This is a genomic window from Pseudomonas boreofloridensis, assembly GCF_030580795.1.
In the GTDB taxonomy this organism is placed as follows: domain Bacteria; phylum Pseudomonadota; class Gammaproteobacteria; order Pseudomonadales; family Pseudomonadaceae; genus Aquipseudomonas; species Aquipseudomonas boreofloridensis.
In genome coordinates this window covers 115,344-170,205 of sequence record NZ_JAUQOQ010000001.1, presented here as the reverse complement: position 1 = coordinate 170,205, position 54,862 = coordinate 115,344, and the positions used below count along the sequence as shown (strand labels likewise).

Below are 54,862 nucleotides of genomic sequence, written 5' to 3'. Positions count from 1 at the left end.
CTGCCGCCCCAGGTGCGGTAGTCCTTGGCCGTGAAGTCGGCGCCGGTCAGTTGCTGGAGGAACAGGTTGATATCGGCTGAGCCGATGCGGTGGCGTTCGCCGCTGTCGTCCACGTACTGGAACAGCTCCTGGCCCGGCAGCTCCATGCAGCGCTTGACCAGTTGTGCCAAGCGGCGGTCGCGCAACGTGATGCTGTGCTCGACCCCGCGCTTGCCGCGGAACTGGAAGCGAATGGTGCTGCCCTTGACCTCGACATGGCGGTTACGCAGGGTAGTCAGTCCGTAGGACTTGTTGTCACGCAGATACTGGCGATTGCCGATACGGATCAGTGTGTTGTCGAGCAGACTGATCACCAGCGCCATGACTTTTTCCCGATCCATGCCAGGGCGTGACAGATGCACGTCCAGTTGCCTGCGCAGTTTCGGCAAGGCCTGGGCGAAAGCCAGCATGCGTGAGTACTTGTGTTCGTCGCGCAAGGTTCGCCATTGCACGTGGTAGCGGTACTGCTTGCGTCCACGGGCATCGCGGCCGGTGGCCTGTAAATGGCCCTGTGGGTCCAGACAGATCCACACATCCGTGTAAGCCGGGGGAATCACCAGGGCTGCGATGCGCGCCAGCACCTCCTTGTCGCGGACTCGGTTACCGTCCGGGTCCAGGTAGATGAAGCGATCGCGCCAACGCTTGCGGCTCAAGCCGGGCTGGGTGTCGTCGACGTAGTGCAGGGTGCGGGGCAGGGTGATCTCGGGCATGGCGTCGTCCATCGACCAATCGTCTGAACGGTGGACAACGGGCGTGACCTAGTTGCTCAGGTCAATAGCGCCACCGACTTGATCTGCGCCCACAGCCTCTGTCCGGGCTGCACGTGAAGTTGGTCGGCGGAGTACCGGGTGATGCGTGCCAGCAGCGGATTACCAGCGGCATCGAGGCTGACCAGGACATGCGCAGGGTTGTCAGCGGCGCGGCACTCACCCACGGTCACCGACAAGCGGTTGAGAATGCTAGAGGTCGTGTCCTGGGCAAGGGTGAGGCTCACATCGCGCGCCTGGACTTTCAGACGCAGCGTGCTGCCGACTTGCAGGTGCTGATGGGCGATGCGCAAGGTAGGGCCCACCGCGCCGGGCAAGCGCAGGTCGAACAGGCCATAATCCGGTTGATGACCGACCACGACCCCCTCGAGCACGACGCCGGCGTCTTCACTCTGAGCCAGCGACAGATCCAGGCGCACCAGCGTCGGCCCAATCGGGCCGCTGGCCATGACCTTGCCCTGCTCCAGCAACACCAAGTGGTCGGCCAGGCGCGCCACTTCGTCCTGGGCATGGCTGACATACACCACAGGGATGTCCAGCTCGTCATGCAGGCGTTCCAGATAGGGCAGAATTTCCCGCTTGCGGGGCCCGTCGAGTGCGGCCAGTGGTTCATCCATCAATAGCAGGCGTGGGCTGCTGAGCAGTGCGCGGGCGATACCGACTCGCTGCGCCTCGCCGCCTGACAGCGTGCTCGGTTTTCGCTCCAGCAGGTGACCGATACCCAGTAATTGGCAGGCCTGGTCCAACTCCACCTTGCGTTCACTCGCCGCCACTCGGCGCCAGCCGAAGGCCAGGTTGCCGCGCACCGACAGGTGCGGGAACAGGCTGGGCTCCTGGAATACATAGCCCAGCGGGCGGCGGTGGGGTGGGACGAACAGGTTACGCTCGGTGTCGTGCCAGACCTCGCCATTGATTTGGATGAACGCCTCATCGGCTTGCTCCAGACCGGCCAGGCAGCGAAGGCAAGACGTTTTCCCGGATCCGGAGTGGCCGAACAAGGCGCTGATGCCGCGGCCGGGCAGATCGAGGTCGACGTCCAGCGTGAATGTGTCGCGCGCGAGCTTCAGGCGCGCCTTCAAGCGTGAGCTCATCTCAACTCCAAGTCGCTTTGCCACGGCGGCCGGCGTAGAGCATCAGCAACACCAGGAAGGAAAACACCAGCATGGCGCCGGCCAGCCAGTGCGCTTGCGAATAGGCCATGGCCTCGACGTGGTCGAAGATCTGCACCGAGACCACGCGGGTTTTGTCGGGAATGTTGCCACCAATCATCAGCACCACGCCGAACTCGCCCACGGTGTGGGCAAAGCCCAGGATGCTGGCGGTCACGAACCCTGGTCTGGCCAGCGGCAGCACCACGTGCACGAAGCTGTCCCAGGGGCCAGCGCGCAGGGTTGCCGCCGCTTCCAGTGGGCGCTGGCCGATGGCGCTGAACGCGTTCTGCAAGGGCTGCACGACAAAGGGCATGGAGTACACCACCGAGCCGATCACCAGCCCGGTGAAGCTGAACACCACGGTGCCCAGCCCCAGCGCCTGGGTAGCCTGGCCCAGCCAGCCATGTGGGCCGAGGGCGATCAGCAGGTAGAAGCCGATCACCGTCGGCGGCAGCACCAGTGGCAGGGCCACCACCGCGCCAATCGGCCCGCGTAACCAGGATCGAGTCCGCGCCAGCCACCAGGCGATGGGCGTACCCAGCAGCAGCAGGATCAGCGTGGTGAGGCTGGCCAGCTTGAGCGTCAACCAGATCGCGCCGAGGTCGCTGGCGTCCAGTGGCATCAGATTTCGTAACCGTAAGACTTGATCACCGCAGCGGCCTTAGGTCCTTTCAGGTACTCGACCAGCGCTTTGGCTGCCGGATTGTCTTTGCCTTTTCCCAGAATGACGGCGTCCTGGCGAATCGGGTCGTGCAGAGTGGCCGGCACGATCCAGGCCGAGCCGCTGTCGACCTTGCCATCCTTGTAGATCTGCGACAACGCGACGAAGCCCAGTTCGGCGTTGCCGGTGGAGACGAACTGGAAGGCCTGGGTGATGTTCTGCCCCTCGACCAGCTTGTCTTTGGTGGCCGAGGTGAGACCGAGCTTATCCAGCACCTGGGTCGCCGCCAGGCCGTAGGGAGCGGTTTTCGGGTTGGCGATGGACAGATGCTTGAACGCATTCTGCTTCAGCACCTCGCCCTTGCCGTCCACATAGCCGGGCTTGGCAGACCACAGCGCCAGTGTGCCGATGGCATAGGTGAAGCGCGAGCCTTCGACGATCGCTTTTTCCTGCTCGAGCTTGGCTGGAGTGCTGTCATCGGCGGCCAGGAATACCTCGAACGGTGCGCCGTTCTTGATCTGCGCGTAGAACTGTCCGGTGGCGCCAAAGGCTGCAACGAGCGTGTGCCCGGTATCCTTCTCGAAGTCCTTGGCGATCGCCTGGATCGGCGCGGTGAAGTTGGCGGCCACCGCGACCTGGACCTCGTCGGCCCAGGCACTGTTCAGGCACAACAGGCTGGCCAGTGCGCTGGCAGCCAGAGGGAAAAAAGGTCTACGCATGGGTGAAGCTCCTTGGGTTATCGTTATATAGCGGAATATATAGCGAATTAGCCTCGGGCGGATAGAGGGCCCCGTTGGGCGCTTCACGCAGTGTCGATGGAAAGCGGGGAAGCGGCGATGCGCTCAGCGCAAGCGAGCGAGTGCGCCTTTGGCAATCGTACGGGTGAGGTCGCCTGCATCCATGGGGTTACCCAGACGCAACGCCTGGCCAGCCCACAAGTTGCTGAAATCGCTGCGGCCTTGGGCCTCGGTAATGGCGCGCAGCGGCATCAAGGCACCGCCGGCAAGGGGGAAGCGCGGCGCCAGATCGCTCATCGGCCCCAGTTCGCGCATCAGGCGCGTGCCGATACCACGGGCTGGGCGTCCGGTGAACAGGTTGGTGAGTGCGGTTTCACTGGCCTGGGCACTGCTCAACGCCTGGCGGTGGGCGGGCGAGACCTTGGCTTGTGGCGTGAAGAGATAGGCCGTGCCGATCTGCACGGCCGAAGCCCCCAAGGCCAGTGCGGCGACCAGACCCCGCGCATCGGCGATGCCGCCGGCTGCGATCACCGGCACCTGCACCGCGTCGGCCACCTGCGGTACCAGGGCGAGTGTGCCAATCTGACTGCTGATGTCCTCGCTCAGGAACATCGCGCGATGACCGCCGGCTTCATAGCCCATTGCAATGATCGCATCGCAGCCGCGCTGCTCTAGCCAGATCGCTTCCTCGACCGTGGTCGCGCTGGACAGCACGCGCGCGCCGCTGGCCTTTATCCGCTGCAGCAAGGCAGGCTCGGGCAGACCGAAATGAAAGCTCACCACCTGCGGACGCAAATGTTCGATGAGTTGGCATCCCTGCTCGTCGAAGGGTGCGCGGCTGGACACCGGCGTGGGTGCCTCGAAGTCGGCGCCGACTTCATCGTAGTAGGGCCTGAGGGCTTGCTTCCAGCGCGCTTGGCGAGCGGTATCCGGCTCAGGCGGCCGATGGCAGAAGAAGTTGAGGTTCAGTGGTCCATGGCAGGACGCTCGAAAAGCCGCCACCTCGTCACGGATCTGTTCGACGCCGAGCATGGCGCAGGGCAGGGCGCCCAGGCCGCCGGCATTCCCCACTGCAATGGCCAGCGCCGATCCGCCTGCCCCCGCCATGGGTGCCTGAAGGATGGGCTGCTCAATGTTCAGCAGGTCGAGGATGCGGCGGTCTGACCAAGTGCTCATGCGGCGGCGCTCCTTGCGAGGGTTCTACAGGGCTTTGCTGACCTGGATATCGCTGATTGTCTGCGTATCGTCGCCGTGAATCTTGCGCAGCGCTTGCAACGCCTGTTCTTCGGAGGCATCGGGCATCACCGCGAAGTCCCAGCGCCGCTCACCGTCGAGCTTGTATTTGATGACGTACTTGATGTTCTGGGTCATGAGGGCTTATCCAAGTTTCGACGAGGAACGACGGATGATCTTGATCTTGTGGGTAAAGGCCGGCTTGCGCGTCACCGAGATCGGCCGGGTAGTCACCGCATCGAGCGTGATGTTCCAGAATCCGGTGCTGGGCACCGAGATCTTCGCCGGGAAACGATCGAACAGCCCGCCATGATAGGTGTGACGACCGCCGTTCTTGAAGCTGCGGAAGTTGGCGTCGTTCATCAGGCGAATGTTGCAACGCTGGGAGCATTCGATGACGACGATATCGTCTTCATTCAGGTGCTCGCGCTGGTGTATGAATTTCATGAAGGGCCCCGCAAGGTCGTTTCTGCAAAACCGCCAAGATACCACGATGTCCCACCCGGCTGCCGGGCTCGACATGCGCATGCAGGATAAAAGTGACAGGTCAGGGAGCAAAACCGCCGCAATACGGTCGAAGCTGTTCTTTGAATGGCACAGAGGTGGTCGATGAAGTGGACGATGCTGGCTGCGGCACTGGTGCTGGGCGGTTGCGTGAGCGTGTCGGAACTGGAGGAGTCGCGCGAGACGATGGACGTGATCTCTGGGAAGACACCGCGCGAGTACGCTGACTGCATCAAGGACAAGTTGAGCGAGACGCGTGATCCACTGGTCGAGGAAGTGCGCGGCGATGGCTTGCGTCTGATCGTGCCGCAGAAACTCACGGCCGGTGTCGGTCCGGCGGCACTGTTCGATATCGACAAACGAGGCAGTGGCAGCTCGATCAAGGTGCATGAACGGTTGAACAATTTCCCGCTGCGCCTGGGCGATGTGCGCACTGCAGCGACGGCTTGCATCTCGGGTTCTTGATCCAGCTCAACAATTTCGCGCATAACCTGCAGCAAAAAGCCGCAGGTTGAGTAAGGACATTGTTCGGTTTGGCGGGAGCTGACTACTATCCATTTCCTTATGTCTTTTAAGACTAAGCTTATAACAAGGAAATGGAGTGTCCCTGATGAACCCGATGAGTCGTCTCATGATCGGCAGTGTGCTGGTCTTGACCTGGCCCGCGGCGTACGCCGCCGATGGCCAGAAAATCTTCTCCCAAGGCGGGCAGAACCCCGCCGCCATGGCCTGTCTCGGTTGCCATGGCGCCGATGCCAAAGGCATCGCTGCCGCCGGTTTTCCGCGCCTGGCAGGATTGCCAGCCGCCTATCTACGCAAGCAGCTTGACGACTTCGCCAACGGTAGCCGCCAACAGCCTGTGATGACGCCGCTGGCCAGCGCACTGAGCGCTGAAGAGCGCACGGCAGTCAGCACGTGGTTGGCCGCACAGCTCGATGACGTCGCGCCTGGCAAACGCCGTCAGCAGATCGCGGCCGATGCCACCGAACGTCTGGCGCTGTACGGCGACTGGAGTCGCCAGATCCCTGGCTGCGTGCAATGCCACGGCCCCGGTGGTGTGGGGGTGGGCGAGCATTTTCCGCCGCTGGCAGGTCAGCCGGCGATTTACTTGATTGCCCAGCTCAACGCGTGGCGTGACGGCGCGCGCCGCAATGATCCCAATGAATTGATGGTCGGTGTCGCGAAGGCTATGACCGACGCCGAGGTCACGGCAGTGGCCGATTACTTCGCCCAGGCGCCACGCCAGGAGGTCACGCCATGAGAACGCTGATGACCGCCTTGCTGCTCAGTGCTGGCAGCCTTCAGGCCGCGCCCATTGCAATGGAAGATCAAAGCCAGCTCACGGTGCCCGACGGCCAGGCCGCTGCGCACTTTGCGCCACCTGCAGAAAGCGACCTCCCGGATAACGCTTTCGGGGAAATGGTTCGGCAGGGTCATGCCTTGTTCGTCGATACCCGTCGGCTGATGCCCGAGGCGGTCGGCAATGGCATGAACTGCAGTAGCTGTCACCTCGATCAGGGGCGCATGGCTCACTCTGCGCCGCTGTGGGGGGCGTACCCGATGTATCCGGCCTATCGCAAGAAAAATGACAAGGTCAATACGTATGCCGAGCGCATCCAGGGATGCTTCCAGTTCAGCATGAATGGTCGCCCGCCAGCGGCGGACAGCCCGCAGATGACCGCCCTCAGCGTGTACTCCTATTGGTTGGCGACCGGCACCCGCACCGCCATCGAAACCCCAGGGCGCGGCTACCCCGAGGTGCCACAACCGGCCGGCGGCTATGACTTCGCTCGTGGCCAGCAGGTCTACCGCGAGCAATGTGCGATCTGCCACGGCGACCAAGGCGAAGGGCAGAAGGTGGCCGACGACTATGTAATGCCGCCGTTGTGGGGACCCGACTCATACAACTGGGGCGCGGGCATGCACCGGATCAACACCGCCGCCTCGTTCATCAAGTACAACATGCCGTTGGGCAAGCCCGGTAGCCTCAGCGATCAGCAGGCCTGGGACGTGGCTGCGTGGATCAACCGTCATGAGCGTCCGCAGGATCCGCGTTTGGTGGAAGGCTCCATTGAAAAGACGCGTCTGAAGTTTCACGCCAACGACGGCGTCAACCTTTATGGCCAAAAGGTGGAGGGTGTCGTGCTCGGGCAGGGAACCGGGCGCTGAGCGTTGTCGTTTGAGCGCTGTCACTGGCCTGTCGCGCTGGTGTCACCGCCCTGCAACGGTTCACAGGTTGCAATGACCGCCTCTGCTATGAAGGGGCGCGGCCATGGAACTGTGTGTAATCGGGGCGGGATATGTCGGATTGGTCACCGCTGCGTGCTTTGCCCAGATGGGCAATCGCGTGGTTTGCCTGGAGCGCGACCATGCACGCCTGGCGCGGCTGCGCCAGGGTCAGTGCCCGATCTACGAGCCAGGCTTGGCCGCGCTGCTGCAGGAGGGCCGACGCAGTGGGCTGCTGAGTTTCACTGAAGATTGGGAGCAGGCGCTGGCGCGCGCCGAGGTGGTGTTCATCGCCGTCGGTACGCCGAGTCAGGAGGACGGCTCGGCCGATCTGCAGCATGTGCTGGCCGTGGCTGAAAGCCTGGGTCGGCAATTGCCGCGCCCGTGTCTGGTGGTTAACAAATCGACATCGCCAGTGGGTACGGTAGAGCGCATCGCCGCGCAGATCGGCAGCGGTTTGCGCGAGCGCGGGGTGGCGTTTGCAGTGGAGGTGGCCAGCAATCCTGAATTTCTCAAAGAGGGCAGCGCCGTCGAGGACTTCATGCGCCCTGATCGGATCATTCTGGGCAGCGACAGCCCGGTGGCCCGCGAACGGCTGCAACGTCTCTACGCGCCTTTTGTGCGCAACCGCGAGCGCGTGCTGTGCATGAGCCCGCGTGCGGCAGAGTTCAGCAAATACGCGGCCAATGCCTTTCTCGCCAGCAAGATTTCCTTCATCAACGAATTGGCTGGGTTGTGCGCGCAGTTGGAGGTGGATATCGAGCAGGTGCGTCGCGGTATAGGCAGTGATCCGCGCATCGGCAGCGATTTCATTTATGCCGGCTGCGGTTATGGCGGCTCGTGCTTTCCCAAGGATGTGCGCGCGCTGATTCACACAGCCGAGCAGCAGGGTTATCAGCCGACCATCCTGCGTGCCGTGCAGGCGCGCAACGCCCAGCAGAAGACCTTGTTGTTCAAGGCGCTGGAACAGCACTTCGGCGGCTTCTTGCGCGGGCGCCGTGTCGCTGTCTGGGGATTGGCCTTCAAGCCGGGAACAGATGATGTGCGCGAGGCCCCGAGTCTTGTGCTGCTGGAGGCTTTGCTGGACGTCGGTGTGCGGGTCCAGGCATGCGATCCTGCGGCGTTGGCCAGTGTGGCAGCGCTCTACGCGCAGGCTGTTTCCAGCGGACAACTGACGCTGGTCGAAGACCCTTATACGTGCGCCGAGGGGGCCGACGCGTTGGTCTTGGTCACCGAGTGGAAGCAGTTCCGCCAGCCGGACTTTCGCCGTATCCGTGGCCTGATGCGCATGCCGGTACTGTTCGATGGGCGCAATATTTATGATCCATCGGAACTATCCTCCCTGGGTTATCTCTATCATGGCATCGGTCGGCCAGTGGTCGGGCATTGTAAGGTGACTGCCGCCTGATTAGACTGCGCCGAATACCACAGGCCTAGCCTTCATCTAAGGATGTTTATGATCAAAAAATGCTTGTTCCCGGCAGCCGGTTACGGCACTCGCTTCCTGCCTGCTACCAAAGCCATGCCCAAGGAAATGCTGCCGGTGGTCAACAAGCCACTGATCCAGTACGGCGTGGAGGAGGCGCTAGACGCCGGCCTGAACGAGATTTCGATCGTCACCGGCCGCGGCAAGCGTGCCTTGGAAGACCACTTCGACATCAGCTATGAGCTGGAAAACCAGATCAAGGGTACCGACAAGGAGAAGTACCTGGTTGGCATCCGTCGTCTGCTGGACGAGTGCTCGTTCTCCTACACCCGCCAGACCGAAATGAAAGGCCTGGGCCATGCCATTCTCACCGGTCGCCCGCTGATCGGCGACGAACCTTTCGCCGTTGTGCTGGCCGATGACCTGTGCGTCAACCCCACAGGCGATGGCGTGCTGACCCAGATGGTCAAGTTGTACAACCAGTTCCGCTGCTCGATCGTGGCCATCCAGGAAGTCGATCCGCAGGAAACCAACAAGTATGGCGTGATCGCGGGTGACATGATCCGCGACGACATCTTCCGCGTGACCAACATGGTCGAGAAGCCCAAGCCCGAAGACGCGCCATCCAACCTGGCGATCATCGGTCGCTACATTCTCACGCCGGACATCTTCGACATCATCGCCAACACCGAGCCTGGCAAAGGCGGTGAGATCCAGATCACCGACGCGCTGATGGAGCAGGCACGCTCCGGTTGCGTCATCGCCTACAAGTTCAAGGGTCAGCGCTTCGACTGCGGCGGCGCCGAAGGCTACATCGACGCCACCAACTACTGCTTCGAGCACTACTACAAGACCGGCAAGGCTTACTGAGCAATAAGCTATAAGCTGTAAGTCACGAGCTGCAAGTTGCAAGCCGAGCTGCCTTTTCTTGCAGCTTGCCGCTTGAAACTTGCAGCTTTTTTCATGGAGTACGGAAAGTGGCCTACGATTTTGATCTGTTCGTGATTGGTGCCGGTTCCGGTGGCGTGCGCGCTGCGCGTTTCGCTGCAGGTTTTGGCGCCAAGGTGGCGGTGGCCGAGAGCCGATACCTGGGCGGCACCTGCGTCAACGTCGGTTGTGTGCCGAAGAAACTACTGGTGTACGGCGCCCATGTCGCCGATGAAATGGAGCAGGCGTCCGGCTATGGCTGGACCCTCGAAGAAGGGCATTTCGACTGGGGCACGTTGATCGCCAACAAGAACCGTGAAATCGAGCGGCTCAACGGCATCTACCGCAATCTGCTGGTCAATAGCGGCGTCACGTTGCTGCAGGGGCATGCGCGCATTACCGGTGCCCATGAGGTGGAGGTCGATGGCCAACGTTACAGTGCCGCGAACATCCTCATCGCCACCGGTGGTTGGCCGCACGTGCCGGATATTCCTGGCAAGGAACTGGCGATTACCTCCAACGAGGCGTTTTACCTCAAGGAACTGCCGCGTCGGGTGCTGGTGGTCGGCGGGGGCTATATCGCGGTGGAGTTCGCCGGCATCTTCCAGGGTCTGGGCGCCGACACTTCCTTGTTGTATCGGGGCGACCTGTTCCTGCGCGGCTTCGATGGGTCGGTTCGCACCCATCTGAAGGAGGAACTGGAGAAGCGCGGCATGGACCTGCAATTCAATACGGACATCCAACGCATCGACCAGCAGGCCGACGGCAGCCTCAAGGCGACGCTCAAGGATGGCAGTGAACGTATCGCCGACTGCATCTTCTACGCCACCGGGAGGCGTCCGATGCTCGATGACCTCGGACTGGAAACGACCGGCGTGGAGCTGGACGAGCGCGGTTACATACGCGTCGACGATCACTACCGTACCACCGAGGCTTCGATTTTCGCGCTGGGCGATGTGATCGGTCGCGTGCAGCTCACGCCGGTCGCCCTGGCAGAAGGCATGGCCGTGGCGCGTCATCTGTTCAAGCCTGAGCAATACCGTGCGGTGGATTACCAGAACATTCCAACGGCCGTGTTCAGCCAACCACCGATCGGTACCGTGGGGCTGACCGAAGAACAAGCGCTGCAAGCGGGGCACAAGGTGCAGATCTTCGAAAGCCGCTTCCGCGCCATGAAGCTGACGCTCACCGATGTGCAGGAAAAGACCCTGATGAAGTTGGTGGTGGATGCCGATACCGACAAGGTCCTGGGTTGCCACATGGTCGGTCCTGATGCGGGCGAGATCATCCAGGGGCTGGGTGTCGCGCTCAAGGCAGGGGCCACCAAGCAGCAGTTCGACGAAACCATTGGTGTGCACCCCACGGCCGCCGAAGAGTTCGTGACCATGCGCACTGCAATTCGGTAAGCACATCTGTCAGCCGGAGGCATTGAATCCTACGGCTGGCATGGTGGTCTCCAGAGGATTTCCTTCCTATCACTGACAGAGCCTCTATCTGTCCTTGCCGATACTGTGGCGGCGTCGCATCAGGCGCCGGCTCGGCATAAGCCTCGCCGTTCTTTTCAGGAAGAACACATGAATAGGTTGACTCAAAGTGTGATGGGGCTCTGCGGTTCGCTGCTGGTAATGGGGAGCGCCCACGCCGACCATGGCGAAATCAGCTTTCAGGGACGGGTGTTGGCGCCAACCTGCACCGTCAACGGCGGCAATGGCAACCTGCCGGTTACCCTGCCAGACGTCAACGCTGCCAAGCTGGTCCGCCCAGGGGATGTCGAGGGGCAGACGGCATTCGCACTGCAACTGAGCGGCTGCAGCCATCTGGGCAGGGTGTCGACCTATTTCGAGCCGGGTCCGGGCATCAGTGATCAGGGGCGGTTGATCGTCGATGCTGGCGGTAGCAGCAACGTCGAACTGCAGTTGCTCAACAGCAGTAAGGGTGTGATGGACTTGGCGGCGGTCAAGGGCAATCAGAATTCCCAGGTCGTCGACATCGTGGACGGAAACGCGACCTTGAGCTACTTCGTCCAGTATTACTCGACTGGCAATACGACGCCCGGGGCTGTCAGCTCCCGCGTTCGCTACTCGCTGGACTACCTCTAGGACCCTCCTGCGGGACCGTCCACTTGTGGGGCGTCCCGTTTTCCGACATCGAGTTTTAAGTCATGACGTTTTCACGCAGCGTTCTCGTGCGGGTGGCGCTTCTGGTTGCGTGTCTCGCCAGTGTGCAGGCTAGCGCCAGCGTAGTGATCGCTACCACCCGCGTCATCTTTACGGCCGGGGCGCCTGAGGTCACCGTCAGGGTGAGTAATGAAGGGCGCCAGCCGTCACTGGTACAAGCGTGGGTCGACGAAGGTGGGTCGGAGGATGCGCAGGGTGAGTTGCAGGGCCCGTTCAGCCTGGCGCCGGCGCTGTTTCGTCTGGATCCGGCCAAGCAGCAGAGTCTCAGGATTTTCCACGATGGCCGAGAGATGCCGCACGACCGCGAGAGCCTGTACTGGCTCAATGTGCTCGACGTCCCGCCCAAAGGCGGCGGCACCAATAGCCTGCAGATCTCCCTGCGCAGCCGTATCAAGTTGTTTTATCGGCCGCAGGGCTTGTCTGGCAAGCCTGCAGACGCCCATGAACAGGTGACCTGGAACTTGGTCCGCAGCACAGAGGGTTGGGCGCTGCAGGCGAACAATCCTACGCCCTACCATGTCAATCTCGGCAAACTGGAAGCTGCCGACGCGAACGCTGTTCAGGCGGCTCTAGCAGGGCACGTCCCGCCCTATGGCAAGGCGCGCTTCGTTCTGTCTCAACAACCGCAGCGTCCGGCCTCGATCACTGAGGTCCGCTACGAATACCTGGACGACTTCGGTGCTGCGCGACCTGCCTCTGCAGCGCTGCAGCGCGGCCATGAAGGTTAGACGCGCCTGGACAGCAGGCAAATGGCGCTGGTTTTTGAGTGTCACAGGCATGGTGGCCGAACTCGGTGCTGCGGTGGAATTCGACGCGGGGCTTCTGCGCGGTGGCAGCACCCTGGATGTGAGCCGCTATCAGATCAGCGCTGGGGTGCCCGAAGGCGACTACACCCTGGACGTCTTGCTCAATCAACAATGGGTCGGGCGTCGCGCGATTTCCCTGAGGGTCTTCGATCCGTCAGGCCAGGCCGTGCCGTGTTACGACCAGGCGCTACTCGACAGCCTGGGGCTGGACATGACCCAGCTGGCGCCTCGCCCGCTCAAGGCGTTGGCGCAGGCGGGCAGTTGCGTGGCGCTGTCTTCGCTCATGCTGCTCGCCAGTGAAGACCTGGATTTTGGCGCCCTGCGGTTGAGCCTGGATATCGCTCAGTCGGCTTTGCGACGCCAGCCCCAGGATCACCTGCCGGTGGAAACCTGGGACCCGGGTGTGACCGCGGGCTTTGTCGACTATCGATTCAATGTCCACGAACAGCACGACCTTCGCCATGGCCAGCGCAGCCGACAAGGCTACCTTGGCCTGCACCTCGGTTTGAATACGGGATCCTGGTACTGGCGTCACGAGGGCAGTGCCCGTGCGAGCGCGGGTGGCGCGGCGCACTACCGCGCGGGGGCGACGTCGGTGCGGCACGACATACCGACGTGGGGGGCTCAGGTTACGCTGGGCGACAGTTACGCGGCAGGGGAGGTCTTCGACAGTAGCCCCCTGCGTGGCGTGAGTCTTTCCAGCGATGAGCGCATGCTGCCCAGGTCGCAGCGCGGTTTCGCTCCAGTGGTACGGGGTGTGGCCAACAGCACGGCGCTGCTGAGCATCCGTCAGCGGGGCGCACTGCTGCACGAAACGACGGTCCCCCCAGGGCCTTTCGAGGTGGACGACCTACCTGCCAGTGGCCTCAACGACGACCTCGAGGTAACCCTGCGCGAATCTGACGGCAGCGTGCGACGATTCACCGTGCCCTATCAAGCCGCGCCACTGGCGTTGCGTGAAGGCGCCAGCCGTCTGGATTTCAGTGCAGGTGTATGGCGCGACGATGTGGGGCGTACTGGCCCGGGTCATGTTCAAGGCAGTTGGCAGCAGGGCCTGAACAACGTTTTCAGCGTGCATGGCGGTGCCTGGATAGCTGAAGGCTATCAGGCCGGCGCATTGGGCGCCGCGATCAACAGCCCTGTCGGTGCCGTTGGTTTGACCGGCTATCACGCGCGCAGTGCTGCAGCGCGTCGCCGCCCAGTCCAGGGGCAAGCGCTACGCCTGAACTGGCGCCAGCGCATCGCGCCGACTGCCACGGACCTGAGTGCCAGCCTTACCCAGCGCCATAACGCGCATTACTCCACTTTCAACGAATTCGCGCGGGCTGCTGGCTCCGGCCGTCCAGGCATGAGCCAGCGATGGCGTGCAGCGCTGGGCATTCATCAGCGCCTGTCCGGTGGGGGGCGCCTGAGCCTGAGTGCCAGCGGCGGTGAGCGCTGGGCGGATACTGCGAGCAACAGCGAGTACAGCGTGGGTTATCACCATCATCTGGGATCGCTCTCCTACGGTCTGACGCTCGCGCGCGAGTACCGGGGTATCGGCGGCCAATCGAATGCGCTGAGGCTGACGATGAGCCTGCCGCTTGGCGAGCAGCGGCGAGGTTCGCTGAGCAGCAGCTTGAATCGGGACTCCGAGGGTCGAGGGTCCACCAACCTGCGCTGGAGTGCCACTGCCGGGGAGGCGGGGCAGTGGGGCTATGGACTGTCCGCTATGCAACAGGCAGGTGCTGGAGGTGGGGCGGGCCTGGATGCCAACCTGCTGCACCGCAGTTCGGCTGGAGAGTGGACGGCGGCATTGGCGCAACACCCGGGGTCGCGGCAGCTAGCGCTGGGTGCGCGTGGCGCCGTGGTGGGCCATGCGGGTGGTGTGATGCTGTCGCAGTCGTTGGGTGAAAGCTTCGCGATCGTTCATGCCCCCCATGCTCATGCTGCGGCTATTCAGCAGCATCCCAGTGTACGGCTCGACGCCCGAGGCTTTGCGGTGGTGCCGTCATTGAGTCCCTATAGCGTCAACACCGTCGAGCTCGACCCCCAAGGCATGTCTCGGGACGTCGAGTTGCAGGTCAGCGGCCAGTCGGTCATTCCCCGCTCGGGCGCCGCGACCTTGCTGAGCTACCCGACGCGCAGTGGCCGTTTGCGTGTGCTGGAGGCTCGCGACGGGCATGGCAACGTGTTGCCATTCGGGGCTCAGGTATTCGATGCAGAGGGTGTGGAAGTGGGCCTGGTTGGGCAGGGCAGCCGACTGCATATTCGCTTGCCGGACGAGCAGGGGCGGGTCCGGGTTTCTTGGGGCACTGGCGCCGAAGAATCTTGCTGGCTGGAAGTGAGCGATGGAAGTGATGCCCACTGTGTCGCCGTTCAGGCCGATTCATAGTCAGGATCACGCTATCGAATCGACAGCTTATAGCCAAAACCAATCATCAATATGAGCTTTGCCAATGAGCTATCGCTCAGACCATTGGATAGGATTAACCCCATCGAACGTTACATACCCCAGTTAATCAACCCTCGAAGGAGCGTTTCCATGCCAATCATCAACAGCCAGGTCAAGCCGTTCAACGCCACTGCCTACCACAAGGGCGAGTTCGTGCAGGTCAGCGAAGCCGATCTCAAGGGCAAATGGTCCGTCGTATTCTTCTACCCAGCCGACTTCACCTTTGTCTGCCCGACCGAACTGGGTGACCTTGCCGACAACTACGCCGAGTTCCAGAAGCTGGGCGTGGAAATCTACGGCGTATCCACCGACACCCACTTCACCCACAAGGCCTGGCACGACACTTCGGACACCATCGGCAAGATCCAGTATCCGCTGATCGGTGACCCGACCCACCTCATCTCGCGCAACTTCGATGTGCTGATCGAAGAAGCCGGTCTGGCAGATCGCGGTACTTTCGTCATCAACCCGGAAGGCCAGATCAAAATCGTCGAGCTGAACGATGGCGGCGTTGGTCGCGATGCGACCGAGCTGCTGCGCAAGGTCAAGGCTGCCCAGTACGTAGCCGCTCACCCAGGCGAAGTCTGCCCGGCCAAGTGGAAAGAAGGCGAGGCCACCCTGGCACCTTCGCTGGACCTGGTCGGCAAGATCTAAGGTCATGCGCCGACTGCGGGCGGTGAGCAGCCGCCAACGCTGAACGCTTCACTGCCCCGTCAAACGCCCGGGCGAGTTCGCCTGGGCGTTTTTGTATCCGAGTTTTGAAAAAAGGAATCGCCCGTATGTTGGACGCCACGCTTAAATCGCAACTGAAAACCTACCTGGAGCGGGTCACCCAGCCGATCGAGATCGTTGCCTCCCTCGACGACGGGGCGAAATCCCGAGAAATGCACGACCTGCTGGTTGAAATCGCCGGCCTGTCGAACCTCATCACTCTGCGCGAGGACGGCAGCGATGCTCGTCGCCCTTCGTTCTCGCTCAACCGCCCAGGGGGCGATATCAGCCTGCGCTTCGCCGGCATCCCGATGGGTCACGAATTCACCTCCCTGGTGCTGGCGCTGCTGCAAGTTGGCGGCCACCCCTCCAAGGCCAGTGCCGAAGTGATCGAACAGATCAAGGCGCTGGAGGGCGATTTCACCTTTGAAACCTACTTCTCGTTGTCGTGCCAGAACTGCCCGGATGTGGTCCAGGCGCTGAACTTGATGGCGGTGCTCAATCCCAACATCCGCCACGTCGCCATCGACGGTGCGCTGTTCCAGGGCGAAGTCGAATCGCGCAAGATCATGGCAGTGCCCAGCGTCTACCTCAACGGTGAGGTGTTCGGCCAGGGTCGTATGGGCCTGGAGGAAATCCTTGGCAAGATCGACACCAATGCCGGTAGTCGTCAGGCCGAGAAAATCAACGCTAAAGATTCTTTCGATGTATTGGTGGTCGGTGGTGGTCCTGCCGGCGCGGCCGCAGCCATCTACGCCGCGCGTAAAGGTATTCGCACCGGCGTGGCTGCAGAGCGCTTCGGCGGTCAGGTCCTCGACACCTTGGCGATCGAGAACTTCATTTCCGTTCAGGAAACCGAAGGACCAAAACTGGCCACTGCACTGGAAGAACACGTCAAGCAATACGACGTCGACATCATGAACCTGCAGCGTGGCGACGCGCTGATTCCTGCCAGTGAGGGTTGGCTGCACGAGGTGCGTCTGGCCAGCGGTGCCTCGCTCAAGGCCAAGACGGTGATTCTGGCCACTGGCGCACGCTGGCGTGAGATGAATGTGCCGGGCGAGCAGGAGTACCGAGCCCGTGGTGTGGCTTACTGCCCGCACTGCGACGGCCCGTTGTTCAAGGGCAAGCGTGTGGCGGTCATTGGTGGTGGCAACTCGGGTGTGGAGGCGGCCATCGACCTGGCCGGTATCGTCGCCCAGGTGACGCTGATCGAATTCGACAGCCAATTGCGCGCCGACGCTGTGTTGCAGCGCAAGTTGCACAGTCTGCCAAACGTCAAGGTCATCACCAGCGCGCTGACCACCGAGGTGCTGGGCAACGGTGAGAAAGTCACGGGGTTGCGCTACAAGGACCGCACCACCGAGCTGGTCCACGAGCTGGCGCTGGAAGGCATCTTTGTACAGATCGGTCTGCTGCCGAACACCGATTGGCTCAGAGGGACCGTCGAGCTGTCGCCGCGTGGCGAGATCATTGTCGATGCGAAAGGTCAGACCAGCATCCCTGGCGTATTTGCAGCCGGTGATGTGACCACCGTGCCGTACAAGCAGATCGTCATTGCCGTGGGCGAGGGCGCCAAGGCCTCGCTGGCCGCTTTCGATCACCTGATTCGCACGTCCGCACCGGCGTAAGGCCGCCGCCTCCTCCTGCCGGACCGACCCGCCCTCGCAACCGCTAAGGGCGGGTCAGTCGTTTCAGCCCTCGAGCAGCGCCAGGCGCGCTTCCAGTTCGGCGATTCGCGCTTCCAGTGCGTCTATACGTTCTTCGGTTGCGGCCGCAGGCGTGCCGCGCATTCCACTGTCCTGCTGGCGTGCTGCGAGAATCGCGTCCACCTCCGCGGGATCGCCCAAGGCATGGGTGTAACGGTCCTCGCGTTGTCCTGCCTGGCGTGGTATATGCAATGCCAGACCGCGTGACACCAAGCGCTCCAGTTGATGCTGAACCTGCTCAAGCTCTTCGAAGTCATGAAGACGACTGCTGCGGGTCAGCAGCTCGTTGACGGTTTGCGGTCCGCGCAGAAACATCAGCCCCATCAGCACCTGCTGGGCCGGAACCAGTTCCAGCGCCTTGTCCACCCGGTGCTCCCAGCGGTCTGCCCGACTGCCCATCTGCAGGCGAGTCATGCCTTGCCCTTCGAGTGCCCGCAGGGCCTGACCCACTTGGCCGGTAGACAGGCTCATCACCGGCTCGCGGCTGGTCTTCTGGTTGCAGGCCAGGACCAACGCGTTGAGCGTCAGCGGGTAGCTCTCAGGGCTGGTGGCCTGCTTCTCGATCAGCGAGCCGAGGATACGGATCTCGATGCCGTTGAAGCGGCCTTCGCCTGTGCTTTCATGTTCTGACATGGCCCTGCCTCGTCGCTAGGAAAGGCCACTAGCCTAGGGCCTGTTCCTCACGCAGGCAATTGCTGGATACGCTCAGGCTGCCCGTCGCTCCATGGCTTCGCAGGCGGCGGCGGTGAAGAGTACGTCAGTGGACGAGTTGAGCGCGGTCTCCGCCGAGTCCTGCAGGACGCCAATGATGAAACCGACGGCTACAACCTGCATGGCAATTTCGCTGGGGATGCCGAACAAGCTGCAGGCCAGCGGAATCAATAGTAGCGAACCACCAGCCACGCCCGATGCCCCACAAGCGCAGATGGCGGCCACTACGCTGAGTAGCACGGCGGTGGGCAGATCCACGCCAATACCAAGCGTATGGACTGCCGCAAGCGTCAATACGGTGATAGTGATGGCTGCGCCCGCCATGTTGATGGTTGCGCCCAGGGGAATCGACACGGAGTAGGTGTCTTCATGCAGGCCCAGGCGCTGCGACAATGCCAGGTTGACCGGAATGTTCGCCGCCGAACTGCGGGTGAAGAACGCCGTGATACCGCTTTCGCGCAGGCACAGCAGGGTCAGTGGGTAAGGGTTGCGGCGGATCTGCCACCAAACGATCAACGGGTTCATCACCAGCGCCACGAACAGCATGCAGCCGATGAGCACGCCCAGCAGGTGCAGGTAACCGAGCAGTGCACCCAGCCCAGCCTCGGCCAAGGTCGCGGTGACCAAACCGAAAATACCCAGCGGCGCGAAGCGGATCACCAGACGCACCAACTCGGTAACGCCGTTGGACACATCGTCGATCACGCCCCGTGTGGCCTTGCCCGCTTTGCGCAACACCACGCCCAAGCCGATGGCCCAGGTCAGGATGCCGATGAAGTTGGCATTCACCAAGGCGCTCACCGGATTGTCGACAGCGCTTAACAGCAGTCCTTGCAGCACTTCCGTTATGCCCCCGGGCGCCGCCAGTGTGGCCTCGTGGGTGCTCAGCAGTAACGACGAGGGAAACGCCATGCTCGCCACCACGGCAACGACGGCAGCACCGAAAGTGCTCAGCAGGTACAGCCAGAGGATGGGTCGGATATGGGTCTGTTGTCCTTGCTGATGATTGGCGATGGAGGCAATGACCAGGACAAACACGAGAATCGGCGCAACCGCCTTGAGCGCCGTCACGAACACCTTGCCCAGGAACGCCAGATCGCGAGCCAGACTGGGCGCTATCAAGGCCAGGGCGATACCGGCTACCAAGCCGACAAGGATCTGCATCACCAGGCTGGTGCGGTTCAGGAGACGAAAAATGGGGATCATGTGCCGCGCGGTTCCAGGTTCGGACAAACCGTGGACTGTAGCACAGCCGCAGTAGGGCGAGACTGACGGAACGCGTTGCTCATCCGCTCAGCCGTTGAACAGGTCTCGCCGCGCGCCCTCGGTAATGGCGACGATGCCTGGATGCTTGACCTTGCGCTCTACCGAGATCGCATAGAACGATTCCTGCACAGCGTCAGTCTGGCCGATCAGGTGGACGGCGTACTGACGACAGACCTCGTCGGCAATCACGCTGGGCGCCACGAAGATGCCGCTGCCAGACTGACCGAAGGCTTGCATCAAGGCGCTGTCGTCGAACTCTCCGACGATACGCGGTTGTACCTGCTGTTCGGCGAGCCAGCGCAACAAGCGGCTGCGTACGACCGTCTCCTGGCCCGGAATGAGCAACGGCGAATCGTGAAGGCAGTCTGGAAACGATTGTGTCAGGCGTGCGGCGAGCGCGTGCGTGGCAAAGAAGCTCAGGCCGCACTCTCCGAGTTTCTGGCTGTAGCCCTTGATGTCCAGATGACTTGGCATGGGGCTGTCAGAGATCACCAGGTCCAAGCGCTGGATGGCAAGGTCGGCCAGCAGCCGCTCGAGTTTGTCTTCGCGGCAATTGATGCGCAGTGTCTCATCTGCCGCCATGGTCGGTGCCAAGAGCCGATAGACGATCGACTTGGGTACCACGTCCGCCACGCCGACACGAAACAGGATCTGCTCCTCGGGGCCGGCGCGCAGTAAGGTTTCCAGTTCGCTGCCAATCTGGAACATCTGCTCGGCGTAGGCCAGCGTCTGGCGGCCGGTTTCAGTCAGTTCCAATTGACGACCGACACGCTGGAACAACTGCAGATCATAGGTTTGCTCGAATAGGCTGATCTGACCGCTGATGGTTTGCGGGGTCAGATTCAATTGCTCGCTGGCACGGGTAATGCTGCCAGTCCTGGCCACGACCCAGAAGTAGTGGAGCTGTCGATAATTAAGCATGGGATGTCTGAGCTTTCGTAAAAACCGAAGTATACCCGGTAAAAATACGAATTTTCCTGAAGTGTTGCCCTGCATAGAATGCCTGTCTATAGGCGCGGCTGCGTCGCGGGACATCGACAAGTGAGGACACCATGCTACAACTGAAATCCATTGGTACGCCTTTGGTACTGGCCTTGGTGCTGCTGGCTACGGCAGGCTGCGATCAGGCCGAACAGTCTGCGCAACGCGTGCTCGATCAGGCCGCGGAGTCGGCCAGACAGGCGATCGACAAAACGCACGAAACGGCTCAGCAAGCGCTGAACGACACCTTGGGTGGAAAACCGCCCAAGCCGGAAAACCATCAAGACAAGCACGATACCCAAGACATCTGAGCGAAGGGGCACTAAATGGAATACTTGTTGGAACTTGCCGCGAGCCCGACGGCTTGGGTGGCCTTGGCTACGCTGGTGGCAATGGAAATCGTGCTCGGCATCGATAACCTGATTTTCATTTCCATCCTCACCAATAAGCTGCCTGAGGCCTATCGCTCAAAAGCGCGGCGTATCGGTATCAGCATGGCGTTGATCATGCGCTTGGCGCTGTTGTCGACGGTGGCTTGGATCGTCCAGCTTACCGAGCCGGTTATCGAAGTGTTGGGTCACGCATTCTCCTGGAAAGACATGATCCTGATCGCAGGTGGCTTGTTCCTGTTATGGAAGGCGACTAAAGAGATTCACGAAAGTGTAGACCCACGCGGTGCGAAAGAAACCTCGAAGGGTGGCAATACCGTGACCCTGGGCTTCGCTGCCGCAATCGGTCAGATCCTATTGCTCGACATCGTCTTCTCGGTCGATAGCATCATTACAGCCGTGGGCATGACCGAGCACCTGCCGATTATGATCATCGCCGTAATCAGCGCGGTGATCGTGATGTTGGTCGCTGCCGATCCTCTGGCCAAGTTCATCAACGACAACCCCACGGTCGTGATGCTGGCCCTGGGTTTCCTGATCATGATCGGTATGACCCTGATTGCCGAAGGTTTCGGTGCCCACGTACCCAAGGGCTACGTGTACGCGGCGATGGCGTTCTCGACCGCCATCGAGGTGCTTAACATCATGGTGAGACGCGCGCGCATTCGGCGTGAGCAGATGGACGCCTGAGTAGGAAACAGGGGGCTGGCGACAGCCCCTTTTCCTGTCAGATCAATGTGCCCCCGCATGCCGTCGTGCGCGGCCAGGCGATTGTGGCTTGGGCAAATTGGCGGTTGGGTTGTGGTATGGACGGGCATGGCGACGTGCGATGCGCAGTACCCCCCATAGCATGGCCGCTGCCACGCTTAGCCACATTGCGATCAACGTGATAATTGCCATTGTCAGGCTCATGGACGTGCCTCCTTCTCTCGGGCCAGCTTTCGGCTCGACCCTCCAGACACTTCCTTAGTGTAGCGCTGCGCGCATGACGTTCCATTGACCTTAGGCCTAGCCGTCAGGGGGATTTGGCTTCACGCCCGCCGCGGGCTGTACCCGAACCCCCCAGGCGCCTATGATCAGCCTCCAGTGCCTGGCACTGTCAGCCTGGCGTCGATACAAGCGAGTGTTCATGTCGCACGATTTTCTCAAGTCCTTGAGCGGTGGTCGGTATAGGTGGCTGGTGGCCTTGCTGTTGACCGCGAATCTCATCGGTTGCGCTTCGACTGCGCCAGCCGCGCTCGACCGACTGCCCCAGCGCGTAGAGATCAGCAGCGTGCCGTTCTATCGCGGTAACGCCAATTACAGCAGCGCCATGGCCTTGGCCGCCTTGCTGTCGCAACAAGGCGCGCCCATCACCCCGGGTCTGCTGGACAGTGCGCTGGGCATGCCAGAGCGTGCGGCGTCATTGGAAGCCGCGATTGCGCGAGTAGCGCGCGAATATGGAAGGGTGGTGTATCCGCTGGACAAGCGTCTGGATGCCTTGTTGACTCAGGTGGCTGCGGGCAATCCCGTGCTGCTGCGCTACCACGATGGATCCGCGCTGTTTGGGGAGCCGCGCTATGCCGTGCTGATCGGCTACGACCGTTACAAGCAACGTGTGCTGTTGCGTTCAGGCATGAGCCGGCGCCATCTGCTGGATTTCGATACTTTCGAAAGTGCCTGGGTCAAGGAGGGCGCTTGGGCAGTGTTGGTTCAGTCGCCCAGCCGGTTGCCTGCTGAAGTTGCCCGCCAGCGTTGGGTGAAGGCTGCCGATGAGCTGGCCCGAGAAGGCCAGGAGATTGCCGCTAAACAGGCGCTGCGTAGTCTGGGACAGTAGCGCTGGGTGATGTTCAAGCCTGGAGGAAGGGCCGAGCTCCGGCCCTCACTTTCTAGAATCGCGCCGCTCAGAACCCCAGGCGGTCGCGCAGGCTGTAATACCAGGCACCCAGGGCACTGAATGGGACGCGCAGTAGTTGGCCGCCAGGGAACGGATAGTGCGGCAGATCGGCAAAGGCGTCGAAGCGTTCTGCCTGGCCGCGAAGCGCCTCGGCCAGCACCTTGCCGGCCAGATGGGTGTAGGTTACGCCGTGACCTGAACAACCTTGGGAGTAGTAGATGTTGTCGCCAATACGGCCCACCTGCGGCAGGCGCGACAGCGTCAGCAGGAAGTTGCCGGTCCAGGCGTAATCGATTTTTACGTCCTTGAGCTGTGGGAACGCCTTGAGCATCTTTGGACGGATAATCGCTTCGATGTTTGCAGGATCTCGCGCGCCATACACCACGCCACCGCCGAAGATCAGCCGCTTGTCGCCGGTCAGGCGGTAGTAGTCGAGCAGGTAGTTGCAGTCTTCGACGCAGTAATCCTGCGGCAGCAAGGTGCGGGCCAGTTCTTCGCTCAAAGGCTCGGTGGTGATTACCTGGGTGCCGCAGGGCATGGACTTGGCTGCCAGCTCCGGTACCAAATTACCCAGGTACGCATTGCCTGCGACGATAATGAACTTGGCGCGTACCTTGCCTTGTGGCGTGTGTACCTGGGGATTGCTGCCGCGCTCGATGCGTACTGCCGGGCTCTGTTCATAGATGACGCCGCCCAGTGATTCGACTGCAGCCGCCTCGCCCAAGGCCAAGTTCAGCGGATGGATGTGGCCGCCGCTCATGTCCAGCATGCCGCCGACGTAGTTGTCGCAGGCCACCACTTCGCGGATGCGTCGTTGATCCATCAACTCCAGTTGATTGTGACCGAAGCGCTCCCACAAGCGTTTCTGCGATTCGAGATGGCCCATCTGTTTGCTGGTCAGCGCGGCAAATACACCGCCATCTTTCAGGTCGCACTGGATGTTGTACTTGGCGACTCGCTCACGGATGATGCGACCCCCTTCGAAAGCCATCTGGCCAAGCAACTGCGCCTGCTGTGGGCCAACGGTGCGCTCAATGACATCGATGTCGCGGCTGTAGCTGTTGACGATCTGGCCACCGTTGCGACCCGACGCGCCGAAACCGACTTTAGCGGCTTCGAGCACCGTGACCTTGAAGCCGCTTTCCAGCAGGAACAGGGCGCTGGAGAGACCGGTGTAGCCGGCGCCGATGATGCACACATCGGTTTCCACCTCACCCTGCAGCGCCGGACGTGGCGGCACCGGGTTGGCCGAGGCGGCGTAGTAAGACTGAGGGTAGGGGGTGTGAGCCATGGTGAAAACCTCGTGTTTTATATTTTTAACGCATGGAGCGATGCTATCAATAATAATAAACACCCGCTAGTCACCTGTTGAAAATCCTTCACACCCTGGAATGCCATCTGCGCGGGGCAAATATTTTAATAATCAGTAGGTTAGCGCGAAAAAAACAGTTGACAGCAATTTTATGATGCGTAGAATGCGCCCTCATCGACAGGCACATAGCTCAGTTGGTTAGAGCACCACCTTGACATGGTGGGGGTCGTTGGTTCGAGTCCAATTGTGCCTACCAAATCGACGAAAGGGGCGATCCGCAAGGGTCGCCCCTTTTGCATGTTGCTGATTCTCGAAGTCGCAAAGTTTTTGATTTTTTTGAAGAAAACGCTTTACAGGTGCGTTGGTGAGCTCTAATATGCGCACCACACGACAGGCACATAGCTCAGTTGGTTAGAGCACCACCTTGACATGGTGGGGGTCGTTGGTTCGAGTCCAATTGTGCCTACCAAATCGACGAAAAGGGCGATCCGAAAGGATCGCCCTTTTCGTTTTCCGTGTTTTCCCGCGTCTCCCTCCCAAGATCAAGGTTGTGGGGTGCGACAGCGCGAGCGTCGGTCTCTCACTGCCAGCATGATAGAATCCTGCCCCTTCGACTCAGGAGATAGATGCGTGCGCAAGCTGACGGTGGTGATGGCGATAATAGCCCTGGCGGGCTGCGAGAACGAGGTCGAGGGTGTTCACAAGCAGGTCGCAGAGCATCTGCACAACCCCAAGAGCGCCAAGTTCGCCAACGTGCGGATCGACACTCAAGGCTCGATCTGTGGTCAGGTGCGCGGCAAGGACGACGCGGGTCAGTATGAGCCCTATCGCAGTTACGTCGCGATCAAGCATGACGGTCAATACGAGATACTGGTGGATGATAGCGGCAACAACCTGCGCATTCGCGAGGTCTGCGGCGGTGCCGACTTGCAGCGCCGCGCGGATGCATTAGCGGGTGAGCCGGCGCCGGAAGGCTGGGACGTTGAGGTTGTGCAAGGACCTAACATGGGAGCGCTCACCGACATGACCGCACGACTTTTGGAAAAGGGTATTCCCTCGCGCGTCGACTATCGAGAGGGCAAGCCGGTGGTGCTGATGGGGCCGTTCCCCTCCAGGGATGAGGCCGATGCGCGCAAGGCCGATGTCATGGCTCGGCTTGGTACGGACTCGATCGTAATTCAGCATGGTGCTCAGCGCTGATTCGTCCGCCGGCCTGTGGTTGCTGGCTGGCGGGTAATCTGGGTTGGGCAATCTTTCCTTTGTGCAAAACTAATCGAGCCCGTTGCCGGTCCAACGTGACAATGAACCGGCGCCGCAGCGCTGGCGCGGCCAGGGTATTGATGTCCAAGGACATTTGCCGGGCTATGCTGAGCAGACACGGCGCCAGACGAAGCGTTGGCGTCATGCGGTTCGGCTATGTGAGCGTTGAAGGAGGGGGCATGTCTAGCCTGGAGCGAGCAATTTTACTGGCGACCCGAGCTCATGCTGGGCAGTTGGACAAGGGTGGTGCGGACTATATCCTGCATCCGCTCAGGGTCATGGCGCGGGTGTCGACCCCTGAGCAGCGAATTGTCGCCGTGCTTCACGATGTGCTCGAAGATACCTCGGTGACTTTGTCCGATTTGGCGCGTGAAGGCTTTCCTCTCAAGATACTAGCCGCGCTTCTCGCGCTGAGCCGGCGCGAGAATGAGCGCTATGAGGACTTCGTGGTGCGGCTGGGAAGCGACCCATTGGCCCGTGAAGTCAAGCTGGCAGACCTTGCAGACAACAGTGACCTTTCTCGCCTGGTTTGTCCGGGGCCGGTCGATATGGCGCGTCTTAGTCGCTACCGCGAGGCCAGTGCCTATTTGCAGGCGCTGGCCTGATTGAGCGCCAGCCTGGCCAGTATCGGCCAGGCTGGCGCTCAAGCGATCTCGCTTGAGTCGCGCACCATATCCACATGCGGAATGCCCGCCTCCAGAAACTCCTCGCTGATCACTTTGAAGCCCAGGCGCTCATAGAACGCGGTCGCATGAACTTGCGCACTGAGCATCTGTTGCTTCAGGTTGCGTTTTTGCGCTTCATTGATCACCGCCTTCATGAGGGCGTCGCCGACCTTCAATCCTCGCCAATCCTTGAGTACCGATACCCTGCCGATGGTGCCGTCTGGCAGCAGGCGCGCAGTGCCTATCGAGTAGTCGCCCTCCATGGCCAGAAAATGCACGGCACCTGGGTCTTCGGCGTCAAACTCCAACTCAGGCGGCACGTGCTGTTCGGCCACGAACACCGCGTTGCGGATGCGTTGGATGTCGGCATTGTCCTTATGCCAGTCGGCGAGACGAACGCGGATTTTATTCATCGGCAAATCCCAGGCTTCCTTGTTGAATCAGCTGGCATACCAGCGTGATGCCTTCTTCCTCTTCCAGCCACTCTGCAAGGTTTTCACTGTGCAGGGCATCGGCGGAACAAATCAGTTGCAAGAGTGCGCGTAGGTGGCCTGAGAGCAGACGGCTCTGGCCGCTGGCAAACAGCAGCAGATTGTCATCGACTTCCGACCACGCCAGGCGAGCGCTAGGGTTGCGAATCAGTATGGCGCCACGTTCAAGGCTGTCGAGTAGATCCTGTTCGGTGAGCGTTTCGCCTGCGACTTGTTCGGGATAGCGGGGTTCAGTCATGAACTGGCCGAACCACGTCAGCAGCAGGCGCTCGTCGCCCATGTGCTCGGCCAGCAGGGCTTTCAGGCGATCCAGCGCGTCGTGCTGAATCTGATGGGGATCGCTGACAGGCTGAGCGTCGGCGTCGCTGTAGCGTTCCTCGTCAGGCAGGAACTGGCTGAGGAAGTCGGTGAAGTGGGTGAGCACCTCGGCGGCACTGGGCGCACGGAAGCCGACCGAGTAGGTCAGGCAGTCGTCGACAGCTACACCGTAGTGGGCCAGACGTGGCGGCAGATAGAGCATGTCGCCCGGCGCCAGCGTCCACTCGTCGCTCTGCTCGAAGTCGGCCAGGATGCGCAGGTCGGCGTGTTCGATCAGTGCGCTGTCGCTGTCGCACATCTGGCCGATCTTCCAGTTGCGTTTGCCGTGACCTTGAAGCAGGAACACGTCGTAGTTGTCAAAGTGAGGGCCGACGCTGCCGCCGGGGGCGGCAAAGCTGATCATCACGTCGTCGATGCGCCAGCTTGGCAGGAAGCGGAAATGCTCCAGCAGCTCGGCGACTTCTGGGACGAACTGGTCCACTGCCTGGACCAGCAGCGTCCAGTCACGCTCGGGCAGGGTAGCGAAGATATCTTCCTCGAACGGCCCGCGACGCATTTCCCAGGGGCGCTCGCCATGCTCCAACACCAAGCGCGATTCCACTTCCTCTTCCAGTGCCAGGCCGGCCAATTCGTCGGGATCGATAGGGCTTTCGAAGTCGGTGAATGCCTGGCGTACCAGCAGAGGCTTTTTCTGCCAGTAATCGCGCAGGAATTCACGGGCTGTGAGGCCGCCAAGCAACTGCAGTGGAGTATCAGGATTCATGCTCAACCTATTGAAAATAAGAAATTTTAATCCGGGAATAAAAACGCCCGGCGAGGCCGGGCGTGGTCCGCAGGGCGCCGTTCAGATGCGTTTGGCCTGCGCAGCTGCGTTGCCGATGTAGCTGGCTGGCGTCAGCAGTTTGAGCTCGGCCTTGGCCTCAGCAGGCATATCCAGACCTTCGATGAAAGTCTGCAGCGCTTCTGGCGTGATGCCTTTGCCGCGGGTCAGTTCCTTGAGCTTCTCGTACGGGTTTTCGATGTTGAAGCGGCGCATGACGGTCTGGATCGGCTCGGCCAGCACTTCCCAGCAGGCGTCGAGGTCTGCGGCGATGCGGGCGGTGTTGATTTCCAGCTTGCCGATGCCCTTGAGACTGGCTTCATAGGCGATGACGCTGTGAGCAAAACCTACGCCCAGATTGCGCAGCACGGTGGAATCGGTCAGGTCACGCTGCCAGCGGGAGATTGGCAGCTTGCTGGCCAGGTGCTGGAACAGTGCGTTGGCGATGCCCAGGTTGCCTTCGGAGTTTTCGAAGTCGATCGGGTTGACCTTGTGCGGCATGGTCGAGGAGCCGATCTCGCCGGCGACCGTCTTCTGCTTGAAGTAGCCCAGCGAGATGTAACCCCAGACGTCGCGGTCGAAGTCGATGAGGATGGTGTTGAAGCGGGCGATGGCGTCGAACAGTTCGGCAATGTAGTCGTGCGGTTCGATCTGCGTCGTATAGGGATTGAACTGCAGGCCCAACTCGTCTTCGATGAAGGCGCGAGCGTTCTGCTCCCAGTCGATCTGCGAGTAGGCCGACAGGTGAGCGTTATAGTTGCCCACGGCGCCGTTGATCTTGCCCAGCAGCGGAACGGCGGCTACCTGGGCAATCTGGCGCTCCAGGCGATAGACCACGTTGGCCAGTTCCTTGCCCAGCGTGGTTGGCGAGGCGGGTTGGCCGTGGGTGCGCGAGAGCATGGGCACGTCGGCATGCTGATGGGCGAGGGCGCGGATGGCCTCGGCGATCTGGCGCATCAGCGGCAGCAGCACGTCGTCGCGACCGGCACGCAGCATCAGCGCGTGAGACAGGTTGTTGATGTCTTCACTGGTGCAGGCGAAGTGAATGAACTCGCTGACCTTTGCCAGTTCCGGCAATTGGGCTGCCTGCTCCTTGAGCAGGTACTCGATGGCCTTGACGTCGTGATTGGTGGTGCGCTCGATTTCCTTGACGCGCTCGGCATGCTCGAGCTTGAAATCGCTGGCCAGGCTGTCCAGCACGGCGTTGGCTTCAGCAGAAAACGCTGGCACTTCGCCAATTTGCGGGTGGGCGGCCAGACGCTGCAGCCAGCGCACTTCGACCAGGGCACGGAAACGGATCAGGCCGAATTCGCTGAAGATAGGGCGCAGGGCCTGGGTTTTGCCGGCATAACGGCCGTCTACAGGGGAAACCGCAGTGAGCGAAGAAAGCTGCATGGGGTGCTCTCGGACAGTCGGGCTTTTGGAGGGCGCATATCATACATGAAAATCGCGCCGGGGTCGGGTGGCTGACCAAAGGTGTGGTCATGAAAAGCGTGTCTCGGTCCAGCGCAGACAGTTCTAGTCGAACATGCAGCGGCAGATGCTGCATTGCCTACGAGGCCAGATCTGCCTGCGCAGCGGGGGTGAGCCTCTCAAGAAGGCGACCGCATCATGTCGTACAGCTCGTTGAGTAGCTTGCGGCGGCTAAAGACCAGTTGCCATCGGTGTCCACCCAGCTGCCGCCATAGGCGTGCGGCGCGGATGCCGGCCAACAGCAACGCACGAATCTTCGAGGCGTTGCTGGCCTGTTGCAGGAAACGCATGTCGCCGTGCACTTGGATGCGCTGACGCAGGGTGCTCAGCGTGTCTTGGTACAGCGCGCCGCTAGAGGCGATGACGTTCTCGTGGACGAGTCCGAAGTGATCTGCTTGCGCCTGGATCTGCGGTAGTCGATTGCCGATGGTCTCCAGCAAGTCATCACGCTTACCCAGCTGACGCTCCAGGCCCAGCATCGATAGCGCATAGCGCAGTGGTTCGCGTTGCAGGCTGCTGGGGTCGCGTTCGAGGGCGCCGACCAGAGCACGATAGCCCTCACGTAAGTTGAGGTCGTCGCCACCGAACACCTCCAGGGTGTTTTGGGGGGCGCGCACCAGCAGGCTGCCCAGCAGACAGCCGATATCCGCTTCACTGGACTGCCCGGTTCGGGCGATTCGGTCGACCATGACGGCTGCCTGGAACACGCCACCAAGGGCGATCAACTGCTCCTGCAGGTCGCTCATTCGCGCGGGCTCCAAGGCTCGGCAGTTTCGATCACGCCGCCGCCCAGGCAGATCTCGCCGTCGTAAAACACCACCGACTGTCCAGGCGTCACAGCGCGTTGCGGCTCGTCGAATACGGCGCGGTAGCCCTCGGCGGTGCGCTCCAGGGTGCAGGCCTGGTCGCCCTGGCGATAACGGACCTTGGCGCCGAGGCGCCGCGGGCGGGTCAAATCCACCGGGTTGACCCAGTAGATTTCCGAAGCCAGCAGGGCTCGGGAGAACAGCCAGGGATGCTCGTTGCCCTGGCCAACCACCAGTACATTGCGCGAGAGGTCTTTATCGAGCACATACCACGGCTCATCGCCTGCGTCTTTCAGACCGCCGATACCCAGCCCCTGACGCTGACCGATGGTGTGGTACATCAAACCGTGGTGCTGGCCGATGACTTCACCGTCGGTGGTTTGAATCTCACCAGGCTGGGCCGGTAGGTACTGCTTGAGGAAGTCACTGAAGCGGCGCTCGCCGATGAAGCAGATGCCCGTAGAGTCCTTCTTCTTCGCGGTGGCCAGGCCGTGTTTCTCGGCAATGGCACGTACCTCGGGCTTCTCCAGTTCGCCAACGGGAAATAGTGTGCGGGCAATCTCCTTGCCGCCGACGGCATGCAGGAAATAGCTCTGGTCCTTGTTCGGATCCAGTCCCTTCAGCAGTTCGGTGAGGGCGCCGGTGTCACGCCGACGCACGTAATGGCCCGTAGCAATCAAGTCAGCGCCCAGGGACAGTGCGTAGTCGAGGAACGCCTTGAACTTGATTTCGCGGTTGCACAGGATGTCTGGATTGGGTGTGCGACCGGCCTTGTATTCTTCCAGGAAGTGCTCGAACACGTTATCCCAGTACTCGGCGGCGAAATTGGCCGTGTGCAGCGTAATGCCGATGCGGTCACAGACCGCCTGGGCGTCTGCCAGGTCCTCGCGTGCAGTGCAATATTCGGTGCCGTCGTCCTCTTCCCAGTTCTTCATGAACAGACCTTCCACCTGATAGCCCTGCTCCATGAGCAGGAGGGCGGAGACGGATGAGTCGACGCCGCCGGACATGCCGACGATGACGCGGGTCCTGGAGGGGTCTTTGGGTGCTGGACTGGTCATGGCTACCGATGTGTATCAAGGGGAAAAACGCCGATTCTATCAGGCCAGGGCCTGCGCGTCAGTCGCGCAGCAGTGCGAGGCTGTGCAGCGGGCCTGCCAGGTAGTCGTCCAGGCAGCGCGGCACCAGCTCGCTGCGCCAGCGCTCGGAATCGGCTAGCAACTGGGCGCGGGTCAGCCACAGTGCGCGTGTGATATCGCTGTCCAATGCACGTTCGCGGTGATGATGCACGGGGCGGGCCGCGAAGCAGATGCGTTGATAGGTCACACCGTTGCTGGGAGCGGTATACAGATAGATGCCGACGACGCCAGTCAGCTCGACTTCCCAGGCCGTTTCTTCGAGGGTTTCGCGCAACGCGGCTTGGGCGAGCGTCTCATTGGCTTCGAGATGGCCAGCGGGTTGGTTGAGCACGTGCTTGCCAGCCTTGAGCTCTTCGACGAAGAGGAATGTGCCTTCCTGCTCGACAATGGTGGCGACGGTGATGTGAGGTTGCCAGGCCATGTTCCGGGCTCCTGTTGGGGGTGAAATCGTTTGTCCAGAAAGCACAAACCCCGGTTCTAAGCCCGGGGTTTGTGGTGTTACCTCAACCGTTTATTACAGCGCAGCGATGGCGTTGTTCAAGGTCTGGCTTGGGCGCATGACCTTGGCGGTCAGTTCGGCATCTGGCGCATAGTAGCCGCCGATGTCGACCGGCTTGCCCTGGACGGCGTTGAGCTCAGCGACGATGGTCGCCTCGTTCTCTGCCAGTGTCTTGGCCAGCGGTGCGAAGCGCGCTTGCAGTGCGGCGTCGTCGGTTTGAGCTGCCAGCGCCTCGGCCCAGTAGAGGGTCAGGTAGAAGTGGCTGCCACGGTTATCGATACCGCCCACCTTGCGCGAAGGGGACTTATTGGTGTCGAGGAACTTGCCGGTGGCCTGGTCAAGGGTTTTGGCCAGAACCTTGGCGCGCGGATTGTCGTAGGTGTTGCCCAGGTGTTCGAGCGAGGCTGCCAAAGCAAGGAATTCACCCAGCGAGTCCCAGCGCAGGAAGTTCTCTTCCACCAATTGCTGTACGTGCTTGGGTGCCGAGCCGCCGGCGCCGGTCTCGAACAGGCCACCGCCGCTCATCAGCGGGACGATCGACAGCATCTTGGCGCTGGTGCCCAGTTCCATGATCGGGAACAGGTCGGTCAGGTAGTCGCGCAGCACGTTACCGGTGACCGAAATGGTGTCCTTGCCTTCGCGAATGCGTGCGAGGGAGAACTTGATGGCGTCGACCGGTGCCAGGATACGGATATCCAGGCCGCTGGTATCGTGATCCTTCAGGTACTTCTGCACCTTCTCGATCATCACGCCATCGTGAGCGCGTGCCGGGTCCAGCCAGAACACGGCCGGGGTATCGCTCAGGCGGGCGCGGTTGACGGCCAGCTTGACCCAGTCCTGGATCGGAGCGTCTTTGGTCTGGCACATGCGGAAGATGTCGCCGGCCTCGACGTTCTGCTCCAGCAGAACTTTGCCTTTTCCGTCAACCACACGCACGACGCCGTCGGCTTGGGCTTGGAAGGTCTTGTCGTGGGAGCCGTACTCTTCGGCCTTCTGCGCCATCAGGCCGACGTTTGGCACGCTGCCCATGGTGGTCGGATCGAAGGCGCCGTGCTGCTTGCAATCCTCGATGGTGGCCTGATAGATGCCAGCGTAGCAGCGGTCAGGAATGACAGCTTTGGCATCCTGCAACTCGCCGGCGGTATTCCACATCTTGCCCGAGTCACGAATCATCGCCGGCATCGAAGCGTCGACGATGACGTCGCTCGGTACGTGCAGGTTGGTGATGCCCTTGTCGGAGTTGACCATGGCCAGGGCCGGGCGAACGGCATACAGGGCCTGGATGTCGGCCTCGATCTCGGCTTGCTTCTCGGCAGGCAGGTCTTTGATGCGGGCATACAGGTCGCCGATGCCGTTATTGGCGTTGAAGCCTACTTGGGCCAGGGCGTCGGCATGCTTGCTCAGCACATCGTTATAGAACTCTTCGACGATCACGCCGAACATGATCGGGTCGGAGACCTTCATCATGGTGGCCTTGAGGTGAACCGACAACAGCACGCCAGAGGCCTTGGCGTCGGCGATCTGCTCGGCGATGAAGGTCTTGAGCGCCTTGCGGCTCAGGGTAGCGCAGTCGATGACTTCGGCGGCTTTGACAGCGGTTTTTTCCTTGAGGACGGTGATCTTGCCGTCCTTGCCGACCAGTTCGATGCGCACGTTGTCATCGGCTTCGATCTGCGCCGCTTTCTCGCTGCCATAAAAGTCGCCCTGGCTCATGTGAGCGACGTGCGACTTGGAGTCGGCCGCCCAGGCGCCCATCTTGTGCGGATGCTTGCGCGCATAGTTCTTCACCGACAGCGGGGCGCGGCGGTCGGAGTTGCCTTCACGCAGCACCGGATTCACAGCGCTGCCCTTGATCCGGTCGTAGCGCGCGCGCGACTCTTTCTCTTCGGCAGTGGTCGGCTCATCGGCGTAGTCAGGAATGTTGAAGCCTTTGGCCTGGAGCTCTTTGATCGCCGCCTTGAGCTGCGGAACCGATGCGGAGATGTTCGGCAGCTTGATGATGTTGGCTTCAGGGGTGGTGGCCAGCTGACCCAGTTCCGCCAGATGATCGCCTACCTGCTTCTCTGCGCCCAGTTGCTCGGGGAACGACGCGAGGATACGGCCAGCCAGGGAAATATCGCGGGTTTCGACGGCGATGTCAGCCGAAGCGGTGAAGGCTTCGATGATCGGCAGCAGCGAGTAGGTGGCGAGGGCGGGGGCTTCGTCGGTGAAGGTATAGATGATCTTGGAACGGGTGGGCATGCGGGTTAACTCTCTGTGTGCTGAGCGTACTCGAGTCTCGAGGTGCGCAGGGTAGGCGCTTCGCCCTGGCGGTGCCTTGAGCGGATGGTCGAGAGGCTGCGAGCGGTGATGGTGGATGCATCAGTCGAGCGTCAAGTGCTGGGTGCGGTAACAGCCCAGGCTTACTGGCCTTACCTGGCCGAGGGCGAGCCGCCTATTCCAAGGGTTCGCCCCGATGACCCGGTGGTCAGGGACGGAGTATATCAAACCCTTCGGTCGATTCAGCAAGGCGAAGCGCTATCGACGCCTTTATAAGACCAAAGATGTACGGGCAATGTGACGAGATGCCGCAGGTGGCGATTAATCGTCGTGATACACAAGGTTATTTTGTGTAACAAAAAAAGCCGGTCATGCCTCGTTTAGCGCAGGCAGCCGGCCTTCTTCGAGGTGCGGTGAACGCGGTCAGGCCCTGGCGGTCTCGCTCTGCCGGTTGGCATCGGTTACGGTGGTATCGGCTTTGGCGCCAGCGATGTTGACAGCATGGAGGCCTTTGGGGCCTTGCACGACGTCGAATGTCACTGCCTGGCCAGCCTTCAATGTCCGGTAGCCATCCATCTGAATCGCGGAGTAGTGGGCGAACAGGTCGTCCGTCTTGCCGTCTTCATTGATGAATCCATAGCCCTTGGCATTGTTGAACCACTTGACTTTACCGCTTGCCATCCCTATGTCCTCTGCAAAGGACTCCATCACTGGAGTATCATCCACGTCATCCGCATACGAACCATGCGAAAAAATCTGGTTGACTGCGCGGATCTTTATACACCACGGTGGGCTCATATTGGTTGTAACACCGTTTTGCCGATAGTCAAGGTCATGCGGCAGCCGCGCCGGCGGTGACTGTGCGGTCGACCCACAACCCTAACCTGTCGATATGATGAAATTCTTTCCATGCATGCACTCAGGCAGATTCGACTAACATTCAATCAGGATCGCCCGAAGTCCGATGAGGACGATGGGGCAGGTCTGGCGGTCCAAGAAGCCAAGCCAATCCTTCAGGCTCCACCGATGTACAAGGTGGTTTTGTTCAACGATGACTACACACCGATGGATTTCGTCGTCGAAGTGCTCGAAACGTTCTTCAGTCTGAACCGCGAGCTGGCGACCAAGATCATGCTGACTGTCCACACCGAAGGGCGGGCAGTGTGCGGATTGTTTACCCGCGACATTGCCGAAACCAAGGCCATGCAGGTCAATCAATACGCAAGAGAAAGCCAGCATCCGCTACTCTGTGAAATCGAGAAGGACGGTTAATCGCCGACCACTTGGGTATGAGGTGAAGCTATGTTAAACCGCGAGCTCGAAGTCACCCTCAATCTTGCCTTCAAGGAGGCACGTTCGAAGCGTCATGAATTCATGACCGTCGAACACCTGCTGTTGGCGCTCCTTGACAACGAGGCGGCTGCGACCGTTCTGCGCGCCTGTGGCGCCAATCTCGACAAGCTCAAGCATGATCTGCAGGAGTTCATCGATTCCACTACCCCTCTGATCCCGGTGCATGACGAAGACCGCGAGACACAGCCAACGTTGGGTTTCCAACGCGTGCTGCAGCGCGCTGTTTTCCATGTGCAAAGCTCCGGCAAGCGTGAGGTGACCGGCGCCAACGTGTTGGTCGCGATCTTCAGTGAGCAGGAGAGCCAGGCGGTGTTCCTGCTCAAGCAGCAGAGCGTGGCCCGGATCGATGTGGTCAACTACATCGCGCACGGCATCTCCAAGGTGCCGGGCCATGGTCCGAATACTGAAGGCGATCAGGACATGCAGGACGAGGACGGCGCAGAAGCGTCCTCGTCGAGCAATCCGCTGGATGCCTATGCCAGCAATCTCAATGAGCTGGCCCGTGCCGGTCGCATCGACCCCCTGGTCGGGCGCGAGCAGGAAGTCGAGCGGGTTGCGCAGATCCTCGCGCGTCGGCGCAAGAACAATCCACTGCTGGTGGGTGAAGCCGGTGTCGGCAAGACGGCCATCGCAGAAGGGTTGGCCAAGCGTATCGTCGATGGCCAGGTGCCTGACCTGCTGGCGCAAAGCGTAGTGTATTCGCTGGATCTCGGCGCGCTGTTGGCCGGCACCAAGTACCGGGGCGACTTCGAGAAGCGTTTCAAGGCATTGCTTGGTGAGCTGCGCAAGCGCCCTCAAGCCATCCTGTTCATTGATGAAATCCATACCATCATCGGTGCTGGTGCGGCATCCGGTGGGGTGATGGATGCCTCCAACCTGCTCAAGCCGCTGCTGTCTTCGGGTGATATCCGCTGCATTGGCTCCACGACTTTCCAAGAGTTCCGTGGCATTTTCGAGAAAGATCGAGCGCTGGCGCGGCGCTTCCAGAAAGTCGACGTCAGCGAGCCCTCCGTGGAGGACACCGTTGGCATTCTGCGTGGGTTGAAAGGTCGCTTCGAGAGTCATCATCACATCGAATACAGCGATGAGGCGCTTCGCGCGGCTGCCGAGTTGGCTGCGCGCTACATCAATGATCGGCACATGCCGGACAAGGCCATCGATGTGATCGACGAAGCCGGTGCCTACCAGCGCCTGCAGCCGGAGGCCAACCGGGTCAAGCGTATCGACGTGCCGCAGGTGGAGGACATCGTGGCCAAGATCGCGCGTATCCCGCCAAAGCATGTCACCAGCTCCGACAAGGAACTGCTGCGCAACCTTGAGCGTGATCTGAAGCTCACCGTGTTCGGTCAGGATGCGGCAATCGATTCACTGTCGACTGCGATCAAGCTGTCGCGAGCAGGCCTGAAGGCACCTGACAAGCCCGTGGGCTCCTTCCTGTTCGCAGGCCCTACGGGGGTCGGCAAGACCGAAGCTGCTAGGCAGTTGGCCAAGGCACTGGGTGTCGAGTTGGTGCGCTTCGACATGTCGGAGTACATGGAGCGGCACACTGTATCGCGCTTGATCGGCGCGCCTCCTGGTTACGTTGGATTCGACCAGGGTGGGCTGCTGACCGAAGCCATCACCAAACAACCGCACTGCGTGTTGCTGCTCGATGAAATCGAGAAAGCTCACCCGGAGGTCTTCAACCTGCTGCTGCAGGTCATGGACCATGGCACCCTGACCGACAACAATGGGCGCAAGGCGGACTTCCGTAACGTCATTCTGATCATGACGACAAATGCCGGGGCGGAAACTGCGTCGCGGGCTTCGATTGGCTTCACCCATCAAGATCACGCGTCGGACGCGATGGAGGTCATTCGCAAGAGCTTCACGCCGGAGTTCCGCAACCGTCTGGATACCATCATTCAGTTCGGTCGCTTGAGCCACGAAACGATCAAGAGCATCGTCGACAAGTTCCTTATCGAGCTTCAAGCTCAACTGGAAGACAAACGCGTGCTGCTCGAGGTCAGTGACGAGGCGCGCGGTTGGCTGGCAAGCAAGGGGTATGACGTGCAGATGGGGGCTCGACCTATGGCGCGGCTCATTCAGGACAAGATCAAGCGGCCTTTGGCTGAAGAGATCCTGTTCGGCGAGTTGTCCGAGCATGGCGGCGTGGTGCATGTGGAACTGCGCGATGGCGAGCTGGTGTTCGACTTCGAGACTGCGGCCGAAGTGGCTTGAGCAAAGGGGCCGCTGTGCGGCCCTGGCGCTTTGGTAGGCTGCACAAAAAAGCCCGGCGCATTGGCCGGGCTTTTTTGTGGCTGAAGCTTAGCGCGCGCGGTAGGTGATGCGGCCCTTGCTCAGGTCGTAAGGCGTCAGTTCGACGCGGACCTTGTCGCCAGTGAGGATGCGGATGTAGTTCTTGCGCATTTTTCCGGAAATGTGCGCGGTGACAACGTGGCCGTTTTCCAGCTCCACGCGAAACATGGTGTTTGGAAGGGTGTCGACGACACTGCCTTCCATTTCGAAGCTGTCTTCTTTCGACATGCAGTAAAACCCTCGGTGTCCAGAGATGGCCCGACGCGCAGCTGCACCGGGCAAAAAAAGTGGCGTGGATTATGCCCGAAAAATGTATTTCAAGCCAATGCTTTCAGTTGAGGCTGACCCAGCGCTGGTTAATCAGTAGCTCGATGGGGCGGTATTGGATCTTGTAGTTCATCTTCTGACAATTCTTGATCCAGTAGCCAAGATAGACCGCCTCCAGATCCTGGCGTAGCGTTTCAGCGATCTGCCAGAGGATGGCAAAGCGGCCCAAGCTACGGCGCTCTTCATCTGGATCGTAGAAGGTATACACCGCCGATAGGCCATTGGGCAGCAGGTCACATACCGCCACTGCAAGCAGGCGACCATGCAGGCGAAATTCGTAGAACCAACTGAAGGGCAGGTCGCGTACCAGAAACGTGGAGAACTGGTCGCGACTGGGCGGGTACATGTCGCCGTCAGCGTGGCGCGTTTCGATGTAGCGGCGATACAGATCGAAATATTCTTCTTTGAAAGCCGGTCGCGCGGGGCTGACCACAAGGTCCTCATTGCGCTTGAGAATGCGTCGCTGCTGGCGGTTGGGCACGAAGCGTGCTGCGGGGATGCGTGCCGGTACGCAGGCAGAGCAGCTCTGGCAGTGAGGTCGGTAGAGATGATCGCCGCTGCGGCGAAAGCCCATTTCCGACAGGTCGGCATACACATTTACGTCCATGGGCTGGCTGGGGTCCAGGAACAGGGTCGTCGCCTGCTCATCGGGCAGGTAGCTGCAGGAGTGGGGTTGAGTGGCATAGAACTTCAATCGCGCCAGCTCTGTCATGATAGCCCCCTGGGCAAGACGTTGCTCTAAGTGTATGCCAGCTCTGGGCGGTCGCCTAGCGCGCCCAGGCTGCGTCGCAGGAGTGGTCGAGATGGCATGACAGATAGTCGGCGAACGCCTTCCGGCTGATAGCGCGCGCGCCGAGGCTATGCAGGTGATCGGTGGGCATCTGGCAGTCGATCAACACAAAGCCAGCTTCGCGCAGACGTTCAACCAGCGTCACGAAACCGACCTTGGAGGCATTGTCGGCGCGGCTGAACATGGATTCGCCGAAGAACAGGCGGCCCATGGCCAGGCCGTATAGGCCGCCAACCAGTTCGCCGGCCTGGCGTACCTCGACCGAATGAGCGATACCGCGGTGGTGCAACTCGCGGTATGCCGCCTGCATGCTGTCGGTGATCCAGGTGCCGTCGGCGTAATCACGGGGTGCGGCGCACGCAGCGATTACACTGGCGAAATCGGTGTCGAAGCTGACTTGGTAGCGGCCCTGACGCATCAGCTTGGCCAGCGACCGGGACACGTGAAGTTCGTCCGGTAACAGCACGGTGCGAGGATCGGGCGACCACCACAGAATCGGCTGTCCGTCCTGATACCAAGGGAAGCAGCCGTGGCGGTAGGCCTGAATCAGGCGCTCGGGTGTGAGATCGCCTCCCGCGGCGAGTAAGCCGTTGGGCTCGTTGAGGGCTTTATTGAGGGGTGGGAAGTTCAGCGAGTCGCGGGTCAGCCAGGTGAGCATGGTGATTCGGCGGTAGGGGAGGGGAGTGGCGAGCATGGCGGCAGGCGTCGTCGAGGTCAATGTCTGGGCTGTTGCAGCATGCTGGGCTGCAGGAGTGGCGCGGCTCGTCGAGCTGTTTCACCGCTAGCCGATGGGCATCTGGCACCATCGCCGACATTTGCTGTCATACCTGTGCAAAAATACAGCATAAGCCTTTGTCACAGAACAAAATGCATGCTCAAATTGCACCCATGGAAATCGGCCCCCCGTCCATGCGCCACGCGGCGTGCCGCCATGGCGGCAGGCGGGCAGTAATGTTAAAAGTAGTGGTTCGTCGGCCATTCACCGGCCCGATCACTATTTAACGCGCATCAAGCGCAGGAATAGACGCGTTTTGAAGAAATCCACCGCATCCCCGACTCCGTTGCCAGTGCCGCTATGGCGCCAGCAGTTGCATTATCGCCTCAAGGAAGGCGCGCTGATTGCCGTCGGTGCGCTGTGCCTGTACCTGTGGATGGCACTGCTGACCTACGACACATCCGACCCAAGCTTTACCCACACCAGCAATGTCGATCAGGTTCAGAACGCTGCTGGCCGCGCCGGCGCGTTCTTCGCCGACATCCTGTTCATGGTGCTTGGCTACTTTGCCTATATCTTTCCTTTGCTGCTGGCGATCAAGACCTGGCAGATCTTCCGTGAACGTCACCAGCCCTGGCAATGGAGTGGGTGGCTGTTCTCCTGGCGCCTGATCGGCTTGGTATTTCTCGTGCTGTCGGGCGCAGCGCTGGCGCACATTCATTTCCATCCGCCCGCCAGTATTCCATTTTCGGCTGGCGGTGCGCTGGGCGAGAGCCTTGGGGAACTGGCGCGCAACCTGCTGAACGTGCAGGGCAGCACCTTGATGTTCATCGCGTTGTTCCTGTTCGGCCTGACAGTGTTCACCGACTTGTCCTGGTTCAAGGTCATGGACCTGACCGGCAAGATCACCCTTGATCTGTTCGAGCTGGTCCAAGGCGCCGCGTCGCGCTGGTGGGCCGCGCGCAACGAACGCAAGCGGCTGGTGGCGCAGTTGCGCGAGGTCGATGAGCAGGTCGAGGACGTTGTCGCGCCCGTGGTTGTCGACAAGCGCGAGCAGATCAAGGCGCGCGAACGCATCATCGAACGTGACGAATCCTTGAGCAAGCATGTGGCACAACGCGAGCAGCAGCCCGCACCGGTGATCAACCTGCCGGCACCGGTCAAGGCACCCGAGCCCAGCAAGCGGGTCATGAAAGAAAAACAGGCGCCGCTGTTCGTCGATAGCGCCGTGGAAGGAACGCTCCCATCGATCTCGATTCTCGATCCTGCCGAACAGAAAAAGATCGAGTATTCGCCCGAGTCCCTGGCTGGAGTGGGGCATCTGCTGGAGATCAAGCTCAAGGAGTTCGGGGTCGACGTTTCCGTAGACTCGATCCACCCGGGGCCGGTGATCACTCGCTACGAAATCCAGCCAGCTGCCGGGGTCAAGGTCAGCCGCATCGCCAACCTTGCGAAGGACCTCGCGCGCTCGCTGGCAGTGACCAGCGTGCGGGTGGTGGAGGTCATTCCCGGAAAGACTACCGTCGGTATCGAAATTCCCAACGAAAATCGTCAGATGGTGCGTTTCTCCGAGGTGTTGTCCACGCCTCAGTATGACGAGCAGAAGTCGCCCGTCACGCTGGCGCTGGGCCATGACATCGGCGGCAAGCCGGTCATCACGGACTTGGCCAAGATGCCGCATTTGCTGGTGGCGGGTACCACCGGTTCGGGTAAGTCGGTGGGTGTCAACGCGATGATCCTGTCGATCCTGTTCAAGTCGAGCCCGGAAGATGCGCGGCTGATCATGATCGACCCGAAAATGCTCGAGCTGTCGATTTACGAAGGCATTCCGCACTTGTTGTGCCCGGTCGTCACCGACATGAAGGACGCCGCCAACGCTCTGCGTTGGAGCGTCGCCGAGATGGAGCGCCGCTACAAGCTGATGGCTGCGATGGGCGTACGTAACCTGGCCGGCTTCAACCGCAAGGTCAAAGACGCCCAGGACGCCGGTGAGGTCATCCACGATCCGCTGTACCGCCGTGAAAGCATGGAGGACGAACCACCGGCGCTGAAAACCCTGCCGACTATCGTGGTGGTGGTCGACGAATTTGCCGACATGATGATGATCGTCGGCAAAAAGGTCGAAGAGCTGATTGCCCGTATCGCCCAGAAGGCGCGTGCAGCCGGCATTCATTTGATTCTCGCTACACAGCGTCCGTCGGTCGATGTGATCACTGGCCTGATCAAGGCCAACATTCCTACGCGTATGGCGTTCCAGGTGTCGAGCAAGATCGACTCGCGGACTATCATCGACCAGGGCGGCGCCGAACAACTGCTCGGCCATGGCGACATGCTCTACATGCCGCCGGGTACCAGTCTGCCCATCCGCGTTCACGGTGCATTCGTTTCCGACGACGAGGTTCACCGCGTTGTAGAGGCCTGGAAGTTGCGCGGTGCCCCTGATTACAACGACGATATCCTCAACGGCGTCGAGGAAGCCGGTAGCGGTTTCGAGGGCGGCGGTGGAGGTGGCGATGGCGACGACTCGGAAACCGACGCGCTCTATGACGAAGCTGTGCAGTTCGTGCTGGAAAGTCGCCGGGCGTCCATTTCGGCAGTACAGCGCAAGCTCAAGATCGGCTACAACCGTGCCGCGCGGATGATCGAGGCGATGGAGATGGCCGGCGTGGTCACTCCAATGAACAGCAACGGCTCGCGGGAAGTGATAGCTCCGGGCGGCCCGCGCGATTGATGATTGTCTTGCCGGGTGCGAAACATCGTGTCCGGCCTATCCACTGCTCAATGAGGACTCCCATGCGCGCAATTCGCATGCTGTTGGTTTCTGCCCTGACCCTGGGCCCGCTCACCGCTTACGCCGGTGAGCAAGACGTACAGCGCCTGACCCAGTTGCTGGAAAAATCCCAGACCATCGAGGCCAATTTTTCCCAACTGACCCTAGATGCCAGCGGCACGAGTCTGCAGGAGACTAAAGGGAAGATGACGGTCAAACGTCCTGGCCTGTTCTACTGGCATACGGATGCTCCACAAGAGCAAGTCGTGGTTTCCGATGGTCAGAAAGTTACCCTGTGGGACCCGGATCTGGAGCAGGCCACGGTGAAGAAGCTTGATGTGCGCCTGAGCCAGACGCCGGCGTTACTGTTGTCCGGTGATGTGTCCAAGATCAGCCAGAGTTTCGATATCGTTTCCAAGGAGCAGGGCGAGGTCATGGATTTCACCCTCAAGCCCAAGACCAAGGACACGTTGTTCGACTCCTTGCGTATTTCTTTCCGCAAGGGGCTGATCAATGACATGCAACTGATCGACAGCGTCGGCCAGCGCACCAATATTCTGTTCAATGGGGTCAGGGCCAACCAGGAGATCCCGGCGAGCACGTTCCAGTTCAAGATCCCGGACGGCGCTGACGTCATCCAGGAGTAACGCGAGGCACCATGGACCTGTTTCGAAGCGAGCCTGTCGCCCAGCCGCTGGCAGCCCGATTGCGTCCGTCCAACCTGGACGAGTACGTGGGCCAGGAGCACCTGCTGGCGCGCGGCAAGCCGCTGCGCGAGGCACTGGAGCAGGGTGCTCTGCATTCGATGATCTTCTGGGGGCCGCCTGGGGTCGGCAAGACCACCTTGGCGCGGCTGCTGGCGCAGTTTTGCGACGCGCATTTCGAAACCGTGTCGGCTGTGCTGGCCGGGGTCAAGGAGATTCGTCAGGCCGTGGAAGTGGCCAAGCAGCAAGCCGGTCAGTATGGTCGACGCACAATTCTATTCGTCGATGAAGTGCACCGCTTCAACAAGTCCCAGCAGGACGCTTTCTTGCCCTATGTGGAAGACGGCACCCTGCTGTTCATCGGCGCCACCACCGAGAACCCCTCCTTCGAGTTGAACAACGCCTTGCTGTCGCGGGCGCGTGTCTATGTACTCAAGAGTCTGGACGAAGCCGCTCTGCGCAAACTGGTCGATCGCGCCCTGAGTGAAGAGCGTGGATTGGGCAAGCGCAATCTACGAGTCGGAGATGAAGCCTTCGCCATGCTCATGGCCGCTGCCGACGGTGACGGTCGGCGCATGCTCAACTTCCTGGAAAATGCCTCGGACCTTGCCGAAGACGGCAGCGAGATCGATGTGCAGATGCTGCAGAGTCTGCTCGGTGATAGTCGACGGCGCTTCGACAAGGGTGGCGAGGCGTTCTATGACCAGATATCGGCACTGCACAAGTCGGTTCGCGGTTCCAATCCTGACGGCGCGCTGTATTGGTTCGCGCGGATGCTCGATGGCGGTTGCGATCCGCTGTACATCGCCCGTCGTGTGGTGCGCATGGCCAGCGAGGACATCGGTAATGCCGATCCACGTGCACTGAGCCTGTGTCTGGCGGCCTGGGACGTACAGGAGCGGCTAGGCAGCCCCGAGGGTGAGTTGGCGGTGGCCCAGGCCATTACCTACCTGGCGTGTGCGCCCAAGAGCAATGCCGTGTACATGGGTTTCAAGACGGCGCTGCGGGAGGCTTCCGAGCACGGTTCGCTGGAGGTTCCGTTACATTTGCGTAACGCACCGACCAAGCTGATGAAGCAGTTGGGCTATGGCGATGAATACCGCTATGCCCACGATGAGCCGGATGCCTATGCGGCAGGTGAGGACTACTTCCCCGATGCCTTGGCGCCGCGGCCCTATTACCAGCCGGTGCCGCGCGGCCTGGAACTGAAGATCGGCGAAAAGCTGCGCCACTTGGCCGAACTGGATCGCAACAGTCCACGGCAACGGAGAAAAACGTGATTGCACTCGTCGTATCGGTCAGCGCTGCGGGCATTGTCGGCACTTTGCTGCGCTTCGCTGCAGGTAACTGGGTCAATGCCCACTGGCCACGGCACTTCTATCTCGCTACGCTTGCGGTCAATCTGGTGGGCTGCCTGATCATCGGCGTGCTCTACGGCGTGTTCCTCAACAAGCCGGGCGTGCCTATCGAGGTACGGGCTGGACTGATCGTCGGCTTCGTCGGTGGCCTGACCACCTTTTCGTCCTTTTCACTGGACACCGTGCGCCTGCTCGAAAGCGGACAGGCGCCGCTGGCATTCGGCTACGCCGCCGCCAGTGTACTGGGCGGCCTGCTCGCGACCTGGGCTGGCCTCGCTCTGACCCGAATCTGAACCAACACCTTCATATAACGAGAGAACGATATGCTCGATGCCAAACTGTTACGCGGCCAACTTCAGGAAGTGGCGGATCGCCTGGCCTCCCGTGGCTTCAGCCTGGATGTCGCGCGCATCGAATCACTGGAAGAGCGTCGCAAATCGGTGCAGACCCGCACCGAGCAGCTGCAGGCCGAGCGTAATGCCCGCTCCAAGTCCATCGGCCAGGCCAAGGCCAAGGGCGAAGACATTGCGCCGCTGATGGCGGATGTCGAGCGCATGGCCAACGAGCTGGCCGCCGGCAAGACCGAACTGGACGAGATCCAGGCCGAGCTGGACGGCATCGTGCTGACTATCCCCAACTTGCCTGATGCCAGCGTACCCGTCGGCCCGGACGAAGAGGCCAACGTCGAGGTGCGTCGCTGGGGTACAGCGCCTGAATTCGATTTCGATATCAAGGATCACGTTGCCCTTGGCGAGATCAGTGGCGGTCTGGACTTCGAGACCGCCGCCAAGCTGTCCGGCGCTCGTTTCGCCTTGCTGCGCGGTCCGATCGCTCGCCTGCATCGAGCCCTGGCGCAGTTCATGATCAATCTGCACACCAGCGAGCATGGCTACGAAGAGGCCTACACCCCGTACCTGGTTCAGGCTCCGGCATTGCAAGGTACCGGTCAGTTGCCGAAGTTCGAGGAAGACCTGTTCAAGATCAGCCGTGAAGGTGAAGCTGACTTCTACCTGATCCCTACCGCCGAAGTGTCGCTGACCAACATCGTTTCCGGCGAAATCCTCGACGCCAAGCAACTGCCGATCAAGTTCGTTGCGCACACTCCCTGTTTCCGCAGCGAAGCGGGTGCGTCGGGTCGTGATACGCGCGGCATGATTCGTCAGCATCAGTTCGACAAGGTCGAGATGGTACAGATCGTCGAACCGGGTAAGTCCATGGAGGCGCTGGAAGGCCTGACCGCCAACGCCGAACGCGTCCTGCAATTACTCGAACTGCCTTACCGAGTATTGGCGCTGTGCACCGGGGACATGGGCTTCAGTGCAGTGAAAACCTATGACCTCGAAGTCTGGGTGCCTAGCCAGGGCAAGTATCGCGAGATCAGCTCCTGCTCCAACTGCGGCGATTTCCAGGCTCGACGCATGCAAGCGCGCTGGCGCAACCCGGAGACTGGCAAGCCGGAGCTCGTGCACACCCTCAATGGCTCGGGCCTGGCCGTGGGCCGTACGCTGGTTGCGGTGCTGGAAAATTACCAGCAGGCTGACGGGTCGATTCGCGTGCCAGAGGTACTCAAGCCCTACATGGGCGGCGTCGAGGTCATTCGCTAAATGAAATACCTGCCACTGTTCCACCGGTTGCAGGGCGGGTGGGTGCTGGTTGTCGGCGGCGGCGAGATCGCCTTGCGCAAGGCGCGTCTGTTGGCAGAGGCCGGCGGCCTGCTACGCGTAGTGGCGCCTGAGGTCGATGGTCAGCTCGCTACGCTGGCCAGGGAAGGCGGCGGAGAGGTGCGGGTGCGCGGCTACCAGGTTGGCGACCTGGAAGGTTGTCGGCTGGTGATCGCGGCCACCGACGATGCAGCTCTTAACGCTCAGGTGTCGGCCGATGCGCAGGCCATGAACCTGCCGGTCAATGTGGTGGATGCTCCGGCGCTGTGCACTGTGATCTTCCCGGCAATCGTCGATCGTTCGCCGCTGGTAATCGCGGTGTCCAGTGGCGGCGACGCGCCCGTACTGGCACGTCTGATTCGCGCCAAATTCGAGGCCTGGATTCCGTCGGCTTACGGTGAGCTGGCGGGTTTGGCCGCGCGTTTTCGTGACAAGGTCAAAGGTCTCTATCCGGACGTCAACCAGCGGCGGGGCTTCTGGGAAACCGTGTTCCAAGGTCCGATCGCCGAACGTCAATTGGCCGGGCAGGGGGCGGAGGCTGAGCGTCTGTTGCAGGCGATGGTCGACGGTGCGCCTGTTCAGCAAGGGGGTGAGGTGTACTTGGTCGGCGCCGGTCCTGGCGATCCCGATCTGTTGACCTTCCGTGCCTTGCGGCTGATGCAGCAGGCTGATGTCGTGCTGTATGACCGCCTGGTGGCTCCGGCCATCATCGACATGTGCAGGCGCGACGCAGAACGTATCTATGTCGGCAAGCGCCGGGCAGAACACGCGGTGCCCCAGGAGCAGATCAATCGCCTGCTAGTCGATCTGGCCCGTCAAGGCAAGCGTGTATTACGCCTGAAAGGCGGCGACCCATTCATTTTCGGGCGCGGTGGCGAGGAAATCGAAGAGCTCGCAGCAGAGGGTATTCCGTTTCAGGTTGTGCCTGGGATTACCGCAGCCAGCGGCTGTTCGGCGTATGCCGGCATTCCGCTGACCCATCGCGATCACGCCCAATCGGTGCGTTTCGTCACTGGCCATCTCAAAGATGGCACCAGCAACCTGCCGTGGACTGACTTGGTCGCGCCTGCGCAGACGGTAGTGTTCTACATGGGACTGGTCGGGCTACCGGCTATCTGCGCCGAACTGATCCGCCATGGGCGAGCCCCCGGCACACCAGCGGCGCTGGTACAGCAAGGCACGACGCGCAACCAGCGGGTGTTCACCGGCACCTTGGCCGACCTGCCTGAGTTGGTGGCCCGACACGACGTCCACGCTCCAACGCTGGTGATTGTGGGCGAGGTGGTACAGCTGCGCGAAAAACTGGCATGGTTCGAAGGCGCACAAAGCAGCTGAATTCTAACGGGGCCGTCGAGCGGCCCCGTTAGGTTCTACCCTTCAAAAATGCCATTACCCGGTAACCGCGTCCGGTCATGTGGCAAGCCGAAATCTTGCTGCGGTCCCTTGGGTACGATGCCATTGGGATTGATGGTCTTGTGGCTGAGGTAATAGTGATTCTGGATATGCTGCATATCCACGGTATCTGCGATTCCTGGCCACTGATACAGCTCTCGTAGCCAGTTCGAGAGGTTGTGGTAATCGGCTACGCGACGCAGGTTGCATTTGAAGTGGCCATGGTACACGGCGTCGAAACGCACCAGCGTTGTGAACAATCGTACATCGGCTTCGGTCAGGTACTCACCGGCCAGGTACCGGCGCGTGTCCAGCAGTGTTTCCAGATGATCCAACTCGTCGAACACCGCGTCGAACGCTTCCTCGTAGGCGTGCTGGGTAGTGGCAAAGCCTGCCCGGTAAACGCCGTTGTTCACGGCCGGGTAAATGCGTTCGTTCAGCGCGTCGATGGTGCTGCGCAGCATCTCGGGATAGAGATCCAGTCGGTTGCCGGTCAGTGCGTCGAAGGCGGTGTTGAAGAGGCGGATGATTTCCGCCGACTCGTTGTTGACGATGCGCTGCTCTTGCTTGTCCCACAGTACCGGCACCGTAACGCGGCCGCTGTAGTGCGGATCGTCCGATGTGTAGCGCTGGTAGAGGTACTGCAATCCATCGAGCGCATCGCCGGTCGAGCCCTGCGCGGTGTCAAAGGTCCAGCCATGCTCGCCCATCAACCAACTGACCACCGAAACGTCGATCAAGGGTTGCAAGCCTTTGAGGGTGCGCATTATCAGGGTGCGATGGGCCCAGGGGCACGCCAGCGAAACGTACAGGTGATAGCGTCCCGCTTCGGCAGCTGGCAACGCGCCGCGGCGTTGCGAGTCTTCGCGGCGAAAAGCGCCGTCCTTGCTGTTTTCGTACCACTGGTCATGCCAGCGGCCATCGATCAAAAGGCCCATGTGAGCGCTCCAATAGCCAGTCATTGGTGATTGGAGACCAGTCTATGGAATATCGTTCGAGCGATCAGTGCAAAGATCGCCTGCTTTTGATCGATTAATCAGATGTATTGCGCGCCTGCCAAGCCTCTCGGGCGTTACTGAAGGCCTGCTCACGGTCTTGTCCGAGCCCACGTAGCGCGAGGGCGATGGTCGCTATGACTGCCAACTCGCCGTAGCTGTCATGCGCCTCTGCGCGCCAGACCGCCAGCAAGTGGTGTGGGTCCAGGCTTGCCGGTTTGACGTGACGCTGGGCGCTTAATGCTGGCCATTCCTCGTCCCAGGCCAGGCTGTCATCGGTGCCATAAAGATGGCTGACAACGTCTGGATTGACCTCGATCTCACCGCCATCGCCCTTGATTACCAGCGCGGAGTCACCGAGCAGTCGACTGGCTTCGCGGTGAACGGCCTGGTAACCCGGGTGGAAAATACTCTGTAGGCTGCGGCGAGCGCCGAGCGGATTGAGTACACGGGCCAGCGAGTGGATGGGTGAACGCAGGCCCAAGGTATTGCGCAGGTCGATCATGCGCTGCAGTTGCGGTGCCCAGTCTTGCAAGGGGGCGAATGCCAGGCCGCGCTGGTCAAGGCTGTTGGCTACCGCTTGCCAGTCGCGGCACAGAGGGATATCGAGCAGCCCGAGCAACTGCTCGGTATACAAGCGCCCGGCGGTATGAGCGCCGCCTCCGTGCATGAAGATGCGCACGCCGGTGTTGGCCAGGCACTTGGCCGCGAGCAGATACCACGGCAGGTGACGCTTCTTGCCGGCGTAGCTTGGCCAGTCCAGGTCGACCGCTAGGGGTGGTGCTTGCACCTGGCTGCGCAGCGCTTGGGTGAAGCCTGCCAGCTCCTCCGGACTTTCTTCCTTATGTCGCAGCAGCATGAGGAACGCGCCGAGCTGGGTATCCTCGACCTTGCCTTCGAGCAGCATCGTCATCGCTGCGCGGGCTTCTTCGCGGGTCAGGCCGCGCGCGCCGCGCTTGCCCTTGCCAAGAATGCGCACGAACTCGGCGAAGGGGTGTTCGGCCGGCGTGTGCACGTTAAGCGGGGTCGGGTTCATCGGCTCGCTCATATGCAGTTGGTCGGCTTGGGCAGGCCGGCTAGCTTGGCGGCCAATTTCGCAGGGGTGCCCTTGAACAGACGGTTCAGGTGGGGGCTATTGCCCTTGTCCGGGCCGAGTTTCAGCGCTGCGTACTTGATCAACGGACGGGTAGCGGGAGAGAGTTGGTACTCCTCATAGAACTGACGCAGCAGTTCGAGGACTTCCCAGTGTTCCGCACTGAGGACGATACCTTCTCGTGCGGCCAGCACTTCGGCGACGTCGGTGGACCACGCTTGCAGATCGAGCAGGAAGCCATCCTTGTCCAACCCAATGGTGCGATCGCCAGCAGTCAGGATGCTCATAACCAGGTGTTGACCTTATCGTAGTGCAGCGAGAGTTCGACGAAGGCTGGGTAGTCCACAGCCTGTGCGGGCTCGCCACAAATGGCACGGGCTTGCAGGTCTTCATCAAGCGCGAACAGGCGGCCCTCCAGGCCTGCGGACTGCAGCGCGCGGAAGGGTTCGCTATCGGTCTTGAGGGCGTACGTTGCATCACCGCACAGCAGCAATGCGTCCTGGGTGCCCAGTAGTCGCAGGCAACTGGTCAGGCGGCTATCACCGAAGGGGGAATGGCTAATGACGTGTAATGTTTTCATCAGAGCGTTATCACTTGATCGAATCGGGCGATAAGGGCTGACAGGGCTGCATCGTCGAGTGCCTGCACACGCAATTCCAACGAGTGGGGATCCAATCCGCGCGCTTGCAGGCTACGCGTGCAGGCGAACAACTCGTCGACGCCAAACATCGGCAGCGCTTGCAGGTTGGCCGCGAGATTTTTCTGCTGCAGCGCTGCCGGTTGCTGGCCGCTGGCGAGCTGGAACACGCCATCATCGAGAAACAGCATGCCGATTGGCAAATCGAAGGCGCCCCCGGCTAGGGCGATGTCCAGTGCTTCGCGTGCGGTCATACCTGCCCAAGGAGCCTGGCGGGTGATGATCAATAGGGACTTGGCCATTTCAATCGCCTCCGAAACAAACCAGGCGGTCCGCTACTTGCGCAGCTTCATGCAGTTGCCCAAGACCGGACAACTCCCAAGGCTCAGACAGGTTCACGGCAGGGCGTTGGTAGCGGTTGGCCTCTGCTTCGTCGAGCACACCCCGGCGCAGTGCAGCCGCGATGCAGACCACAGCGTCGAGATGATGATCGCTGACGAACGTGCGCCACTGTGCGGCCACATCCCGTTCATCCTGAGGGAAAACGATGGAATTCGAAGTGCTGTGGACGCCGTCTTGATAGAAGAACAGCCGGGTAATCTGGTGCCCGCCGTCCAGCACCGCTTCAGCGAAGCGTAGCGCGCGGCGCGAGGAGGGCGCATGGGCTGGAGAAAACACCGCGATGGCGAATTTCATGGAAAGCTCGGGCAAGGAAATGCGCTCATGATAAAGCAAAAAGCCCGCACCTGTGGGCGCGGGCCTTGTCTGGAGCACGCATAGATCAAGTGCGTGCGTGGGTGTCCGGCAGGAACCAGTTCAACACCAGGGCACAAATACCGCCGGTGGCCACGCCCGATTCCAGTACGTTACGCAGGGCCGCGGGCATATGGGCCAGGAATTCCGGCACTTGCGCAACGCCCAACCCGAGCGCCAGTGACACGGCGATGATCAACAGCGCCCGACGGTCCAGATGTGTACTGGCCAGGATATTGATACCGGAGGCTGCGACCGCACCGAACATTACCATTGCCGCCCCGCCCAGTACCGGTTCAGGCACTGCCTGGATGACTCCCGCCACGGCTGGGAACAGTCCCAGGAGCACCAGCATAAACGCGATCCAGACGCCAATGTGGCGGCTGGCAATGCCGGTGAGCTGAATCACCCCGTTGTTTTGCGCAAAGATCGAACTGGGGAAGGTGTTGAACAGCCCGGCCAGCAGAGAGTTAGCGCCGTTGACCAGTACCCCGCCCTTGATCCGCTGCATCCAGAGCGGTCCCTGGACCGGCTGGCGTGAAACCTTGCTGGTGGCCGTCACATCGCCGATAGCTTCAAGCGAGGTCACCAGGTAGATCACTAGCATCGGAATGAACAGCGCCCAGGAGAAACCCAGGCCGAAGTGCAGAGGTAGTGGAACCTGGAACACTGCGGCCTGATGCATGCCGGTGAAGTCCAGACGGCCCAGATAGCCCGCCAGGGCATAGCCAACCGCCAAGGCAATGACGATGGCGCAGCTGCGCATCCACACCATTGGCACACGGTTGAGCACCACGATGATTGCCAGTACTACGCCTGACAGCAGCAGGTTCTCGCCAGTGGCGAAGGTGCCATTACCCATCGCTGCAAAGCCGCCACCCATGCTGATCAGACCGACCTTGATCAGGGTCAGGCCGATCATCAGCACTACGATACCGGTCACCAGCGGCGTGATAAGACGCTTGATGAACGGCAGGATGCGCGACACGCCCATCTCTACGAACGAGCCGGCGATCACTACGCCAAAGATCGCTGCCATCACGCCCTCGACGGGGGTGCCCTGCTTGACCATCAGCGCGCCACCGGCGATCAGTGGTCCGACGAAGTTGAAGCTGGTGCCCTGCACGATCAGCAGTCCGGCACCGAAGGGGCCGAAGCGTTTGCACTGAACGAAGGTGGCGATGCCGGAGATGACCAGGGACATGGATACGATGAGGTTGGTGTCCCGCGCCGACACGCCCAGTGCTTGGCAGATCAGCAGACCCGGGGTCACGATCGGCACGATGATCGCCAGCAGATGCTGCAACGCAGCCAGTAGGCCTATCATCAGTTTCGGCTTGTCCTCGAGGCCGAGAACCAGTTCGTTGGCAGGCGCTGCGGCACCTGGCTCGTGTTCGTTTGAGCTCATGGGAAACGCCCGGAAGCAAAAAAGGAACGCATTCTACGGGGCAGGGAGAAGAAGGGATAGAGGAGAGTGGGTATGAAAAAGCCCGCCGAAGCGGGCTTTCCTGGCGATTAGCTAACGTCGATCAGTCGTCACGACCCATGATGCCAAACAGCTGCAGCAGGCTGATGAACAGGTTATAGATCGAAACATACAGGCTAATGGTCGCCATGATGTAGTTACGCTCACCGCCATGGATGATGGCGCTGGTCTGGAACAGAATGCAGACCGAGGAGAACAGCACGAAGCCCGCGCTGATCGCCAGTTGCAGACCGCTGATCTGGAAGAAGAAGCTCGCTACAACGGCGCCCAGCAGTACGAAGAAGCCCGCAGTGATGAAGCCACTGAGGAAGCTCATGTCGCGACGCGTGATCAGTACGTAGGCGGAAAGACCACCGAACACCAGCGCGGTCATGGCAAACGCCGAGCTGACGACTTCAGCGCCGCCGGCCATGCCGAGATAGCGGTTGAGGATCGGCCCGAGAATGAAGCCCATGAAGCCGGTGAGGGCGAAGGTGGAGACCAGGCCCCAGACCGAATCGCGCAGCTTGGCAGTTAGGAAGAACAAACCGTAGAAGCCGATCAGCACCACGAACACGTTCGGGTAGCCGACGCGCATCTGCTGGGCGACGAAGGCCATGACACCGCTGAAGGCAAGCGTGAGAGCCAGCAGACTGTACGTGTTGCGCAGGACCTTGCTGACCTCCTGCTGCTCGACCTGCTGGCCGTGGTGTACGGCGTAATCCTGCTCGCGCATGGCGATACTCCTGTGGATCCTGTGGGTTTGAAACGTTCAGATGCAAAGATCATAACAGAGCCTTCGCAACCGGCGACATAGAGAGTTTGACAGCTTGTTTCATTACGGTATGATTGCCGCCGCTGAACGCGCTGGAAGCGTGGCCGAGTGGTTTAAGGCAACGGTCTTGAAAACCGTCGATGGGCAACTATCCTAGAGTTCGAATCTCTACGCTTCCGCCATATTTTTTGCCAAAAGCCCTGACTAGTCAGGGCTTTTGCGTTTTTATCCATCCGATGGATCGACTTAAGCCTTCCCCCTCAGGGACCACCGACTACAGCGATAGCTCACTCAGATCTCGCTGGATCTAAACGCTTTTGTCATACGATCTGCTTTGGACACATTCAAGCTCCACTGCTTGTCACGCGTCATAAAAATTTGCAAATAGTACTGGTTGTACATACAGTTTTTTTGTGCGAGCATGCTCACAGCCTAGTCACGCATCAGTTGGTCCTGGAAAGCTATTCTGAGCATTTCTAGCGAAGGCCCTCGAGCCTCGAGTCATCGCCATAGAGCGAAATGAATGCATCCTCATACATGCGGCTGCATCACTTTCTTTGTCCGATATCGAGGTGTCATATGAAAAATTTGAAAGCTTTGGCTATTGCGATTCCACTGCTATCAGCTACAGCGGTATCGTCCGCGTGGGCAGCAACTGCACAATCGTGGAATCTGGCTCGGGACATGTACCTGATGACCGAAGCTAAGCCTGCAGGGTCTCCGTGGTCATTCTTGCAGAATAAATCTTCTGTCAATGCTGAAGCTAACTACACGCCTTTCCCATCGTTCTCAGCTGACCAGTGCAATGACAACAATGTGACTTGCTGGCGTGACGTGGCAGCGGGTTCGGCTTTCCTTAGCATCAAGAAATCGTTTGTTTTCACCGGTTCCGGGAAAAGCTTCACCTTCAAACAGGGGGACGTAGCTACCCATCCTGGCGTGAATTCGCAGGTCATTGTCCGCTGGGCAAGCCCAGTTTCTGGAGCTGTCAATTTGCTAGGCAGAATAAATGATTTGCACGATGCTTGTGGCGATGGCGTGGCTTGGTTTTTGAATCTCAATGACACTCCCATCAAGACCGGCGTGATTGCAAACGGTGGTAGCGCTATCATCAAAGCCGATTCTATTGCTGTCACCAGCTCTGATTCGCTTTATCTGATCATTGACAAAAAAACGGATTATCAGTGTGACTACACTAGTCTGGATCTTCTAATTACTAACTGACTTTCTAAAAAGAGAGGGCCTTATTTCTCAGGCCCTCGCTCTGTTGTCCTACTCAGCCAAAACTTAGACGGCATGATTTTGCATTTTTCGTCCAACCTTCTAGAATGCAGCCCCCTTCAAAGGGGTCGTAGTCATCAAGCAAGGAAGTCGATATGCAATTTGTGAAAGCCCTGGGGCTGGCGATGGTCGTCACGCTGGGTGGATGTGCCAGTTTCACCAAGGATGAAGTACCCCACGTAGACTTGCCTTCGATGGCCAGCTACTCGAACAAGCCGAACGTCTATGTAGACTTCGACTTCTTCCAGGGAGACCCTGGTAATGCCAAGGCCAACGAAGTGCCTCAAGCTCGAGACATGCTCAAGCCCGAGCTCAAACGTATCCTCACTGAATCTGGCCTGTTCGGTCGGGTGACACTCGATGAGTTCGAGCGTCAACCGGGTGATGACCGTTTACGATTGAAGGTCTACAACCACACGCCGAGTGGTGGACAAGCGGTATTTGCGTTCATCAGCGGCTTGACCCTGACGATCATTCCCGCGCTGGCTACCGACCAGTACACCATGACGCTCGAAACGCTGGATGATCGCGGTCAGGCGCTGGCCAAGTCTTCCAACCACGATGCTATCAACACTTGGATGGGTATCTGGTTCCTGCCTTTGGCGGGAAATACACCAAAGGCGGCTGTGAGTGATACATTCGCCCGTCAGGTCAACGCACTGCTGAAAAGCTGGGTTGAAAAGAATCGGACCAAGTACTCGTCGATTGAAGGCCGCACACCG

General features: G+C 60.6%; 57 protein-coding genes and 3 tRNA genes (2 of these 60 only partly in view). 29 read left to right on the top strand and 31 right to left on the bottom strand.

The genetic code is table 11. From position 1 onward, the window contains the following. The 7 genes from Q6A47_RS00685 to Q6A47_RS00655 all read right to left on the bottom strand — a co-directional run. A protein-coding gene (locus tag Q6A47_RS00685; RefSeq protein ID WP_304482562.1) for a DNA topoisomerase IB crosses the window boundary here: on the bottom strand, positions 1-749 show its 5' portion. It extends 265 nt beyond the left edge of the window; 749 of the gene's 1,014 nt are visible here — the first part of the coding sequence; its start codon is at positions 747-749; its stop codon lies beyond the left edge, outside the window. A gap of 56 nt (positions 750-805) precedes the next feature. Then, the gene (gene modC, locus Q6A47_RS00680) at positions 806-1,897 is read right to left on the bottom strand and encodes a molybdenum ABC transporter ATP-binding protein (protein ID WP_304482561.1); all 1,092 of its coding nucleotides are present in this window, start codon (positions 1,895-1,897) and stop codon (positions 806-808) included. 1 nt (position 1,898) lies between these two features. Then, positions 1,899-2,579, bottom strand: a complete 681-nt coding sequence (modB, locus tag Q6A47_RS00675) for a molybdate ABC transporter permease subunit (protein WP_039578497.1) — start codon at positions 2,577-2,579, stop codon at positions 1,899-1,901. Continuing rightward, complete coding sequence (modA, locus tag Q6A47_RS00670) at positions 2,579-3,337, bottom strand: molybdate ABC transporter substrate-binding protein (RefSeq protein WP_304482559.1); 759 nt, start codon at positions 3,335-3,337, stop codon at positions 2,579-2,581. The genes modB and modA overlap by 1 nt, the downstream gene beginning before the upstream one ends. 123 nt (positions 3,338-3,460) lie before the next feature. After that, positions 3,461-4,531, bottom strand: a complete 1,071-nt coding sequence (locus Q6A47_RS00665; protein ID WP_304482557.1) for an NAD(P)H-dependent flavin oxidoreductase — start codon at positions 4,529-4,531, stop codon at positions 3,461-3,463. A gap of 24 nt (positions 4,532-4,555) precedes the next feature. Next, entirely contained in the window at positions 4,556-4,726 is a 171-nt protein-coding gene (locus Q6A47_RS00660; protein WP_304482556.1) for a hypothetical protein, read from the bottom strand. A 6-nt stretch (positions 4,727-4,732) separates the two neighbouring features. Next, a complete protein-coding gene (locus Q6A47_RS00655) occupies positions 4,733-5,035 on the bottom strand; it encodes a DUF1883 domain-containing protein (protein WP_029612324.1) in 303 nt (100 codons plus the stop codon). Between the two features lie 162 nt (positions 5,036-5,197). Here Q6A47_RS00655 and Q6A47_RS00650 point away from each other — a divergent pair, with 162 nt between their 5' ends. From Q6A47_RS00650 to ahpF, 11 genes are all read left to right on the top strand, one after another. Beyond that, positions 5,198-5,557, top strand: a complete 360-nt coding sequence (locus Q6A47_RS00650; protein WP_029612323.1) for a hypothetical protein — start codon at positions 5,198-5,200, stop codon at positions 5,555-5,557. A gap of 145 nt (positions 5,558-5,702) precedes the next feature. Beyond that, a complete protein-coding gene (locus tag Q6A47_RS00645; RefSeq protein ID WP_304482555.1) occupies positions 5,703-6,353 on the top strand; it encodes a c-type cytochrome in 651 nt (216 codons plus the stop codon). Continuing rightward, positions 6,350-7,261 carry a c-type cytochrome gene (locus tag Q6A47_RS00640; protein WP_304482553.1) on the top strand — a complete coding sequence of 304 codons (912 nt, stop codon included), beginning with the start codon at positions 6,350-6,352 and terminating at the stop codon, positions 7,259-7,261. Before Q6A47_RS00645 ends, Q6A47_RS00640 begins: the two co-directional genes overlap by 4 nt. A gap of 103 nt (positions 7,262-7,364) precedes the next feature. Then, entirely contained in the window at positions 7,365-8,726 is a 1,362-nt protein-coding gene (locus tag Q6A47_RS00635) for a UDP-glucose dehydrogenase family protein (protein ID WP_304482552.1), read from the top strand. Positions 8,727-8,774: 48 nt separating this feature from the next. After that, the gene (gene galU / locus Q6A47_RS00630; protein ID WP_039578479.1) at positions 8,775-9,614 is read left to right on the top strand and encodes a UTP--glucose-1-phosphate uridylyltransferase GalU; all 840 of its coding nucleotides are present in this window, start codon (positions 8,775-8,777) and stop codon (positions 9,612-9,614) included. A 107-nt stretch (positions 9,615-9,721) separates the two neighbouring features. Then, positions 9,722-11,077 (top strand): glutathione-disulfide reductase, encoded by a 1,356-nt coding sequence (gorA, locus tag Q6A47_RS00625; protein ID WP_304482550.1) that lies wholly within the window; start codon positions 9,722-9,724, stop codon positions 11,075-11,077. Positions 11,078-11,245: 168 nt separating this feature from the next. Next, positions 11,246-11,770 (top strand): fimbrial protein, encoded by a 525-nt coding sequence (locus tag Q6A47_RS00620; RefSeq protein WP_295482717.1) that lies wholly within the window; start codon positions 11,246-11,248, stop codon positions 11,768-11,770. Between the two features lie 62 nt (positions 11,771-11,832). Continuing rightward, complete coding sequence (locus Q6A47_RS00615; RefSeq protein WP_029612320.1) at positions 11,833-12,576, top strand: fimbrial biogenesis chaperone; 744 nt, start codon at positions 11,833-11,835, stop codon at positions 12,574-12,576. 34 nt (positions 12,577-12,610) lie between these two features. Beyond that, positions 12,611-15,028 carry a fimbria/pilus outer membrane usher protein gene (locus Q6A47_RS00610; protein ID WP_162889540.1) on the top strand — a complete coding sequence of 806 codons (2,418 nt, stop codon included), beginning with the start codon at positions 12,611-12,613 and terminating at the stop codon, positions 15,026-15,028. Positions 15,029-15,178: 150 nt separating this feature from the next. Continuing rightward, positions 15,179-15,742: an alkyl hydroperoxide reductase subunit C gene (ahpC, locus tag Q6A47_RS00605; RefSeq protein ID WP_029612316.1), complete on the top strand. Its 564-nt coding sequence runs from the start codon at positions 15,179-15,181 to the stop codon at positions 15,740-15,742. 125 nt (positions 15,743-15,867) lie between these two features. Beyond that, positions 15,868-17,430 carry an alkyl hydroperoxide reductase subunit F gene (gene ahpF / locus Q6A47_RS00600; protein ID WP_304482549.1) on the top strand — a complete coding sequence of 521 codons (1,563 nt, stop codon included), beginning with the start codon at positions 15,868-15,870 and terminating at the stop codon, positions 17,428-17,430. Positions 17,431-17,493: 63 nt separating this feature from the next. On the opposite strand, the gene Q6A47_RS00595 is transcribed toward ahpF, so the two are convergent. From Q6A47_RS00595 to nhaR, 3 genes are all read right to left on the bottom strand, one after another. Next, complete coding sequence (locus tag Q6A47_RS00595; protein WP_304482547.1) at positions 17,494-18,141, bottom strand: YceH family protein; 648 nt, start codon at positions 18,139-18,141, stop codon at positions 17,494-17,496. Between the two features lie 72 nt (positions 18,142-18,213). Continuing rightward, a complete protein-coding gene (gene sstT, locus Q6A47_RS00590) occupies positions 18,214-19,425 on the bottom strand; it encodes a serine/threonine transporter SstT (RefSeq protein WP_116888501.1) in 1,212 nt (403 codons plus the stop codon). An 87-nt stretch (positions 19,426-19,512) separates the two neighbouring features. Continuing rightward, positions 19,513-20,406 (bottom strand): transcriptional activator NhaR, encoded by an 894-nt coding sequence (nhaR, locus tag Q6A47_RS00585; RefSeq protein ID WP_029612313.1) that lies wholly within the window; start codon positions 20,404-20,406, stop codon positions 19,513-19,515. Positions 20,407-20,537: 131 nt separating this feature from the next. Here nhaR and Q6A47_RS00580 point away from each other — a divergent pair, with 131 nt between their 5' ends. Together Q6A47_RS00580 and Q6A47_RS00575 are read left to right on the top strand one after the other, a co-directional pair. Continuing rightward, positions 20,538-20,777 carry a hypothetical protein gene (locus Q6A47_RS00580; protein ID WP_029612312.1) on the top strand — a complete coding sequence of 80 codons (240 nt, stop codon included), beginning with the start codon at positions 20,538-20,540 and terminating at the stop codon, positions 20,775-20,777. Positions 20,778-20,792: 15 nt separating this feature from the next. Further along, complete coding sequence (locus Q6A47_RS00575) at positions 20,793-21,545, top strand: TerC family protein (protein ID WP_029612310.1); 753 nt, start codon at positions 20,793-20,795, stop codon at positions 21,543-21,545. 42 nt (positions 21,546-21,587) lie between these two features. On the opposite strand, the gene Q6A47_RS00570 is transcribed toward Q6A47_RS00575, so the two are convergent. Further along, complete coding sequence (locus Q6A47_RS00570) at positions 21,588-21,767, bottom strand: hypothetical protein (RefSeq protein WP_304482546.1); 180 nt, start codon at positions 21,765-21,767, stop codon at positions 21,588-21,590. Positions 21,768-21,927: 160 nt separating this feature from the next. On the opposite strand from Q6A47_RS00570, the gene Q6A47_RS00565 reads away from it, so the two are divergent. Further along, positions 21,928-22,671 (top strand): peptidase C39 family protein, encoded by a 744-nt coding sequence (locus tag Q6A47_RS00565; protein ID WP_304482544.1) that lies wholly within the window; start codon positions 21,928-21,930, stop codon positions 22,669-22,671. A gap of 67 nt (positions 22,672-22,738) precedes the next feature. On the opposite strand, the gene Q6A47_RS00560 is transcribed toward Q6A47_RS00565, so the two are convergent. Further along, positions 22,739-24,022, bottom strand: coding sequence for an NAD(P)/FAD-dependent oxidoreductase (locus tag Q6A47_RS00560; protein WP_029612308.1), 1,284 nt, complete (start codon positions 24,020-24,022; stop codon positions 22,739-22,741). A gap of 200 nt (positions 24,023-24,222) precedes the next feature. Between Q6A47_RS00560 and Q6A47_RS00555 the strand changes: the two genes are divergently transcribed. From Q6A47_RS00555 to Q6A47_RS00540, 4 genes are all read left to right on the top strand, one after another. Next, positions 24,223-24,299, top strand: a tRNA-Val gene (locus Q6A47_RS00555). A gap of 136 nt (positions 24,300-24,435) precedes the next feature. Beyond that, positions 24,436-24,512, top strand: a tRNA-Val gene (locus Q6A47_RS00550). Positions 24,513-24,673: 161 nt separating this feature from the next. Next, positions 24,674-25,243: an SPOR domain-containing protein gene (locus Q6A47_RS00545; protein ID WP_039578458.1), complete on the top strand. Its 570-nt coding sequence runs from the start codon at positions 24,674-24,676 to the stop codon at positions 25,241-25,243. A 239-nt stretch (positions 25,244-25,482) separates the two neighbouring features. Next, complete coding sequence (locus Q6A47_RS00540; RefSeq protein ID WP_039578456.1) at positions 25,483-25,908, top strand: GTP pyrophosphokinase; 426 nt, start codon at positions 25,483-25,485, stop codon at positions 25,906-25,908. Positions 25,909-25,946: 38 nt separating this feature from the next. Here Q6A47_RS00540 and Q6A47_RS00535 read toward each other — a convergent pair whose 3' ends face one another. The 8 genes from Q6A47_RS00535 to cspD form a co-directional block, all read right to left on the bottom strand. Beyond that, a complete protein-coding gene (locus Q6A47_RS00535) occupies positions 25,947-26,381 on the bottom strand; it encodes a GNAT family N-acetyltransferase (RefSeq protein ID WP_039578453.1) in 435 nt (144 codons plus the stop codon). Next, positions 26,374-27,540 (bottom strand): ribosomal protein uL16 3-hydroxylase, encoded by a 1,167-nt coding sequence (locus Q6A47_RS00530; protein ID WP_304482541.1) that lies wholly within the window; start codon positions 27,538-27,540, stop codon positions 26,374-26,376. The genes Q6A47_RS00535 and Q6A47_RS00530 overlap by 8 nt, the downstream gene beginning before the upstream one ends. 81 nt (positions 27,541-27,621) lie before the next feature. Then, positions 27,622-28,992, bottom strand: a complete 1,371-nt coding sequence (gene purB / locus Q6A47_RS00525) for an adenylosuccinate lyase (protein WP_304482540.1) — start codon at positions 28,990-28,992, stop codon at positions 27,622-27,624. A 197-nt stretch (positions 28,993-29,189) separates the two neighbouring features. Beyond that, positions 29,190-29,816, bottom strand: a complete 627-nt coding sequence (gene hflD, locus Q6A47_RS00520) for a high frequency lysogenization protein HflD (protein WP_116888497.1) — start codon at positions 29,814-29,816, stop codon at positions 29,190-29,192. Then, positions 29,813-30,937, bottom strand: coding sequence for a tRNA 2-thiouridine(34) synthase MnmA (mnmA, locus tag Q6A47_RS00515; RefSeq protein WP_039578444.1), 1,125 nt, complete (start codon positions 30,935-30,937; stop codon positions 29,813-29,815). The genes hflD and mnmA overlap by 4 nt, the downstream gene beginning before the upstream one ends. 58 nt (positions 30,938-30,995) lie before the next feature. Continuing rightward, complete coding sequence (locus tag Q6A47_RS00510) at positions 30,996-31,436, bottom strand: NUDIX hydrolase (RefSeq protein WP_029614437.1); 441 nt, start codon at positions 31,434-31,436, stop codon at positions 30,996-30,998. Between the two features lie 93 nt (positions 31,437-31,529). Continuing rightward, positions 31,530-33,755, bottom strand: coding sequence for an NADP-dependent isocitrate dehydrogenase (locus tag Q6A47_RS00505; RefSeq protein WP_116888496.1), 2,226 nt, complete (start codon positions 33,753-33,755; stop codon positions 31,530-31,532). A 441-nt stretch (positions 33,756-34,196) separates the two neighbouring features. Then, a complete protein-coding gene (gene cspD / locus Q6A47_RS00500) occupies positions 34,197-34,454 on the bottom strand; it encodes a cold shock domain-containing protein CspD (protein WP_029614441.1) in 258 nt (85 codons plus the stop codon). A 228-nt stretch (positions 34,455-34,682) separates the two neighbouring features. Between cspD and clpS the strand changes: the two genes are divergently transcribed. Both clpS and clpA read left to right on the top strand, forming a co-directional pair. Then, on the top strand, positions 34,683-35,045 hold the full coding sequence (clpS, locus tag Q6A47_RS00495; protein WP_029614442.1) for an ATP-dependent Clp protease adapter ClpS: 363 nt from the start codon (positions 34,683-34,685) through the stop codon (positions 35,043-35,045). Between the two features lie 30 nt (positions 35,046-35,075). Continuing rightward, a complete protein-coding gene (gene clpA, locus Q6A47_RS00490) occupies positions 35,076-37,346 on the top strand; it encodes an ATP-dependent Clp protease ATP-binding subunit ClpA (RefSeq protein ID WP_039578436.1) in 2,271 nt (756 codons plus the stop codon). 87 nt (positions 37,347-37,433) lie between these two features. On the opposite strand, the gene infA is transcribed toward clpA, so the two are convergent. The 3 genes from infA to aat all read right to left on the bottom strand — a co-directional run bounded on the left by infA (position 37,434) and on the right by aat (position 39,199). Continuing rightward, on the bottom strand, positions 37,434-37,652 hold the full coding sequence (infA, locus tag Q6A47_RS00485; protein WP_029614443.1) for a translation initiation factor IF-1: 219 nt from the start codon (positions 37,650-37,652) through the stop codon (positions 37,434-37,436). Positions 37,653-37,755: 103 nt separating this feature from the next. After that, complete coding sequence (locus Q6A47_RS00480) at positions 37,756-38,463, bottom strand: arginyltransferase (RefSeq protein WP_304482536.1); 708 nt, start codon at positions 38,461-38,463, stop codon at positions 37,756-37,758. A 55-nt stretch (positions 38,464-38,518) separates the two neighbouring features. Further along, a complete protein-coding gene (gene aat / locus Q6A47_RS00475) occupies positions 38,519-39,199 on the bottom strand; it encodes a leucyl/phenylalanyl-tRNA--protein transferase (protein ID WP_039578431.1) in 681 nt (226 codons plus the stop codon). A gap of 373 nt (positions 39,200-39,572) precedes the next feature. Here aat and ftsK point away from each other — a divergent pair, with 373 nt between their 5' ends. The 6 genes from ftsK to cysG all read left to right on the top strand — a co-directional run bounded on the left by ftsK (position 39,573) and on the right by cysG (position 47,084). Further along, positions 39,573-41,987 (top strand): DNA translocase FtsK, encoded by a 2,415-nt coding sequence (ftsK, locus tag Q6A47_RS00470; RefSeq protein ID WP_080754738.1) that lies wholly within the window; start codon positions 39,573-39,575, stop codon positions 41,985-41,987. A 62-nt stretch (positions 41,988-42,049) separates the two neighbouring features. Then, positions 42,050-42,673: an outer membrane lipoprotein periplasmic chaperone LolA gene (lolA, locus tag Q6A47_RS00465; RefSeq protein ID WP_304482535.1), complete on the top strand. Its 624-nt coding sequence runs from the start codon at positions 42,050-42,052 to the stop codon at positions 42,671-42,673. Positions 42,674-42,684: 11 nt separating this feature from the next. Beyond that, the gene (locus tag Q6A47_RS00460; RefSeq protein WP_029614446.1) at positions 42,685-44,010 is read left to right on the top strand and encodes a replication-associated recombination protein A; all 1,326 of its coding nucleotides are present in this window, start codon (positions 42,685-42,687) and stop codon (positions 44,008-44,010) included. Next, the gene (gene crcB / locus Q6A47_RS00455; RefSeq protein ID WP_029614447.1) at positions 44,007-44,381 is read left to right on the top strand and encodes a fluoride efflux transporter CrcB; all 375 of its coding nucleotides are present in this window, start codon (positions 44,007-44,009) and stop codon (positions 44,379-44,381) included. The genes Q6A47_RS00460 and crcB overlap by 4 nt, the downstream gene beginning before the upstream one ends. Positions 44,382-44,411: 30 nt before the next feature. After that, the gene (serS, locus tag Q6A47_RS00450; protein ID WP_029614448.1) at positions 44,412-45,692 is read left to right on the top strand and encodes a serine--tRNA ligase; all 1,281 of its coding nucleotides are present in this window, start codon (positions 44,412-44,414) and stop codon (positions 45,690-45,692) included. Continuing rightward, the gene (gene cysG, locus Q6A47_RS00445) at positions 45,693-47,084 is read left to right on the top strand and encodes a siroheme synthase CysG (RefSeq protein ID WP_039578426.1); all 1,392 of its coding nucleotides are present in this window, start codon (positions 45,693-45,695) and stop codon (positions 47,082-47,084) included. A 35-nt stretch (positions 47,085-47,119) separates the two neighbouring features. Here cysG and Q6A47_RS00440 read toward each other — a convergent pair whose 3' ends face one another. The 8 genes from Q6A47_RS00440 to Q6A47_RS00405 form a co-directional block, all read right to left on the bottom strand. Further along, complete coding sequence (locus Q6A47_RS00440) at positions 47,120-48,079, bottom strand: glutathione S-transferase family protein (protein ID WP_304482533.1); 960 nt, start codon at positions 48,077-48,079, stop codon at positions 47,120-47,122. Positions 48,080-48,173: 94 nt separating this feature from the next. Then, positions 48,174-49,172 (bottom strand): glycosyl transferase family protein, encoded by a 999-nt coding sequence (locus Q6A47_RS00435; protein ID WP_369811401.1) that lies wholly within the window; start codon positions 49,170-49,172, stop codon positions 48,174-48,176. Between the two features lie 8 nt (positions 49,173-49,180). Beyond that, a complete protein-coding gene (locus Q6A47_RS00430; protein ID WP_029614450.1) occupies positions 49,181-49,516 on the bottom strand; it encodes a TusE/DsrC/DsvC family sulfur relay protein in 336 nt (111 codons plus the stop codon). After that, positions 49,513-49,809 carry a sulfurtransferase complex subunit TusB gene (gene tusB / locus Q6A47_RS00425; protein WP_116888492.1) on the bottom strand — a complete coding sequence of 99 codons (297 nt, stop codon included), beginning with the start codon at positions 49,807-49,809 and terminating at the stop codon, positions 49,513-49,515. The genes Q6A47_RS00430 and tusB overlap by 4 nt, the downstream gene beginning before the upstream one ends. Further along, the gene (gene tusC, locus Q6A47_RS00420) at positions 49,809-50,168 is read right to left on the bottom strand and encodes a sulfurtransferase complex subunit TusC (RefSeq protein ID WP_304482531.1); all 360 of its coding nucleotides are present in this window, start codon (positions 50,166-50,168) and stop codon (positions 49,809-49,811) included. The genes tusB and tusC overlap by 1 nt, the downstream gene beginning before the upstream one ends. Before the next feature lies 1 nt (position 50,169). Next, positions 50,170-50,562 carry a sulfurtransferase complex subunit TusD gene (gene tusD, locus Q6A47_RS00415; RefSeq protein WP_039578413.1) on the bottom strand — a complete coding sequence of 131 codons (393 nt, stop codon included), beginning with the start codon at positions 50,560-50,562 and terminating at the stop codon, positions 50,170-50,172. Between the two features lie 85 nt (positions 50,563-50,647). Beyond that, positions 50,648-52,027: a nucleobase:cation symporter-2 family protein gene (locus Q6A47_RS00410; RefSeq protein ID WP_304482529.1), complete on the bottom strand. Its 1,380-nt coding sequence runs from the start codon at positions 52,025-52,027 to the stop codon at positions 50,648-50,650. 121 nt (positions 52,028-52,148) lie between these two features. Further along, positions 52,149-52,820, bottom strand: a complete 672-nt coding sequence (locus Q6A47_RS00405; protein ID WP_029614455.1) for a Bax inhibitor-1/YccA family protein — start codon at positions 52,818-52,820, stop codon at positions 52,149-52,151. A 133-nt stretch (positions 52,821-52,953) separates the two neighbouring features. On the opposite strand from Q6A47_RS00405, the gene Q6A47_RS00400 reads away from it, so the two are divergent. The 3 genes from Q6A47_RS00400 to Q6A47_RS00390 form a co-directional block, all read left to right on the top strand. After that, positions 52,954-53,041 (top strand) — tRNA-Ser (locus Q6A47_RS00400). 397 nt (positions 53,042-53,438) lie between these two features. Beyond that, on the top strand, positions 53,439-54,083 hold the full coding sequence (locus Q6A47_RS00395) for a hypothetical protein (protein WP_304482526.1): 645 nt from the start codon (positions 53,439-53,441) through the stop codon (positions 54,081-54,083). Positions 54,084-54,235: 152 nt separating this feature from the next. Further along, positions 54,236-54,862, top strand: the 5' portion of a protein-coding gene (locus tag Q6A47_RS00390) for a hypothetical protein (protein ID WP_304482524.1). 9 nt of this gene lie beyond the right edge of the window; 627 of the gene's 636 nt are visible here — the first part of the coding sequence; the start codon lies at positions 54,236-54,238; its stop codon lies beyond the right edge, outside the window.

What these genes read in the sequence shown, in the direction of transcription:
- modC (WP_304482561.1), bottom strand. Translation starts at nt 1,897, where the DNA reads ATGAGCTCACGCTTGAAGGCGCGCCTGAAGCTCGCGCGCGACACATTC.
- modB (WP_039578497.1), bottom strand. Translation starts at nt 2,579, where the DNA reads ATGCCACTGGACGCCAGCGACCTCGGCGCGATCTGGTTGACGCTCAAG.
- modA (WP_304482559.1), bottom strand. Translation starts at nt 3,337, where the DNA reads ATGCGTAGACCTTTTTTCCCTCTGGCTGCCAGCGCACTGGCCAGCCTG.
- Q6A47_RS00665 (WP_304482557.1), bottom strand. Translation starts at nt 4,531, where the DNA reads ATGAGCACTTGGTCAGACCGCCGCATCCTCGACCTGCTGAACATTGAG.
- Q6A47_RS00660 (WP_304482556.1), bottom strand. Translation starts at nt 4,726, where the DNA reads ATGACCCAGAACATCAAGTACGTCATCAAATACAAGCTCGACGGTGAG.
- Q6A47_RS00655 (WP_029612324.1), bottom strand. Translation starts at nt 5,035, where the DNA reads ATGAAATTCATACACCAGCGCGAGCACCTGAATGAAGACGATATCGTC.
- Q6A47_RS00650 (WP_029612323.1), top strand. Translation starts at nt 5,198, where the DNA reads ATGAAGTGGACGATGCTGGCTGCGGCACTGGTGCTGGGCGGTTGCGTG.
- Q6A47_RS00645 (WP_304482555.1), top strand. Translation starts at nt 5,703, where the DNA reads ATGAACCCGATGAGTCGTCTCATGATCGGCAGTGTGCTGGTCTTGACC.
- Q6A47_RS00640 (WP_304482553.1), top strand. Translation starts at nt 6,350, where the DNA reads ATGAGAACGCTGATGACCGCCTTGCTGCTCAGTGCTGGCAGCCTTCAG.
- Q6A47_RS00635 (WP_304482552.1), top strand. Translation starts at nt 7,365, where the DNA reads ATGGAACTGTGTGTAATCGGGGCGGGATATGTCGGATTGGTCACCGCT.
- galU (WP_039578479.1), top strand. Translation starts at nt 8,775, where the DNA reads ATGATCAAAAAATGCTTGTTCCCGGCAGCCGGTTACGGCACTCGCTTC.
- Q6A47_RS00620 (WP_295482717.1), top strand. Translation starts at nt 11,246, where the DNA reads ATGAATAGGTTGACTCAAAGTGTGATGGGGCTCTGCGGTTCGCTGCTG.
- Q6A47_RS00615 (WP_029612320.1), top strand. Translation starts at nt 11,833, where the DNA reads ATGACGTTTTCACGCAGCGTTCTCGTGCGGGTGGCGCTTCTGGTTGCG.
- ahpC (WP_029612316.1), top strand. Translation starts at nt 15,179, where the DNA reads ATGCCAATCATCAACAGCCAGGTCAAGCCGTTCAACGCCACTGCCTAC.
- ahpF (WP_304482549.1), top strand. Translation starts at nt 15,868, where the DNA reads ATGTTGGACGCCACGCTTAAATCGCAACTGAAAACCTACCTGGAGCGG.
- Q6A47_RS00595 (WP_304482547.1), bottom strand. Translation starts at nt 18,141, where the DNA reads ATGTCAGAACATGAAAGCACAGGCGAAGGCCGCTTCAACGGCATCGAG.
- sstT (WP_116888501.1), bottom strand. Translation starts at nt 19,425, where the DNA reads ATGATCCCCATTTTTCGTCTCCTGAACCGCACCAGCCTGGTGATGCAG.
- nhaR (WP_029612313.1), bottom strand. Translation starts at nt 20,406, where the DNA reads ATGCTTAATTATCGACAGCTCCACTACTTCTGGGTCGTGGCCAGGACT.
- Q6A47_RS00580 (WP_029612312.1), top strand. Translation starts at nt 20,538, where the DNA reads ATGCTACAACTGAAATCCATTGGTACGCCTTTGGTACTGGCCTTGGTG.
- Q6A47_RS00575 (WP_029612310.1), top strand. Translation starts at nt 20,793, where the DNA reads ATGGAATACTTGTTGGAACTTGCCGCGAGCCCGACGGCTTGGGTGGCC.
- Q6A47_RS00570 (WP_304482546.1), bottom strand. Translation starts at nt 21,767, where the DNA reads ATGAGCCTGACAATGGCAATTATCACGTTGATCGCAATGTGGCTAAGC.
- Q6A47_RS00565 (WP_304482544.1), top strand. Translation starts at nt 21,928, where the DNA reads ATGATCAGCCTCCAGTGCCTGGCACTGTCAGCCTGGCGTCGATACAAG.
- Q6A47_RS00560 (WP_029612308.1), bottom strand. Translation starts at nt 24,022, where the DNA reads ATGGCTCACACCCCCTACCCTCAGTCTTACTACGCCGCCTCGGCCAAC.
- Q6A47_RS00540 (WP_039578456.1), top strand. Translation starts at nt 25,483, where the DNA reads ATGTCTAGCCTGGAGCGAGCAATTTTACTGGCGACCCGAGCTCATGCT.
- Q6A47_RS00535 (WP_039578453.1), bottom strand. Translation starts at nt 26,381, where the DNA reads ATGAATAAAATCCGCGTTCGTCTCGCCGACTGGCATAAGGACAATGCC.
- Q6A47_RS00530 (WP_304482541.1), bottom strand. Translation starts at nt 27,540, where the DNA reads ATGAATCCTGATACTCCACTGCAGTTGCTTGGCGGCCTCACAGCCCGT.
- purB (WP_304482540.1), bottom strand. Translation starts at nt 28,992, where the DNA reads ATGCAGCTTTCTTCGCTCACTGCGGTTTCCCCTGTAGACGGCCGTTAT.
- hflD (WP_116888497.1), bottom strand. Translation starts at nt 29,816, where the DNA reads ATGAGCGACCTGCAGGAGCAGTTGATCGCCCTTGGTGGCGTGTTCCAG.
- mnmA (WP_039578444.1), bottom strand. Translation starts at nt 30,937, where the DNA reads ATGACCAGTCCAGCACCCAAAGACCCCTCCAGGACCCGCGTCATCGTC.
- Q6A47_RS00510 (WP_029614437.1), bottom strand. Translation starts at nt 31,436, where the DNA reads ATGGCCTGGCAACCTCACATCACCGTCGCCACCATTGTCGAGCAGGAA.
- Q6A47_RS00505 (WP_116888496.1), bottom strand. Translation starts at nt 33,755, where the DNA reads ATGCCCACCCGTTCCAAGATCATCTATACCTTCACCGACGAAGCCCCC.
- cspD (WP_029614441.1), bottom strand. Translation starts at nt 34,454, where the DNA reads ATGGCAAGCGGTAAAGTCAAGTGGTTCAACAATGCCAAGGGCTATGGA.
- clpS (WP_029614442.1), top strand. Translation starts at nt 34,683, where the DNA reads ATGCATGCACTCAGGCAGATTCGACTAACATTCAATCAGGATCGCCCG.
- clpA (WP_039578436.1), top strand. Translation starts at nt 35,076, where the DNA reads ATGTTAAACCGCGAGCTCGAAGTCACCCTCAATCTTGCCTTCAAGGAG.
- infA (WP_029614443.1), bottom strand. Translation starts at nt 37,652, where the DNA reads ATGTCGAAAGAAGACAGCTTCGAAATGGAAGGCAGTGTCGTCGACACC.
- Q6A47_RS00480 (WP_304482536.1), bottom strand. Translation starts at nt 38,463, where the DNA reads ATGACAGAGCTGGCGCGATTGAAGTTCTATGCCACTCAACCCCACTCC.
- aat (WP_039578431.1), bottom strand. Translation starts at nt 39,199, where the DNA reads ATGCTCACCTGGCTGACCCGCGACTCGCTGAACTTCCCACCCCTCAAT.
- lolA (WP_304482535.1), top strand. Translation starts at nt 42,050, where the DNA reads ATGCGCGCAATTCGCATGCTGTTGGTTTCTGCCCTGACCCTGGGCCCG.
- Q6A47_RS00460 (WP_029614446.1), top strand. Translation starts at nt 42,685, where the DNA reads ATGGACCTGTTTCGAAGCGAGCCTGTCGCCCAGCCGCTGGCAGCCCGA.
- serS (WP_029614448.1), top strand. Translation starts at nt 44,412, where the DNA reads ATGCTCGATGCCAAACTGTTACGCGGCCAACTTCAGGAAGTGGCGGAT.
- cysG (WP_039578426.1), top strand. Translation starts at nt 45,693, where the DNA reads ATGAAATACCTGCCACTGTTCCACCGGTTGCAGGGCGGGTGGGTGCTG.
- Q6A47_RS00440 (WP_304482533.1), bottom strand. Translation starts at nt 48,079, where the DNA reads ATGGGCCTTTTGATCGATGGCCGCTGGCATGACCAGTGGTACGAAAAC.
- Q6A47_RS00435 (WP_369811401.1), bottom strand. Translation starts at nt 49,172, where the DNA reads ATGAACCCGACCCCGCTTAACGTGCACACGCCGGCCGAACACCCCTTC.
- Q6A47_RS00430 (WP_029614450.1), bottom strand. Translation starts at nt 49,516, where the DNA reads ATGAGCATCCTGACTGCTGGCGATCGCACCATTGGGTTGGACAAGGAT.
- tusB (WP_116888492.1), bottom strand. Translation starts at nt 49,809, where the DNA reads ATGAAAACATTACACGTCATTAGCCATTCCCCCTTCGGTGATAGCCGC.
- tusC (WP_304482531.1), bottom strand. Translation starts at nt 50,168, where the DNA reads ATGGCCAAGTCCCTATTGATCATCACCCGCCAGGCTCCTTGGGCAGGT.
- tusD (WP_039578413.1), bottom strand. Translation starts at nt 50,562, where the DNA reads ATGAAATTCGCCATCGCGGTGTTTTCTCCAGCCCATGCGCCCTCCTCG.
- Q6A47_RS00410 (WP_304482529.1), bottom strand. Translation starts at nt 52,027, where the DNA reads ATGAGCTCAAACGAACACGAGCCAGGTGCCGCAGCGCCTGCCAACGAA.
- Q6A47_RS00405 (WP_029614455.1), bottom strand. Translation starts at nt 52,820, where the DNA reads ATGCGCGAGCAGGATTACGCCGTACACCACGGCCAGCAGGTCGAGCAG.
- Q6A47_RS00395 (WP_304482526.1), top strand. Translation starts at nt 53,439, where the DNA reads ATGAAAAATTTGAAAGCTTTGGCTATTGCGATTCCACTGCTATCAGCT.